The following is a 56,504-nucleotide window of genomic DNA, read 5'->3' on the forward strand; positions in this document are numbered from 1 at the left end:
TGTTCCACGGAGAGCTCCATACCAAGAGACCCTGCCACACAAGATCAAGTAACGCTGACGGAATCACGAGACACTAGCCGGCCTGCCCCGGCTTCCTGAGCACCTCGGCCGGCGCGGAGATGTTGTGCGCCCCGTGCCCGGCTTCGACGGCACGCTGGAGCAGCTCGCGGAAGGGCTTGTGTCAGGCCACGTCGAGACCGGCTTCCCGGCCGAACTCCTCGTCGCCTGCGGCCCCGGCGAGGAACAGGTTCACGGAGGAGGCGGCCTCGCTGTAGTCGTGGCGGTCGATCTCGTCGCCGAAGACGGGCAGCACCGAGCTGATCATCTCGAACCACTTGACGCTGAACCGCACCATGGACGCGGCGTCCAGCCCCCGCGCCTGGAGCGCCGCCGCGCCCTGGAAGAACCCGACGAGCGCGGGCAGCAGCGTGCTGCCGACGGCCGTCGCCGCCGTAGTAAAAGAGAGTCGTCTCGCCACCCACGGCGGACGGCACGTCCTTGACGGCCCCGGCGAGGTGACGCGCGCCGTGTTCGAGCGCCCACGCGTGCATCCGCCGGGCCCCGGCGGGCGACCCGCTGTTGAGGGTGACGAGGGCGCGCGCGGGGAGGGACGGGACGGCCGTTTCAAGGACGGAGATGGTGTCGTCGTACGTGGTCAGACAGAGAACGGCCAACGGACTCGCGGCAACGGCGTCCTGGATGCTCGGAGCGTGAACAGCCCCCTGGGCGACGAGGGTTGCGGCCTTGGCGGGAGTGCGGTTCCAGACGGTGGTCGGGTGTCCGGCGTCGAGGAACGCCTCGGCGAGCGCCCGCCCCATGGAGCCGAGTCCGACGACGGTGACGGGGGGCCGGGAGTGCGCGGGCATGGGGAAGCTCCTGAGGGTTGGCGGGTGGGTTGTGGAACCCATGCTGGGCGTCCCGTCATCCGCCGACAAGAACTGACTTTTTTGTCAGTGGCGAGGGAGGACCAGGCATCGCCTGGTCCTCCCTCGCCTGGCCGCAACCGGTAGCCCCCTGTTCTCTCACCGAGCGCGACAGCTACCGGCCAGGAGGTGCGTCCACGGCGTTCCCCTACAGGGGGCCGTCGGCGACCGCCACCCTCCAGGAGGCCGCACCGGACAACTTGACGGACACCGCCTGAGACTCCTTCTGAGTGATGCGCTCAGCAGCGTTCTCCACACCGTCACAGGGATGGCTGATCCAGGGCTCCCCACTGACCTCCAGGGAAATGTCCCCCGTGCCCTTGCAGACGAAGTGCACCGTGTACGACGCCTGCGGCGGTGTGAAGTCAGGAAGATCCATTCCCGCCTCGCCGTACATTTCCCCGATGAGGAGCTTCTTTCCCTTTATCTGTTCCAGTTTCAGTGCCGGGTCCGGATTCTGAGTCCGGGAGGAAGTGGGGGTGCCGGCAACGCCTGAAGTGTTCTGCTCCCCACCGGATCCGGATGATTCAGTACACCCCGTGGCCAGCGCAAGCAGCACAGCGCCAGCAGCCATCAGTGCTCTCGAACTCATTCTTCTCCCCATCGCCGATCGTTCCCGCCCCAGTGGGCAATCGTGACGCTACCGGCCCGCCTTTAGTAGTAGACCTTCCAGTTGGTCCGGTACGGCGCCCAGGCGTTGAAGTAGGTCTTGGTTCCGTACGAGCAGTTGCTGTACTGGTAGGCAGTCCACCCGGACACGTTCTCCCTCCAGTTGCCGAAGTCGCCCTTGAGTGTGGAGTGCGGCTTCACCGTACCGGAGACCTCTTCGCCGATCTCGGCGGTCATCGACTTCTCGACACTGCCGTTGACCTCCGCCCCGATCTTGGAGAATATGCCCGCCTTCAGCTCGGCCGACACGGTGATGGAGACGCCGAAGGTCGTCGTTCCCCCTTTCTTCGACGTGAACTTGAAGTTCTGGGTGCTCGAAGTGCCGTTGGTGACCGACGTCCGGTACTTCACGTCCAGGGTGTTCGCGGTGTTGGTCGGAATGGCCACCCTGTTTCCGGGCTGGCAATACTCGGCCTCCGGCTGCGGATCGATCGGATCAACCGGTGCCGCGCTGGCCGTCCCCATTGACAGCATCATCGCGGCCAGTCCGCCGACGGTCACAACCGCTGTCCTCTTGAACTGCATTTCTTCCCCCTCGTGGTCAAGTAACGTTCTTGGTCAAGGCGTTACTCGGGAGAAACCTAGCGGCGGGCGGTGGTATTCGCGAGAGAGTTCCAGAAATCTGAGGTTCATCTGAGGTGACAACTCGGGCGGAAGAGGTGTTGATGCCCGCGTACCCCTCTCGGTAATCTCTCCATTGGGGACTCGCTGAACGCACTATTCCGGTTTGCTGATTGCGGGGGACCCGTGGCCAGTGACGACCCGGCTCGCGGTGGGACGCGATCCGGTGAGGTGCGAGATCAATGACAAAGAACTGCGGGAAAGAACCCTCCCACCCCTCCAGCCTCCCCGGAACGCACGGGCGGGCATCCGTCACCCACACGAGCGAACTGTGCCAACTGGGCTGGGTTTGGGTCCGGTTGCCTGGCATATGCTCACGGCGACCCAACTGAAAACAGTTCGGCCCCCGGCCGGGACTCGCAATCCCGATCGAGGGCCTGACCAACGAGGAAGTGAACCCTTTCCCGACGGATACCCAGCACTTTAGCGCGCCCGCTCGTCGCGGGGGCGTCATCCACGTCAAGGTGAAGCACACCAGGCGCTTCACGGTGATCGGCAACCACCTGGCCCAGCACCAGGAACTCTCGCTGCTCGCGATCGGCCTGTCCACCCACATCCAGTCGCTCCCCGACGGCGCCGACATCTCGATCAGGGCGCTGGCCGAGCGCTTCCCGGAGGGCGAGATCCGCATCGCCGCGGGGCTGCGGGAGTTGGAGACACACGGCTATCTGGCCAGGACCCTTGAGCGCCTGGCGGGCGGCCGCATGGCGACACGCACGGTCTCGTACAACCGCCCGGGGGCGACGAAGCCGGACGGGCACTCTGACCCGGAGGGCCCTGTGCCCGAGCCGGACCGGGAGGGCTCGCCCCCGAGCCGGACCCGGAGCCGCCCCCCGAAGCCCAGCCTGCCCGAGGGTCCAGCAACGGACCTGGCCTGAGGGCCCACGAACCGTTCCTAATCAGTGAGCAGGAGTGAGTCTTGGACCCATGCCTGTGCACTGCGGACATCCCGAACGGTTTTGGGTGTCCTGGTCGCCCGCGTTCGCTCCGCGTCCGGTGGCACGGATCGTGTCCGTGGTCCGGGGATGCGGGGGCGGGTTTCCTCACGCCCTCGGGTGCCGCGTCCGGCCTGGGGGGTCCGATGCCCACGACGATCACTCTGGTCATCGTGGGGCGGTGCCGTCCGTCGCCGGATACGGTGCCCGAGGGCGCGTCGTCCGATCGCCACGGCTGCGGAGTCGTGGCGAGTGGTCTTGCGGTTCTTGCTGGTGAGGGGCTTGTGCCAGTGCTCGGCTCCCCACATGCTGGTGTAGGCAGGGTCCACGGCGACCACGGTGATGCCGAGCTCGGTGGCCATGCTGACGAGCCGGGCGCGGAGCTTGGCCACGGGCATGCCGCTGATGAGCTTGCGGAACTGCTTGCGCCGGCCGTGCTTCTCCCGTGTCTTCTCCGCGGTGAAGTCGAGGTCTTCGACCGCGATGCTCAGCCCGTGCCGGGCAGCCCAGTGCAGGAGTCGGCTGAGCGCGTGCCGCACCTGGGCGTCGCGGTGGTCGGCGGTGCCGGACAGGTCGTAGGAGAACCGGCGCGGCTCACCGGCCGGGTTGCCGTGCTGGTCGAGGCGCCATGCGGCGAGGTGGTCGGCGTTGGTGTCCACGCCGATCAGCCCGCCGGCACGGGCCTGGGCAAGGGGAACGGTCAGAGCCGGGGGGATCGTCCACGACGCGGTCAGGTACCAGCGCCCGCGCACCGTGTCGTAGTGGATACGGTAGGTCACCGCGCGGTTCGCGGTGACGCGGTCGGCCCACTCCTCGCCGCGGTGGTGGAACACCAGGGCGCCGGCGAGGACGTACCGGCCATGGGGAGCGTTCGCCAAGCGGGCGAGCGGAGCGGGCAGCTTGATGCTGATCTCACCGTCGGGGACGACGCGGATCGTCTCGTTCCCGAACCGCTTGCCCGACTCGCCGTCAGCGGTGAGGAACCACCGCTCGGTTTCCCACCGCTCACGCCACTCGGCCTCGGTGAGCTGCGCCGCCTTCAGGTTGTGACGGTTACGGACCAGCTTCTTCCCGCCCCGCACAACCCGTACCCGGCCCGCCTCACGATCGGTCCGCTCGGCGGTCAGGCGGTCTTCGAGCAGGTGCAGGCGCCGGGTCTTGGCGAACCACTCCTGCCGAGTGCGGTAACCGCCCGGATCCCGCTTGGTGCCCTTGGAGCCGACCGGTCGGGACAACCGGTGAGCGATCGTCCTGACACCGGCCTCAAGCTCTTGGATGTGTGCGAGCTGGGCACGCCGCGACAGCGCCCACTGATCGTGGCTGGTCTTCGTGATACTCCCGGCCCAGCGGGAGGACGACTCCTCGGTCAGGGCGCGCTTGCGCTCCGCCCACGTATCAGTGGAGTGCTCCGCGCCGTCTGCGCAGCGCCGTTTGAGATCCTTCGAGGCCAGCGACCCGAGGTGCGCGCCGACGAGGCGCAACACCTCCTCATCCTGCCCAGTGAGGCCCTTGAGGCGGGTGCGGATCGCAACCCCGGACGGGCCGAGCGCGACGAACGGCGCATCGATCGACCTGAGCTGCTTCTTCTTCGCTTCAGCCATGCTCGGCCGCTTCAAGGGCCTTGCGGGCACGGTTCTTCGCCGAGCCGCGGCCGTACAGGCGGGCACAGAACGACGTCAGCACCTCCACCATGTCCCGCACCAGGTCGTCTTCGACCTCACCGTCATCGAGCACAACCAGGCGGCGCCCGTGCGCGGACAGCGCAGCTTCGACCAGCTCGGTATTCATCCGGCCGAGCCGGTCCTTGTGCTCCACCACCACGGTGGTCACGTTCGGGTCGGCGAGAAGCCGCTTCGCTTTGGAGCGGGCTCCGTTCATACCGGAGCCGACCTCCGACTCCACGCGTACCACGCGCTGACCGGAGCCGGCAGCCCACCGGGTCAGGCGGGCAACTTGCCGTTCCAGGTCGGACTTCTGATCGTGGGCAGAGACGCGGGCGTACAGACCCAGGCCGCCGAGGTCTTCCGGAGCAGTATTGGCATCAATGTTCACCAGGATCGTGCGCGGCCCGACACGCTGTGCCGGGACCGGCAACGTCCCCTCCCGGAACCACTTGTAAGCGGTCTGGGGGTGGATGCCCTGTGCTTTCGCCCACTCCGTCAGATTCACCCCAAGATCCTAACACTCACTCAATCACGCTTGCACTCACTCAATCGACTTAAGGGGTGAACGGTTGACCACCCCGCCTGCTGCTGTCGGTACGGGACGTCCAGCGCCTGGCCCCCGGTGTGGACGACTGGTTCGCCCGGGGCGCCCACCCGGACGCGATCCGCCGCACGCTCATGGCGTGCCTCCCGGACCACCTGAAGTACCCGGCAGGCCTACTGGCCCACCGCCTGACGACGATGCTCCCACCCCCACTACCGCCGGCGCCCCCGCGCGCGGACCCCCTGCAGACCTGCGAAGACTGCGACCGCGCCTTCCGAGCCCCGGAACCGGGCCGCTGCCGCGACTGCGGATCGTCGGCGAACGCGCGGGCGGCGTGAGCGATCACGCAGTCTGGGCAGGTCAGGCCACGCGGGTGCCGTTCCTGACGCCCGCGACGAACGCGGCCCAGGCGGGCGCGCCGAAGAGGAGGGCGGGGCCGGTGGGGTTCTTGCTGTCGCGGACGGGGACGAGGGGGAGGCCGTGGGCGACTTCGAGGCACTCGCCGCCGTCCGGGTTGCTGTAGGAGCTCTTGCGCCAAGAGGCGTCCGCGAGGAGGTCGTCCGACACTTCGAGGCAGTTGCCGCCGTCCGCGTTGCTGTAGGAGCTCTTGCGCCATATGACGGAGCTCAGATCGACGGCTCGCACGATGCTTCCTCCAACGTCCGCGTGATGAACTTCCGTGAGTCGGCCGGGGGAAAGGGCCAGATCCCGGACGAGATCGTATCGGTGCTGGAGTCTGTCGACGGCGCCTGTTTCCTCGACGACTTCGCCGGAGTACGAGGTCTCCACCCAAGCCACCGTCCGGCCGTCCGTCGGCTTCAGGAACGTCACGTCCGTGTTCGCGAGGTCGTACAGTCCGGCGGAATGCAGAACCACCTGGATGGTGACATTCCGGCGGTCTCCCACCATGACGAGGTACTCCAACTGTTCCTGCCACTCCGCCCGAACGGGCAGCGGCGTGCGTAGCACCGTCTCCGGGAGAATCGTGCGGAACGTGGGAGCGTTGGCCCCTTCGAGTAGTGCCCGTCGCCCCAAGCGCGCCTCGACCTGCCGGGTCAGCTCGTCGCCCTCAAAGCCGCCGCCCCACCCCATCAGGGTGCGTGCGTACGCCTCCGTCTGGAGCAGACCTGGCATCACGTGGGGCGCGTAGTGCCACAGGCTGATCGCCTCCGCCTCCAGGGTCATGTACCGGCGGTACTGCTCCTTGAACTGCGTCGGGTCCCCGACCGCCAGCTCCCACAGGGCCAGCAGCAACCTCGGCGTCCCGTAATACGTGTCCAGCGCCTGGACCACCTCCGGGCCGCCCAGCGTCTCGCCCTTCTCCATCTTGGAGAACAGGGACCAGTCCCAGCCCACGACCTCGCCCAGCCGCCGCAGGCTCTCGCCGCGCTCCGTCCTCAACTTGCGCAGCTCCTCCGCGAACCGCTTCCTCGGTTCCTGGCTGCGGCCCGTCACCACCCGTCTCGCCGGCATCGCGCGCACTCCCTTGTGGAAGATGTGGAACTACCCGCGCGACGTGGGGAAGTACCGCCCTGCAGCGCTCTTCGTTCCTGAATTCGGGTTCATTCTCGTAGTGCCCGGATCACAGAGGGTAATTCACGAGGAGAGCGGGAATCTATGGAGTGCGGGGCTTTCATGTTCGACCAAGTGGCGTGCGTGGTAGGGGAGTTTCGCGGGAGCGTCGGCCCGTACGCCATGCTGCGTCCCGTCGGCGGCGGCCGTGAGTGGCAGGCCGATCCGCGCTCCCTCCGGCCGGCGACCCCGGAGGAACGGCTGAGCGCGGGGGTGAGGGCGGCCAATGCCCGGGCCCGTACGCGTACTGCCGACCTGAGCCGGCCGCCCGCGCCCGTACCCGGATGCGAGGCCTGCGCCGCCCTCGACGGGCAGCGGCGTGCGGCGCGGGTCGCCTACGACGGCAGCGCCGAGACGGACGCGAACGTACTCCTCCGTCGCCACCTGTGGCAGGACCACGACGTCACCACTTGAACAGCACGCCGCGCCAGGTCCATCCGCCTTCAAGGACCGCCGCCACCAGCGGGTTCCGCATGTCGCGGGAGTCGAAGCGGAAGGTCTCGACCTTCTGGCGACTGCCGTCGGGGCCCTGTTCGTAGCTCCACTTCCGGACGACCTGTGTGCTCCGCCCGCGGCCGTACTCCTTGCCGGGGGACTCGCGCGTCGAGCCCTCCCAGCGTTCGTCGAGGGTGCGTACCTCGCGGTTCTCCGGGACCAGGAGCATCCGGGTCTTGAGGGTCAACTTCAGTTCCGGTACCCGCCATTCCGCGACCAGGTCGGCCTTCTCGGCGGGGAGGGCGTTGCGGATGTGGAACGGTACGTCCGGGCCGTTGATCGCGAGCAGCGCGGCGCGTACGTCGGCCGCGGGCAGTGGTGCGACACCGCTGTCCGGGTGCGTGGTGCCGGTGACCTTGTCCCAAAGACGTCCCATGGCCAACGATGTTCCCACCCTGGGCGACGAGGGCTCATGCTGGGCTGCGTGACCACGATCCGTACCCCCCGCCGTCCGTGCCGGGGCTCGTTACGAGCGGCAGACCGCGGCGCCCATGCGGGCGCGTTCCGCACAAGGGCCTGGCCCGTACCCCGGGGCCGTTGCGCGTTCAGGTTCCCCGGGGTGGGCGTAGGGGAACGGGGCGGGTGGGCGCCGCCCCAGCGGAACGGCTGCCCACAACGGGGTGGGGGTTACGCGCCCAACTCCGACGACCGGTCGCCGCGGGCCCGACGCGCCAGCCACAGCAGCCAGGCCACCAACAGCGCCCCCGCAAGCCCGCCCGCGCCCAGGCCCGCCTTCAGGCCCGGTGGGCGGAAGGTGCAGGTCACCGAGGTCCGGTCGTCGGCCGACACCGCCACCAGTCCGCCGTACTTCTCCGCCGGGACGCCCTCGCAGGTCCAGCCCGCGATCCTCGGGGCCGCCAGCACGACCGTGCCCTTCGTGCCCGGGCGGAGTTCCGCGCGGATGCCGGTGTCCGTGATGTCCGTAGACACCGGGGCCGTGGACCTGAGGGCCTCGACCGCCGCCGCCAGGCGGGCCCCGTCCAGGCAGCCGATCTCGTGGTCCTTGGCGCGCTGGCCCTTCAGTGTCACCAGTGTGCCCGGCTTCTTCTGGACGCCCATCGACGTCAGCGCCGCCCGCCGCTTCGGCATCTCGCCCGTCATCTTGACCGGCTTGCCGCCCTTGCCGAGCCGCGCCGTCCCCCGGAAGTCCGGAGCCCAGAGGAACACCTCGCTGCCGACCGGGCAGGCCTCCCGCCGCCCCGGGAGCGTGTACACCTTCGCGCCCAGCAGCATCTCCTGGTTGCGGTACGGGGAGGCGCCGTAACGAGGCTGCGGTGCGTCCTCCGGACGTACCGTCACCAGCGGGAGGATCGAATCCGCGTCCGTACGGACCACCCGATCCCCCCGCCACCGCGCCCCCACGCTGAACAGCGCGTCCGTCACCGGGTTGTCCAGGCTCTGCAGGTTGCGCCCGCGCGAGGTCCAGCCGCCGCCGAGCGAGGCCAGGGTCTCCGTCAGGACCGACGGCGTGTGGCTGCTGTAGTACGCGGCGCCCTGGCCGCCGAAGAGCATCGGCTCGTTGCCGGTGATCTGCTCGCGGCCGGAGTCGGTGCGGTACGCGGGCCAGCCGTCGGCCGCGCCGAGCGCCGCCGTCCGCCTGTCCTGCTCCGCGCCCCAGGCCGGGTAGTCGTCGAGCCTGCCGAGCCGCTCCCGGTCCGCGTACGCCGTCGTCGCCGCTGCCTGCCCGACGAGCGCCCCCGACAGGAGCAGCGCCGCCACCACCGGGAGCTTCCCGCGCTTGGCCAGCCACAGCGCGCCGCAGGCCGCCGCGAGACCGAGCGCGAACAGCGGGTACGTCCAGCCGGTCACATGGGGACTGGCGACCGCGCCCACCGCGACCACGGCCACCGCACCCACGCCGCCGAGCAGCGCGCGGCGCCCTGGCCAGCCGTAGGAGAGGACGATCCAGGCCGCGATGACCAGGACCCCTGACAGCACGAACGTCTGCCGGTACGGGCTGCCGTTGGGGGTGGCGAAGACATGCCACACCAGGTGGGTCGGCCCCCACTGCATCGACACCGCGACCGCGACCGCGAACCCGGCCCACAGCCGCCGCTCCCGCCGCGGCACCGCGCGGTGGAAGAGCAGGGCGCCCGCGAGCAGCAGGGTTCCGGTGCCGAGGAACGCGGCGGGGGTGGTGAAGCTGTACGTCGCGGGCAGGAAGCGCGCGAAGAAGTCCGTCCAGCCCGCCGGCTTGAACTCGTTGGTCCAGCCCGGGTACGCGTGCGTGGAGCCGAGGAAGACCGGGACCAGGACCGGCGCGGCCAGGCCGATGCCGAGCAGCACGGTCACCACCGCGCGGACGATCACCCGGATCCGCAGCTCGTGCGCGATCACGAGGCGGAGCAGGAGTACGAGCGCGGCGCCGATGGTCGCCATGTACGCGGTGTAGAAGTTGCCGACCCAGCACAGCGTGACGATCAGCGTGCCGAGCAGCGGGCGGCGGCCCTCCCTGGCCCACTCGCCGACCAGGCACAGCAGCGGGAAGGCGATCAGGCCGTCGAGCCACATCGGGTTGTACGTGGCCTCCATGACCGACCAGCCGCACAGGGCGTACGACGCGCCGAGCACCGCCGCCGCCCACCACACGCCTGGCCGCATCCGCAGCAGCGTGAACGTCATGGCGGCCGCCGCGGCGGCCATCTTCAGGATCGTGACGGTGTAGACCGCGTACTCGATGTCGTCGCGCGGGAAGAGCGCCACCAGGAGCGCGAACGGGCTCCCCAGGTACGTCCCGAGGTCCGGCAGGAAGCTGGTGCCCCAGCCGGACTGCCAGTTGAGCAGCAGCCCGCCGTCGCCGCGTCCATGCAGCAGGTCCCAGAGGCGGGCGTGGTACGGGACGAACTGGTTGGCCAGGTCGTTGACCGCACGGCGTTCCGGGCCGAAGGGGAACGTACGGGCGACCGCGTCCCCGACGCACACCGCGAGCGCGGTCAGGAAGCCGGCGAGGGCGGTGGCGAGGGCGGTGGGGCGACCGATGAAGCGGCCGGGGGAGCGGGGTTCCGCGCTGGCGGGGTCGCTTCCGAGGCTGGTCGGGCCCGGTGCGGGACCGGTCGAGCGGCTCACGGCGGCCGGTGTCGTCTGAGCAGGCATGATGGTGCGAATATGCCAGTACGGAACACGAAAGTGTGATCCAACGGGGCCAGTTCACTCAATGGTCGCCTATCCGTCATGTTTCGAAACGGCCGTGGCCACTCGGGTGAGTTGTCGTGTTCCGCGTGCTGCTCTCGATCGTGGTTCCGTGTTTCAACGAAGAGGAGATCATCGGTCGCTTCCACGACCATGTGACCGCCGAACTCGCCCGTTTCGACGGAGAATTCGAGCTGGTCTACGTGGACGACGGAAGCCATGACCGGACCCTCCCTCTCCTGGAGTCGATCGCCGACTCCGACCCTCGCGCCCGTTACGTCTCCTTCAGCCGGAACTTCGGCAAGGAGGCCGCCATGCTGGCCGGCCTCCAGCACGCCGAGGGCGACGCCGTCGTCATCATGGACGCCGACCTCCAGCACCCGCCGGAGCTCGTGCACCGCATGCTGGCCCTGCACGCCGAGGGGTACGACCAGGTCATCGCCCGCCGTACCCGCAAGGGCGACCGGGTCACCCGTACCCTCACCGCCCGCGCGTACTACTGGGCGATCAACCGCCTGGTGGACGTCGAGCTGGTGGACGGCGTCGGCGATTTCCGGCTGCTTTCGCGCCGTACCGTCGACGCGATCCTCGAACTCACCGAGTACAACCGTTTCTCCAAGGGCCTTTTCGCCTGGGTCGGATTCCGCACCACGACGTTCGAGTACGAGAACGCGGTGCGTGAGGAGGGCCGGTCGAAATGGACCTTCGGGAAGCTGCTCAACTACGGGCTCGACGGGCTGCTCTCCTTCAACAACAAGCCGCTGCGCGCCGCCGTCTATCTGGGCATGATCCTGGTCTCCGTCGCGCTCGTGTACGCGGCCTGGATCGTCGGAGACGCGCTGGTCAACGGCGTCGACACGCCCGGGTACGTCACGCTGCTCGTCATCGTCACGGCGCTCGCCGGCGTCCAGATGGTGATGCTGGGGCTCGTGGGCGAGTACGTCGGCCGGATCTACTACGAGGTGAAGCGGCGGCCGCACTTCCTGGTGAAGGCGACGAACACGAACACGGACGTTCCGCACCCGAGGACCGCCACCACCCGAACGCGTGAGTCGTTGATCGAGACAGTCACGTCGAAGTAGTGGCCCCGGCCACGACGACTGCCTACCATCGATCACCGCAAGGTCGTTCACCCCGCCCGTCACCCGACCACCACCCCTCAACGAGGCGCTTCGCGCCGCACCTGTTGAATGACCCACGCCGGGAGGCTCCTTTGCACCGCCGCACCGCGCTCTCCGTCTCCGCCGCGCTCCTCGCCGCGGCGCCGCTGCTCACCGCCTGCGGCGGTGAGTCCCGCCCAGGGGCGGCGGCCGTCGTCGGCGGCGAACGGATCGAGGTGTCCAGCCTCCAGGCGCAGGTGCGGGACGTGCGGACGGCGCAGGAGGCGTCCCCGCAGGCCGCGCAGCTGATCCAGGCGACGGGCAACCTCAGCCGCGAGAAGCTGAACGTGATGATCTTCGACCGGGTGGTGGACAAGGTCGCCGCGGACAACGGGATCACGGCGTCGCGCGGCGAGATCCAGTCGACGCGGGACGAGTTCACCAAGCAGAGCGGCGGGGCGGAGCAGCTCGCGGCGACGCTGCTCCAGCAGCAGGGCGTCGCGCCCGACCAGATCGACGGGGTCGTCCGCCGTACGGTCCTGATGAACAAGATCGCCGCGAAGCTGGGCATCGCGAACACCCCCGAGGGCCAGAAGAAGCTCATGGACGTCTTCACGGCGGCCTCCAAGGACCTCAAGATCGACGTGAACCCGCGCTTCGGGGCGTGGGACGACGCGAAGATCCAGCTGGGTACGTTCACGGCGCCGTGGGTGCGGCAGATCAGCGAGGAGCCGACGGCCGTGGAGGCGGGGGCGTAGCGGGACGTAGGGTCGGGAGGGTGAACGCCGAATCACCCGTAGAGCCCGCCGCCGATCCTGGTCGGATCGTCCTCCTCACCGCCAGCCACCGCGTGGCGCCCGGACTGCTGTCCTGGCCCGCGTGGCAGGCGTTGCGCGGTGCCGACCGGGTGCTGTGCGCCGACGAGAACCACCCGCAGCTGCCGTACCTCCGCGAGGCGGGCGTGGCCGTGGAGCACGCGCGTCCGGCGGCTCAGGAGTTGGTCGAGGCGTGCGCCGGGGGCCGGACGGTGGTGGTGCTGCCCGGCGGCGAGGGCGACCAGGCGCTGACGGACGGGCTGGCCCGGCTTGCCGGCTCGGGCCGGGTCACGATGCCCGACCTGGAGCTGCTGCCCGGCTCGTACGACCTTCCCGGCGCCCGCCTCCTCGACCTGGTGCAGGTCATGGACCGGATCAGGCGTGAGTGCCCGTGGTCGTCGCAGCAGACGCACAAGGGGCTTGTGAAGTACGGCATCGAGGAGGCGTACGAACTCGTCGAGGCGATCGAGGAAGGCGACCGGGACGAGCTGCGCGAGGAGCTGGGCGACGTGCTGCTCCAGGTCGTCTTCCACGCGCGGATCGCGGAGGAGGACGAGGAGGCGCCGTTCTCCGTGGACGACGTCGCGGGGACGATCGTGGAGAAGCTGATCCACCGGCATCCGCATGTCTTCGGCGACGCGTCGGCGTCCACGCCGGAGGAGGTCAAGGAGCACTGGCTCCGGACCAAGGCGGTCGAGAAGCAGCGTGCCTCGGTCACCGACGGCGTGCCGCTCGGCCAGCCGGGCCTGGCCCTCGCCGCGAAGCTCGCGGGCCGCGTCCGCACGGCGGGCCTGTCGGTTCCCCTCCCTCAGGGCGAGGGCATCGGCTACGACCTCCTTGCGCTGGCGGCGACGGCGGAGTCCCAGGGCATCGACCCGGAGGCGGCGCTCCGCGCGGCGGCCCGCACGTACCGGGACACGATCCGCGTGACGGAGTCCCAGCAACCCTGACCCGGGGTCACCGCTCCTGGGGGGATCGGGCTGCCGGGTTGTGCCAGTGGGGAGACGGGCGGGACAGGAACCAGTCGCCGGGGCCCAGGGGGCGGTCCGGGCGGGTCGGGGGGACGCGGTCGTGGTGGATGCTGGACGCACCCAGGTCGTGCAGGGCCGGGAGGGTCTCCGTGAGGAGCTCCGGGGGACCCGCCACGTACACGTCGTGCCGCGGCCAGTTGCCGCATGACGCCAGTGCCCGCAAGAGACGTTCCGTCGCCTGGTCACGCGGGTGTTCCGGCGCGGACGTGATGTACGTGATCTTCAGGCCCGGTATCCGCTCCCGGAGCCGTTCCGCGTCCTTCCTTCCGTACAGGTACTCCCTCGACCTCGCCACCAGGAACAGGCGGGCCTCGGCATCCGAACCCGCGTCCTCCAGCAGCGCCTTCACCGGCGCCCAGCCCGTCCCCGCCGCGATGTACGTGCGCGGATCCCCCGGCGCCGTCCTCGACGTCAGCGTGCCGCCCGGCGCGCTCAGCCGGAGCGGCTCGCCCACCCGGAGCGCGTCCACCAGCGCCGTACTCATCGCCCCGCCCGGGATCCGGCTCACGTGCAGGTCCACCGTCCCGTCCGTGCGTAACGCGTTCGCCAGCGAGTACGTCCGCCACACCCGCGGCACCCGCAGCGAGCTGACGCTCACGTACTGCCCCGGCCGGTACGCGAAGGGGCTGCGCGGCTTCAGGGTCAGTACCGCCAGGTCCTCGCCGAGCCGCTCGTGCCGGACGACGACGGCGTCCCACCAGGCCGGCTCCCCGTCCGCCGCCGCCTCCTCGGCGCCCCGGAGCATGAACTCGGCGACGTACCCGTACGCCTCCGTCCACGCCTTCTCCGCCTCCACGCTCCACGCCGCCCCCGCCGCGTGCGCGAAGGCGGCGGTCAGGCTCGTGCCGACGGCGGCGTAGAGCGCCGGCGAGGCCAGGAACTTGCGGTGGTCCCGCCCCAGATGGGCCAGGTACTCCGGAAGCCCCGGATCCTCCAGCTGGGTCACCACATGGGTGAGCGCCGCGAACAGCCGGTCGCGCTGGGCCCCCAGGTCCTCGGGGAAGAGCTCTCGGACGCCCGGGTTGTGCCAGAACAGATGGGAGTAGAAGAACGCGACGGCATGCTCGGCCCGTCTCTCGACGACGGCGAACGTGCTTCTCAGCAACTGGGCATCCACGCGGGAGAATCTAGGCCACCCGCCTTCACAGGACGATCACATCTCGCGGACCGGGCCGCCCGGAGGCCGGTGGTCCACCTACCTTGTACCGTCTCAGGGTGAGCACCACCCCCGCCGAGAACCCCGCCGAACCCCCCGCCCCCGAGCTCTTCACCTGGGAGTTCGCGACCGATCCGTACCCCGCCTACGCCTGGCTCCGCGAGCACGCGCCCGTGCACCGGGCCAAGCTGCCCAGCGGGGTCGAGGCCTGGCTCGTGACGCGGTACGCGGACGCCCGGCAGGCCCTCGCCGACCAGCGGCTCTCGAAGAACCCGGCGCACCACGACGAGCCCGCGCACGCCAAGGGCAAGACCGGGATCCCGGGGGAGCGCAAGGCCGAGCTGATGACGCATCTCCTCAACATCGACCCACCCGACCACACCCGGCTGCGCCGTCTCGTCTCCAAGGCGTTCACCCCGCGCCGGGTCGCCGAGTTCGCGCCCCGGGTGCAGGAGCTGACGGATCAGCTGATCGACTCCTTCGCCGCCAAGGGCACGGCCGACCTGATCCACGAGTTCGCCTTCCCCCTGCCCATCTACGCCATCTGCGACCTGCTCGGCGTACCCCGCGAGGACCAGGACGACTTCCGGGACTGGGCCGGGATGATGATCCGGCACGGCGGTGGGCCGCGCGGCGGCGTGGCGCGGTCGGTCAAGAAGATGCGCGGCTACCTCGCCGAGCTGATCCACCGCAAGCGGCTCGACCCCGGCGACGACCTGATCTCGGGGCTCATCAAGGCCTCCGACCACGGCGAGCACCTCACCGAGAACGAGGCCGCCGCCATGGCCTTCATCCTTCTCTTCGCCGGCTTCGAGACCACTGTCAACCTGGTCGGGAACGGGGTGTACGCGCTGCTGCGGAACCCTGACCAGCGCGAGCGGCTCCAGACCTCGATCGCCGCCGGCGAGCGCGACCTCCTCGAAACCGGTGTCGAGGAGCTGCTGCGCTTCGACGGGCCGGTGGAGATGGCCACCTGGCGGTACGCCATGGAGCCGCTGACGATCGGCGGTCAGGAGATCCCGGCCGGCGACCCGGTCCTCGTCGTGCTCGCCGCCGCCGACCGCGACCCGGCCCGCTTCGAGGAGCCGGACACGCTCGACCTCTCCCGGCGCGACAACCAGCACCTCGGCTACGGCCACGGCATCCACTACTGCATCGGCGCCCCGCTCGCCCGGCTCGAAGGCCAGATCGCGCTCGCCACGCTGCTGACTCGCCTGCCGGACCTGCGACTTGCCGGGGATCCGGCCGATCTGCGGTGGCGCGGCGGGCTCATCATGCGTGGATTGCGCACACTTCCGGTGGACTTCACCCCTCTTGCGAGCTGACTCTCCGTCAAGACTGTGACTTTTACGTGATCTCCGCTGCATCGACTTGTGACTGACGTTCGAATGCCGCTACGTTCACCGTCACCTCACCAGTCACACGGAAGGCACTCCGCATGCGCTCCGGGAACGGTCGTCACCGCAGACCCCGCCAGGCCCCCGCCATCGTCGTCGCCGCAGGCGTGACGGGGTCGGCCCTCGCGCTGCCCCTCTTGGGTGCGGGCTCGGCATCCGCCGCCGACGCGGCCACCTGGGACCGGGTCGCCGAGTGCGAGTCGGGCGGCCAGTGGAGCGCCCACTACGGCAACGGGCTCTACGGCGGGCTCCAGTTCACCCAGGTCAGCTGGGAGCGGCACGGCGGCCTGGCGTACGCGCCCAGCGCGGACCTGGCCAGCCGGGCCCAGCAGATAGCGGTGGCCGAGAAGGCCCTCGCCGCGGGCGACCAGCAGTGGGCCACCTGCGCCCCGATCGCCGGGCTGACGAACGACGGCGTCAAGCCCGACGTCCACCCGGGGCCGGCTGTCACGCCCTCGGAGTCCACGGACCCGCTCCCGGAGTCCGACCGCACGGGCGGGCTCCCGACCGTCGACACCCCTCCGGAAGCCCTCGCGAAGCCCGAGAGTCCCGAGACCCCCGCCACGCCCGGGACCCCCTCGTCCACGCCGTCCGCGTCGGCCACTCCCGGCACCGGTAAGCACCGGGGTGACGCGGATCCGGAGGAGACGCTCAATAAGGACAAGTCGCTCGAAACCGGTCGCCACGCCTCGCCGTCCGACTCGCCGACCGGTGAGACGTCCGGCGCTCCGACCGACACGCCGACACCGGATGCCGCCGACAAGAACAAGGCCGCAAACCCGGACAGTGGGAACACAAAGGGCACAGAGGGCGTCGAGGGCAACAAGCCCGCCGAGGACATCTCGGATGCTATCGGTGAATACACCGTCAAGCCCGGCGACAACCTCACGGTGATCGCCCAGCGCAACGAACTCCCCGGTGGCTGGGGCGCCCTCTACGACGCCAACCGCGCGACGGTCGGCCTCGATCCGGACCTCATCCTTCCTGGCCAGAGCCTCGATCTCACGATCGGTCAGCCTGACGAGGCGGCAGCTGAGCGCGGGTAGTTCGGCCGTGAATGTCCGGTTCTGTGTAAGTGAGACATGGGTCTCTTTGCCTCAACTGGCGTGTCCCGTCCGCAAAATCTGCTTCCGTCGCCTCTCACCTGCGTAAATACCCTTCGCCCCGAGGCAAGTAGGGGCGTTTTGTCCCCCATGGACGTCTTTGAACTTCCCCCGGGTCTGTGTCTACGGTCGTCACCGCTCGCCACCGCGGGCCCCGTCGACCGAAACGCCGAATCCTGCCGTCGGCCGATGGGAACAGTCGTCGCGTCAAGCGCCGAAGGCAGGAGCGGGGGACCCAAGGTAAGTGCCGTCCCCGGCCGTTGAGACAGACGGCCGACGGAACGGCTTGGGGTTAAGCCGCGCGCTAGGTCGCGCGGCCGGGCAACTCACATGGCCCGAACCCGACAGCTCACCTCGTAGGCGTCGGTGAGGAGAAGTCCCATGCTGTTTTCCGCCAAGGGCAAACACCGTCGTCCCTCCAAGGCCACCCGCGCCGTCGCTCTCGCCGGTGTCGCCGGTGTCGCCGTCGCCGCCCCGCTGATGGGCGCCGGCACCGCCTCGGCCGCCACCGTCTCCGAGTGGGACAAGGTCGCCCAGTGCGAGTCCGGCGGCAACTGGTCCATCAACACCGGCAACGGCTACTACGGCGGCCTGCAGTTCTCGAGCTCCACCTGGGCCGCCTTCGGTGGCACCGCGTACGCCGCGAGCGCCGACCAGGCCTCCAAGTCGCAGCAGATCGCGATCGCCGAGAAGGTCCTCGCCGGTCAGGGCAAGGGTGCCTGGCCGAGCTGTGGCGTCGGCCTCTCCTCCGCCTCGCCGAACACCGGTGCCGTCGAGAGCGCCCCGCAGCAGGAGCGTCAGGCCGAGCAGCCGACGACCCGCAGCGAGCAGCGGACCGCCCCCAAGGCCGCGGCCAAGAAGACCGAGTCGAAGAAGACCGTCACCACCCCGACCGGCAAGAAGGTCAAGAAGGGTGACGGCGAGTACAAGGTCGTCGCCGGCGACACGCTGAGCAAGATCGCCGCCGCCCACGACGTCAAGGGCGGCTGGGCGAAGCTCTTCGAGCTCAACAAGGACGTCGTCGAGGACGCCGACCTGATCTACCCGGGCCAGCAGCTTCACCTGAAGTGAGCCCGGCGGCCCGTGTGAGTCCGGCGGCTCACGCGGGTCCCACGACCCTCCCGCGGTGACCACCCCGGTCCGGAGCACTCTTCCCCCGTGCGCTCCGGACCGGGGTTCCGCGTTTCCGGATCCGATATCCAAGATCCAAGATCCAAGATCCAAGATCCGTGATCCGATATCCGTGATCCGTCGCCCGACCGACCCCCGACGGTTACCGCCGAGTAGTCCTGAGGGCCTTTGGCCCCAGATGCGTGTCCTTGGGTCCTTTTTCGTCCCAGGGGTCGGGCGCCCGGCTGGCCGGAGCCTCGGAGCCGGTTAGGCTCTTGTCGCAAGGCCAAAGCGACCCTGCACCGCATGCGTCACATCTAGCGTCACATCCCAGAAGGAGATGCTCGTGCCGTCCATCGACGTCGTCGTAGCCCGGGAAATCCTGGACTCCCGAGGCAACCCCACGGTCGAGGTCGAGGTCGGCCTCGACGACGGCAGCACTGGCCGTGCTGCCGTTCCGTCCGGTGCCTCCACCGGTGCGTTCGAGGCCATTGAGCTCCGTGACGGAGACAAGAACCGCTACATGGGCAAGGGCGTCGAGAAGGCCGTCCTCGCCGTGATCGAGCAGATCGGCCCGGAGCTCGTCGGCTACGACGCCACCGAGCAGCGCCTCATCGACCAGGCCATGTTCGACCTGGACGCCACGGACAACAAGGCCTCGCTCGGCGCCAACGCCATCCTCGGCGTCTCCCTCGCCGTCGCGCACGCCGCGTCCGAGGCCTCGGACCTCCCGCTCTTCCGCTACCTCGGCGGCCCGAACGCGCACCTGCTGCCCGTTCCGATGATGAACATCCTGAACGGCGGCTCGCACGCCGACTCCAACGTGGACATCCAGGAGTTCATGATCGCGCCGATCGGCGCGGAGTCCTTCTCCGAGGCCCTGCGCTGGGGCACCGAGGTCTACCACACCCTCAAGTCCGTCCTGAAGACCAAGGGCCTGTCCACCGGCCTCGGCGACGAGGGCGGCTTCGCCCCGAACCTGGACTCCAACCGTGAGGCGCTCGACCTCATCCTGGAGGCCATCAAGCAGGCCGGTTACGCCCCGGGCAAGGACATCGCGCTCGCGCTCGACGTCGCCGCGTCCGAGTTCTACAAGGACGGCAAGTACGAGTTCGAGGGCAAGTCCCGCTCGGCCGCCGAGATGACCGAGTACTACGAGGAGCTCGTCTCCGCGTACCCGCTGGTCTCCATCGAGGACCCGCTGTTCGAGGACGACTGGTCGGGCTGGAAGGTCCTCACCGACAAGCTGGGCGCCAAGGTCCAGATCGTCGGCGACGACCTGTTCGTCACCAACCCGGAGCGTCTGGCGCGCGGCATCGAGGACGGCGCCGCCAACGCCCTGCTGGTCAAGGTCAACCAGATCGGTTCGCTGACCGAGACCCTGGACGCCGTCGAGCTGGCCCAGCGCAGCGGCTTCAAGTGCATGATGTCGCACCGCTCCGGCGAGACCGAGGACGTCACCATCGCCGACCTCGCCGTCGCCACCAACTGCGGCCAGATCAAGACCGGCGCCCCGGCCCGCTCCGAGCGCGTCGCCAAGTACAACCAGCTCCTGCGCATCGAGGAGATCCTCGACGACGCGGCCGTCTACGCCGGCCGCAGCGCCTTCCCGCGCTTCAAGGGCTGATCTGCTTCAAGGGCTGACCTGCAGGTCGCCCGGTTACCTACGTCCCCGCACCCGGTCCCGTACCGTGTGCGGGGACGTACGTACGTAAAGGGGAGGCGCGCACATGGCCCGGGACCGGTTCTCGACCGCGACCAGGATCAGGCTGCTCGGCGAGCAGACCGCCGCCCGTGTCTACCGCTCCCAGACCCGCCGCCAGGCCCGCCGCTCCCGGCTCACCGGCCGCGCGGCCTTCCTCGCCCTGGTCGTCTGCTCGCTGATCGTCGCGCTCGCGTACCCCATGCGGCAGTACGTCTCCCAGCGCGCCGAGATCGCCGAGCAGGAGCGCCAGGCCGCCGACGCCGCCGCGCGCGTCGAGGAGCTGCGGGACGAGAAGGCCCGGCTCCAGGACCCCGCGTACATCCGCCGGCTCGCCCGCGAGCACCTGCACTACGTGGTGCCCGGCGAGACCGGCTTCACCGTGAACGACCCCGAGGCCGAGCGCGCCCGGCGCACCGAGCAGGGCGCGGCCGACCGCCCCTGGTACTCCGACCTCTGGGAAGGCGTGGACCGCGCGGACGCGCCCCGCTAGACCACCCGACCTATCGTCCCCACCCACCGGCCCCACCGACCGCACCCGACGAGAAGACAAGACGCAACGATGGAAACGCCCCCTCCGCAGACCGCACGCACCGAGCCGACCGAGGCGGACGTCGCCGCCTTCGAAGCCCAGCTCGGCCGCCCGCCCCGGGGGCTGCGCGCCATCGCGCACCGCTGCCCCTGCGGCAACCCGGACGTCGTCGAGACCGCGCCGCGGCTCCCGGACGGCACGCCCTTCCCGACCACGTACTACCTGACCTGCCCCCGGGCGGCCTCCGCGATCGGCACCCTTGAGGCCAACGGGGTCATGAAGGAGATGCAGGCCCGGCTCGCCACCGACCCGGAGCTGGCCGCCGCCTACCGGGCCGCGCACGAGGACTACATCGCCCGCCGGGACGCCATCGAGGTCCTGGAGGGCTTCCCGAGCGCCGGCGGCATGCCCGACCGGGTCAAGTGCCTGCACGTCCTCGTCGGCCACTCGCTGGTCGCAGGTCCTGGCGTCAACCCGTTCGGCGACGAGGCCATCGCGATGCTGCCGGAGTGGTGGGCCAAGGGCCCCTGCGTCAACCCGTGCGCGGAGAAGGAAGAAGGGGAGACGAAGTGACCCGGGTCGCCGGCATCGACTGCGGTACGAACTCCATCCGTCTCCTCGTCGCCGACGTCGCTGTGCCCGATAGCGCCTCCGGCGCGGGCTCGACGGTTGAGCTGATCGAGCTGGACCGGCGGATGACGATCGTCCGGCTCGGCCAGGGCGTCGACCGGACCGGCCGGCTCGCGCCCGAGGCGCTGGAGCGGACCTTCGCCGCCTGCCGCGACTACGCGGCCGTCATCGAGGAGCTCGGCGCCGAGCGGCTGCGCTTCGTGGCCACCTCCGCCTCCCGGGACGCCGAGAACCGCGACGAGTTCGTGCGCGGAGTCCTGGACATCCTGGGCGTCGAACCCGAGGTGATCACCGGCGACCAGGAGGCCGAGTTCTCCTTCACCGGCGCCACGGGCGAGCTGCACGGCACGGAGAAGTACCTCGTCGTGGACATCGGCGGCGGCTCCACCGAGTTCGTCGTCGGCAACAAGCACGTCGAGGCCGCCCGCTCCGTCGACATCGGCTGCGTACGGCTGACCGAGCGGCACGTCCGCAGCGACCCGCCGGCCGCCGAGGAGATCGCCGCGATCCGCGCCGACATCCGGGCCGCCCTCGACCTCGCCGAGGAGACCGTGCCGATCCGCGAGGCCGGGACCCTGGTCGGGCTCGCGGGCTCGGTCACCACGGTCGCGGCGATCGCGCTGGGGCTCCAGGAGTACGACTCCGAGAAGATCCACCACTCCCGTGTCCCGTACGAGAAGGTCGCGGAGATCGTCGACACGCTGGTCGCCTCCACGCACGCCGAGCGCGCCGCGATCCCGGTGATGCATCCCGGGCGGGTCGACGTGATCGTCTCCGGGGCGCTCGTCCTGCGGGAGATCATGGAGCGGACCGGGGCCCGCGAGGTCGTCGTCAGCGAGCACGACATCCTCGACGGAATCGCACTCTCCGTGGCATAACGGGCACGCCACGACGCACCCCGAGACAGCGCGTCGGGAAAGTTCGTGAAGTTCTTCACAAGGAAAAGAGCCCTGATGGGGGCGGTAGAGGGTCATCTAGGCCTCCGACACCCCTGTCGGGGCTCTTTCGTAGGTGGGAGGCCCTGTTCGCTCGATGTTTCCATCGTGTGAACGCACCCTCTGGTTCAGGGTTACCGGACCCTCTCCTGGCCAGTTCAGTAGGGGTGAACAACGTTCACCACCGCATCGTGGTTCCTTTGCACGACCATGACCTGGATCACGGGGCGGCGGAGTGTAGCAGAGGTGGTCCAGAACCTTGTGAAGGGGCGCACGAGCGACCCCCCTGGGAGGGGTGGATACTCGGATGCATGAGCACCACGGAGCGTCCCAGGATCCTCGTAGTAGGCGGTGGGTACGTAGGCCTGTACGCAGCACGACGCATCCTCAAGAAGATGCGTTATGCGGAAGCGACCGTCACGGTCGTCGACCCGCGCTCGTACATGACGTACCAGCCCTTCCTCCCCGAAGCCGCCGCAGGCAGCATCTCCCCGCGCCACGTCGTCGTCCCGCTGCGACGTGTCGTGCGCGGAGCCGAGGTGCTCACCGGTCGCGTCACCACCATCGACCAGGACCGCAAGGTCGCCACGATCGCGCCGCTCGTCGGCGAGGCGTACGACCTGCCGTTCGACTACCTGGTCGTCGCGATGGGCGCGGTCTCCCGCACCTTCCCGATCCCCGGTCTGGCCGAGCAGGGCATCGGCATGAAGGGCGTGGAAGAGGCCATCGGCCTCCGCAACCACGTCCTGGAGCAGCTGGACAAGGCCGACTCGACGACCAACGAGGAGGTCCGCCGCAAGGCGCTGACCTTCGTCTTCGTTGGCGGCGGCTTCGCCGGCGCGGAGACCATCGGCGAGGTCGAGGACATGGCCCGCGACGCGGCGAAGTACTACACCAACGTGAAGCGCGAGGACATGCGCTTCATCCTGGTCGACGCCGCCGACAAGATCCTTCCCGAGGTCGGCCCGGAGCTGGGCCGCTGGGGCAAGGAGCACCTTGAGGGCCGCGGTGTCGAGATCTACCTCTCGACCTCCATGGACTCCTGCGTCGACGGCCACGTCGTGCTGAAGAACGGCCTTGAGGTCGACTCCAACACGATCGTGTGGACCGCGGGCGTCAAGCCCAACCCGGCGCTCGCCCGCTTCGGCCTCCCGCTCGGCCCGCGCGGCCACGTGGACGCCCAGCCGACCCTCCAGGTCACCGGCACCGACTACATCTGGACCGCCGGCGACAACGCCCAGGTTCCGGACCTCGCCGCCCGCAAGGCCGGCGTGGAGAACGCCTGGTGCCCGCCGAACGCCCAGCACGCGCTGCGTCAGGCGAAGGTCCTCGGCGACAACGTGGTCTCCGGCATGCGGGGCTTCCCGCAGAAGGAGTACTCGCACTCCAACAAGGGTGCGGTGGCGGGCCTCGGCCTCCACAAGGGCGTCGCGATGATCGTCATGGGCAAGATGAAGATCAGGCTCAAGGGCCGGCTCGCCTGGTACATGCACCGTGGCTACCACGGCATGGCCGTGCCGACCTGGAACCGCAAGATCCGCGTCTTCGCCGACTGGACCCTCGCGATGTTCCTCAAGCGTGAGGTCGTCTCCCTCGGTGCGATGGAGACGCCGCGCGAGGAGTTCTACGAGGCCGCCAAGCCCGCCCCGGCCCCCGCCGCCGCGGCGAGCCAGGAGAAGGCCAAGGCCTCCTAGTTCCACCCGCTGTTCCCGTAAGGGCCGTCCGCCATCCGTGGTGCGGACGGCCCTTCGGCATGTCCGCCCGGGTGTTTTGCCGAGTCGTTGCGCGCCTACGGGACGAAAAACGCCTACCGAGGGTGTTTACGTGGTGACGAACATTTCTGGGGCACGACATCACGGAGGTGTGCACCATGGCCGACGCCGCATTGCGGCTGACCACTCTCGCGGAGGACCTGCTGGGGGCCCCGCTCCCGGTGCGGCTGCGGGCCTGGGACGGCAGCGAAGCCGGCCCCGCAGGCGCCCCCGTACTGATCGTCCGGCACCGCCGCGCCCTGCGCCGGATGCTGTGGAAGCCCGGCGAACTCGGCCTGGCCCGGGCCTGGGTGGCCGGTGACATCGACGTCGAGGGCGATCTGTACGAGGTCCTGGACCGGCTCGCGGGGCTGCTCTGGGAGCGCGGCGAGGAGACCAGGAGCGCCCTGGAGGCCGTACGCGACCCGAAGCTGCGGGCCGCGGCCGCCGCGCTGCTGAAGCTGGCCGGGCCCTACCCGCCGCCCGCGCCGCCCGCCGAGGAGATGCGCCGCCGCACCGGCTCCCGGCACAGCAAGCGGCGCGACAAGCAGGCGATCAGTCACCACTACGACGTGGGCAACGACTTCTACGCACTCGTCCTCGGGCCCTCGATGGTCTACTCCTGCGCGTACTGGACGGACGGCGGGACGCTGGAGGACGCCCAGCGCGACAAGCTGGACCTGATCGCCCGGAAGCTGAATCTGAAGGAGGGCGACCGGCTCCTCGACGTCGGCTGCGGCTGGGGCTCGATGGCGATCCACGCGGCCCGCGAGTACGGCGCGCGGGTCGTCGGCATCACGCTCTCCCGCGAGCAGGCCGCGTTCGCCCGCAAGCGGATCGCCGAGGAGGGCCTGACGGACCGGATCGAGATCCGGGTCCAGGACTACCGGGACGTCAAGGACGGGCCGTACGACGCGATCTCCTCCATCGGCATGGCCGAGCACGTGGGCGAGGTCCGCTACCGCGAGTACGCCGACATACTGCACGCCCTGCTCAAGCCGGGCGGCCGGCTGCTCAACCACCAGATCGCGCGCCGCCCGGAGCCGCACGAGGAGGCGTACGAGGTCGACGTCTTCATCGACGCGTACGTCTTCCCCGACGGCGAACTCGCCCCGATGGGCCGCACCCTGACGACGCTGGAGGACGCCGGCTTCGAGGTGCGGGACGTGGAGGCGATCCGCGAGCACTACGCCCTGACGCTGCGCCGCTGGGTGGCCAATCTGGAGGCCGACTGGGGCCGTGCGGTACGGCTCACCTCGCCGGGCCGGGCGCGGATCTGGCGGCTGTACATGGCTGCCTCGGCGGTCTCCTTCGAGCGCAACCGGATCGGCGTCAACCAGTTCCTCGCGGTGAAGACACCGGAGTCGGGGATCTCGGACGTGCCGCTGCGGTCGCGGGTCTGGAACGAGAAGGCACAAGGAACGTAGGAACGGTGAAGGGCCGGGCTCCCCGTGGGGAACCCGGCCCTTCACCGCGTACGTACCGGACCTACTCGGTCTTGATGGCCGCCAGCATGTTCAGCCTGGCCGCGCTGCGGGCCGGCCACATGGCGGCGAGGACGCCGACCAGTCCGGCCAGGACCAGGAAGATCCCGATCCGGTCCCAGGGCAGGACCAGGGCGTAGCCCGGCAGGCTGCTCTTGAACGTCTCGCCGATCGCCCAGCCGAGGAACGAGCCGAGGCCGATGCCGACCACCGCGCCGAAGAGCGAGATGACCACGGCCTCCAGACGGACCATCCGCTTCACGCGGCGGCGGTCCAGGCCGATCGCCCGCAGCATGCCGATCTCCTGCTGACGCTCGAAGACGGACATGGCCAGGGTGTTCACGACGCCCAGGATCGCGATGAGCAGGGCCATCGCGAGCAGGCCGTACATGATGTTCAGGAGCAGGTTGATCTGCCCGCCGAACAGGTCACGGATGTCCTTCTGGTCCATGACGGTGATGGCCGGGTTGTCGCCCATGGCCTGCGCGAGCGCCTTGTCGCCGGCCGCCGAGGACCCGCCGTCCATCGAGACGAAAATCTGCGGGATGTAGGACTTCTGCTCGTGGGCGGTGATGGTCTTCGCGTCGATCAGGACCGGCGAGACGAACTCGCTGTCCTCGTAGATCGCGCCGACCGTCAGCTTGCCCTTCTTCTTGTCGCCGTACTCGACCGGCAGCGTGTCGCCGACCTTCCAGCCCTGCTTGGTCGCCGTCTTCTCGGCGATCGCGATCTGGCCCTGGCCGAGCGAGCCGAGCGAGCCCTTGACGGTGTTGAGCTTGATCAGCTTCTCGATGTCGCCGGGGGTGACACCGGAGGCCGAGACGTCCTTGCCCTTCAGGGTGAACCAGCCGGCCTGCTGCGGCGAGACGGCGGTGGCGCCCGGGGTCTTCTCGAGCGCCGCGAGGGCCGCCGGGTCCAGGCCGTCACCCGCGCCCTCGGCCATGGTGATCAGGTAGTCGGCGCGGATCTGATCCGTCGTCATCTTGTCCAGGGCCGCGCCCACCGTCGTACCGAGCACGGTGAGGCCGGTGACCAGGGTCAGACCGATGGCGAGCGCGGAGGCGGTGGCCCCGGTACGGCGCGGGTTGCGGACCGCGTTGAGCCCGGCGAGCTTGCCGGAGACCCCGAAGAGACCGACGAAGAGCGGGCGGATCAGGGCGATCACCGGGCGGGAGAGCAGCGGGATCAGCACGATCACACCGATGAGGGTGACGAACGCGCCGCCCGCGATGAACATCCGGCCGTCGTCGCCGCCCTTGCCGGCGCCGAGCACGATCATGGCCGCGCCGATCGCGGTGATCACGGCGCCGACGGTGTTGCGGACCACGAGCGACTTGGTGGTCGCCGCCGCATGGACGCTGCTCATGGCGGCGACCGGCGGGATCTTCGCGGCGCGGCGGCCGGGCAGCCAGGCGGCGAACATGGTGATCAGGACGCCGACGGAGAACGCGGCGATGACCGGGGTGGCGGTGAGGACCAGCGGGCCGCCCGGCACCTTCAGGTCGAAGGCGTTCATGCCCGCGCGGAGCCCGGCGGCGAGCGCGATGCCCAGGCCGTAGCCGACCGCCGAGGCGATCAGTCCGACGATTCCGGCCTCGGCGAGGACGGAGCGGGTGATCTGCTTGCGCGAGGCACCGACGGCGCGCATCAGTGCGAGTTCCTTGGTGCGCTGGGCGACCAGCATGGTGAAGGTGTTGGCGATGAGGAAGACGCCGACGAAGAGCGCGATGCCGGCGAAGCCGAGCAGCACCTGCTTCAGATTGCCGAGGCCCTGCTCGATGTCGCGGGCCTGCTGGTCGGCGAGCGCCTGACCGGTCTGGGCCGTGGCGGACTTCGGGACGACCTTCAGGACCTCGTCGAGGAGCTTGCCGGCGTCGGAGCCGGGGGCGGCGACGATGGTGGCGTCCCGGTAGAAGCCCGGCTTCACGTACTGCTTCTGCGCGACGGCGGTGTCGAAGAGGACCATGCTGCCGCCGGCGCTGACCGCGCCGTCCTCGGTCGTGAAGACACCGGCGAGGGTGTACTCCTTCACCGGGCCGTTGGTGGCGACGCGGACGGTGTCGCCGACCTGGTAGCCGCCCTTGCTGGCGGTGTCCTTGTCGAGGGCGATCTGGCCGTCCTGGAGCGGACCCGCGCCCTGGGTGAAGTCGTACGCCCGGTCCTTGCCGTCGGCGCCGGGGGCGAAGTTGGTGCCCTTGTTGGACCAGCCGACGCCGATCAGCTTGCCGTTCTTGTCGGGCACGCCGGCGAAGCCGTCGGCCCGACCGGTGACGGAGGCGACGCCGTCGAGCTTCCCGAGGCGGTCGATGACGCCCTGGGAGAGGCCGGGCGTCTTCGCGGCCTCCTCGGGGGTCGGGTACATGGTCACGGCGACGGCGACGTCGTCGTAGCTCTTGGCCGACTGCTGGCGGAAGGCCTGGGAGAGGGTGTCGGTGAAGACCAGGGTGCCGGAGACGAAGGCCACGCCGAGCATCACGGCGAGGACGGTCATCAGCAGCCTGGCCTTGTGCGCGAGCACGTTGCGCAAGGCGGTACGGAACATGGGTGTGTCCTGAAGTGGGGGCCCGAGGGGCCGGAGGTCGAGGGGCGCGGGGTCCGGGGGCGGTGCCCGGGTCCGGGGACCGGGGGCGGTGCCCGGTCCTGGGTCCGGGGGCGGTGCCCCGGAGCGGCCTCAGCTCGTGCGGCCCTTGGCGTCGAAGGCCTTCATGCGGTCGAGCACGCCGTCCGCGGTCGGGTGGAGCATCTCGTCGACGATCCGGCCGTCCGCGAGGAAGATGACGCGGTCCGCGTAGGAGGCGGCGACCGGGTCGTGGGTGACCATGACGACCGTCTGGCCCAGCTCGCGCACGGAGTTGCGCAGGAAGCCGAGGACCTCGGCGCCCGAGCGCGAGTCCAGGTTTCCGGTCGGCTCGTCACCGAAGATGATCTCGGGGCGGGAGGCCAGCGCGCGGGCCACGGCGACGCGCTGCTGCTGGCCGCCGGAGAGCTGCGCGGGGCGGTGGCCGAGCCGGCCGGACAGGCCGATCATGTCGATGACCTTCTCCACCCACTGCTTGTCGGGCTTGCGGCCCGCGATGTCCATCGGCAGCGTGATGTTCTCCAGCGCCGTCAGCGTCGGCAGCAGGTTGAACGCCTGGAAGATGAAGCCGATCTTGTCCCGGCGGAGCTGGGTGAGCTGCTTGTCCTTCAGGGAGCCGAGCTCGGTCTCGCCGAGGCGGACCGAACCGGAGCTGAAGGAGTCGAGGCCGGCCACGCAGTGCATCAGGGTCGACTTGCCCGAGCCGGACGGGCCCATGATCGCGGTGAACTCGCCCTGCCGGAAGTCCACGGTGACCCCGTCCAGAGCGACCACCTGGGTCTCGCCCTGTCCGTAGACCTTCGAGAGATCCGTGGCGCGGGCGGCCACCGCGGTGGCGCGGGACACGGTGGGGGTGGTGGTCACGAGGGGGACTCCTGTCAACGCGGGATGTTCGGGAACCACTCCATCGTGTCGAACGTTGAGGCCCCGGTCGTCCGCCCACGTGCCCGTTCACAGGGTCGACTGGAGTCGGACCACACGGCCCGGCTCTCCTCCTGAGGTATGACGGGTCCCCTGAGACGCGGTACCCCTGGGGGGATGCTCCACACCGGGCCGTCGAGGCGGCGAGTTTCCGTCATTCCGCCGTGCCGGTTTTTGCGGCCGCGACCCGCGCCACAGTTCGCCGGAGCGGGCCCCACCTGCACTGACGCACCCTCAGACGTCAATAAAATAAGACAACATCGGGCCAGCGTTCCGCTGAACGAGGGAAGCGCCCCGATAGGCTCATGTGCCAATGCGGAGCCGCGCGCCATGCCCGGATGGTGGAATGCAGACACGGCGAGCTTAAACCTCGCTGGCCTTCGGGCCGTACCGGTTCGAGTCCGGTTCCGGGCACAAGCCGCCCCAAACGATCCACCTGCGAGGGTGGCGACCCACCGCCGCACCCATCGTGGGAACACGGCGGGGACACGTTGGTCCGGCGTCAAAGAGTGATCGGCTGCAGCTTGGTCCTGGCGATCGAGAAACGCCTGGGCAGCGGATCGTTCGGCGGCGGAGGAACAACCCGAGTTCTGGGCGGGACGGTCGCGCTCACCGGGCACGTGATGTGACCTGCCAGAACGGTGCGTTCCGGCCACCGCTCTCGGTGTCTTTGCATGGACCGGGTGTGGGCCTACTCCAGGCCCACGGCCGAGGGTCCGGGTGGCGGCGGGATACCGGTTGACTGGGCGGTCGGCTTCGCGCACTCTGTCACCTGCATGAAGATCATGCAGGTCAGGAAGCCTGGTGCGTTCAGGTCCCGGCCGGGGGGATGTCACCACAGGTTGAGGAACAGCCGCTACGCGCGCTGGTCCGCCGTCTGTCCTGCGCGCACGCAACTGGGGGATGCGCGTTTGCGGTGCCTCCGGTGACAGTAGGCGTCCCTCGCCTCGCATGACGTCACCTGAGAGGGACTCGCACCATGAAGAATCTGGCACGCGGCGCTGCCACCGTCCTGGCGGCATTCCTGGCCTTCACCATGCTCAACACGGCCCCGGCGCAGGCTGACAACTCCGTCGGACGCGTCATGAACTACCCCGGCAACGGCACCAAGTGCCTCACTCCCGAAGGCAACGGCACGTCCAACGGAACTGTCCTGACCTTCTGGGACTGCACCTACAGCTCCCTGCAGACGTACTACCAGGAGATCGGCGACGACCGCCTGATCCACAAGGCAAGCGGCAAGTGCGTCACGCCCAGGGGCAACGCCTACAACACCAACGGCGCCGTTCTGACGCTGTGGGACTGTGGGGCGCGCAACAACACGGTCCAGTCCATCCAGATGCCCGCGCGCGGCTACTACGCGAGCCAGGCCCGCATGAAGTACAGCGACAAGTGCTTCACCGGATACGGCAACGGCACCTCCAACGGCACCTGGGTCACTCTGTGGACCTGCGCCAGCCCCATCCCGGGCACGCAGAACTGGGGCATCACCAGCTGAACGAAGCCGGAGTGAACACTCCGGTCGAGCCCGGCCACGGCCCCCGCCGCTGGTGCGGCTCCCCGGTCTCCACCCTGGAGTGTGGCCGGGGAGCATCAGGCGTGGTGAGGGGCCACGGAGCCCTGCCGGCCAGGGCCATTCGGGGCACAGCTCACCGCCGTCGCCCCCGGCCCTCCCTGACGATCTCGGAAAGATCCTCCCCGAGCACTAGGGAGTTTCTTTTGCTTCCCTATTACTCTTGTGTCAAGGCTGCGCAGTGCGGCCGCATGGAGGAGTGAGATGAGGAGCAGCAACCCGGTCTTCTCGCGACGGGGGTTCAGCCGCGACACGGGTGGCGCCGGCTTCAGCCCGCCGCCGCAGCCGCCGCAGGCCGGGGGTCCCGCCGTCGGAACCAACCCGTACGCCCAGGGCGCGACGAACCCGTACGCGACGAACCCGTACGCGCAGGACACCCAGCTCGGCGCCCCGCAGCAGGCGCGCGGCGATGTGATGACGATCGACGACGTCGTGAGCCGTACGGCCATGACGCTCGGTACGGTCGTGGTCACCGCCGCCCTCGCGTGGTTCCTGCTGCCGGTCGACGAGGCGAACCTCGGCAAGTCCTACGGCATCGCCATCGGCGCCGCCCTGGTCGCCTTCGTCCTCGCCATGGTGCAGTCCTTCAAGCGCAAGGCCTCGCCCGCGCTGATCCTGGCCTACGCGGCGTTCGAGGGTGTCTTCCTCGGCGTCATCTCGGCCACCGTCTCGACGTACATCTCGCCCGGTGTGGTCGCGCAGGCGGTCCTCGGCACGATGGCGGTCTTCGCCGGTGTGCTGATCGCCTACAAGATGCGCTGGATCCGTGTGACCCGCCGCTTCTACGGCTTCGTGATGGCGGCCGCGATCGGCTTCATCCTGCTGATGGCGGTCAACGCGCTGTTCTCGCTCTTCGACGGCGCCGGTGACGGCCTGGGCTTCCGCAGCGGCGGCCTCGGCATCCTCTTCGGTGTCATCGGCATCATCCTCGGTGCCTGCTTCCTCGCCCTCGACTTCAAGCAGGTCGAGGACGGCGTGAACTACGGCGCCCCGCGCGAGGAGTCCTGGCTGGCGGCCTTCGGCCTCACCCTGACCCTGGTGTGGATCTACCTGGAGATGCTGCGTCTGCTGTCGATCCTGCAGGGCGACGACTGACGCACCCCTGGGTGACCCGTGTGACGTTCAGGGCCCGTCCGGCTTCCGCCGGGCGGGCCCTTTCGCGCGTCTGGGCGGCGCGCCTAGGTCTTGAGCGCCGCCTCCAGGAGGACCCGCGCCGCGTCCTTCGCCCGGGTGGCCGGCTCGGGGGAGCCCTCGATGCCGGCGACGGCCATGGCGCCGTTGGCGAGCAGCGCCAGCTGGTCGGCCAGATCCGACGGGGCGCCGAGTGCCTTCGTCTGTTCGGCGAAGTAACCCCGCAGCGCCTGCTTGTGCCCGCGGGCGATGGCGGCGACGTCCTCGGAGATGCCGCCCATCTCGCCGAAGGTGTTGATGAAGGCGCAGCCGCGGAAGCCCGGGTCCGCGAACCACTCGCCCAGGTAGTCGAAGACCGCCAGGGCGCGCTCGTACGGGGTGGTGGCGTGGGCGGCCCCGTGGGCGGCGATGGCCTCCCGTACGGCGCTGTCGCGGCGGTTGAGGACGGCCCAGACCAGGTGGTCCTTGGACGGGTAGAGCTGGTAGAGGCGCTTGAGCGAGACGCCGGACGCGGTACGGATGGCGTCCATGCCGACCGCCTGCACCCCGCGTTCGTCGAAGAGCGTCTCGGCGGCCTCCAGGAGCCGTAGCTCGGCGGTGTCCGTGTCCATCGCCCGATCACTCCCTGCGTAGAGAACCATCGTTCTCCTACTCTACAGGGAGAGAGGGAGAGCGATCGTTCTCCTCGGAGTGAGCGGCCCGCGCGGGCGGGCCCTCACGTGACCTCAGAGCAGGCGGCGGGCGGCCCGGCGGAGGTCGTACTCGTGGATGATCGCCTTCGCGTGGCCGTACGCGAGGTCGTGTGCGCCCCGGAGCCAGCTGACCTTCTCCTCGAAGCGGACGAGGGAGGGGCCTTCCTCTACGGTGCGGAGCCAGTCGGAGACTTCACGACCGGTGCAGTGCGGGATACGGGCGAGCAGGTTGCGGTGGGTCTCTTCGGAGAATACGTGGGACATCGGCGCCTCCGGACGCGTGTTGCCGTGTGCTCCTTCCCGTCACCGTGCCCGAGTGTCCGCCCGTTGGCAACAGTCCCGGACGGGCGCGTAGGGTCGCGGCGTGCTTGATACGAGTGAACTGACCGCCGCCGTCGAGCGGTTCGCCGACCGGCTGCGGGCCGCCCCGCAGAGCCGCCTCCAGCGCGGCGCGGCCGCCGAAGGGCTCGCGCTGGCCAGGGAGTTGGCGCTCCGTGCGCAGCGGGTCGAGGGGGGCTCGGAGGGGGAGCCCGAGGGGCCCGTGGGGTCTGCGGGGGCCGGGCGGGTCATGCCGGACGTCGGCGTTTTCGTGGTCGCCGACCAACTCCTCGTCGCCGGGACCGATCTGGCCCTGGCACTGCGAACGGCCCCGGCCGGTCCCTGGGAGCGGGAACTGGGCGAGGCCGTGAGGCTGGTACGGGAGTCGGCGGAGCGGTCGGGGCTGTAGGGGCTGTACGGCCGCGATCCCTCGGTCAGAGGGATGCGATCACGCGGTCCGCCAGGATGTAGACGTTCTCGTCGTCCGCCTCGCCGAAGGAGAACGTCAGGGCGTACGCGCCCGAGACGCCCGAGCCGCCGAGCAGGACCGGCGTACGGCCGGCGCGCAGGGCGTCCGCGAGGCGCTCCGCGGTCTCGCGGTGGCCGGGAGTCATGCAGAGCGTGGTGCCGTCGGCGAAGACGTACACGTCGAGCGTGCCGAGCGGGCCGGGGCGTACGTCGGTCAGCGCGGTGCCCGTGTCGGCGAGATCCTCCAGGCGCGAGACCGTGCGCTCGTGGTCGGTGACGACGGGCGTCTGGACCGGCACGAAGTCGGGGTGCGAGGGGTGGCGGCGGCGGGCCGCGGCGAGCTCGGGGGAGTCGTCCGCGTACTCGGTCAGCTCCGGGAACTCCTCCAGGACGCCGTCCACGCCACCGGGGCCGTCGAGCCCGGCGGCCTCGGCCTCCAGTGCCTCCAGGGCCATGGCCTCAAGGCCCACGAAGTCGGCCTGGCGCGGCACGTAGAAGGGGCCGCCGTCGTCGGCGGGGCCGCCGAGACCGCCGAGCAGGGAGGGCGCGTCGGCCGCGTCCCGGGCCTCCTGGGCCGCCCAGAAGGCGCGCGCCTCGGCGAGCTCGCGCTCGCGCTCCTCGGCCAGCGCCTCGGCGACCGCGGCCCGTATCTCGGCGGCGGGCGTCTGGCGGGCGTGCGGCACGGACACGCCGGGCCCGGCGGCGAGTTCGCCACGCAGGGCGACGACCTGCTTACGGAGACCGTGGGCAGCGCGCAGGGCGGCGGCGCCCACGACCGTGGCGGCGGCCGTGGTCACCAGCAGGGCAAGAGACATGGCGCTCACTGACGTACTCCCGATTCCGAGTCGATCCCCCCGACTTCCTACAGCAGCTTGTACTGAGGGCGCGCCCCCTGTCAGTGCATTACGTCACGAAATGGACAGGTATTTGTGCCAGGTGTTTAGTCCCGTAACTGCTGTGACCTGGGGTTATGACTCTCCCCCGGGACATAGGTCACATCCTGGGGGAGATTCGGTCACGGCTGGGACGCGACGGGGTTGGCCGAGGGCCCCGGAAGCCATTGGCTGCCGTCCCGGAAGCCAGTGGCTACGGCTCGGCTGCGGCTCAGCTCAGGCGCTCGATGACCATGGCCATGCCCTGGCCGCCGCCGACGCACATGGTCTCCAGGCCGAACTGCTTGTCGTGGAACTGGAGGCTGTTGATCAGCGTGCCGGTGATGCGGGCGCCGGTCATGCCGAAGGGGTGGCCGACGGCGATGGCGCCGCCGTTGACGTTCACCTTGTCCAGGTCCAGGCCGAGGTCCTGGTAGGACGGGATGACCTGGGCGGCGAAGGCCTCGTTGATCTCGGCGAGGTCGATGTCTCCGATGGTCAGGCCGGCGCGCTTGAGGGCCTGCTTGGAGGCCTCGACCGGGCCGAGGCCCATGATCTCGGGGGAGAGGCCCGAGACGCCGGTGGAGACGATGCGGGCGAGCGGGGTCAGGCCCAGCTCGCGGGCCTTGGTGTCGGACATGATCACGAGCGCGGCGGCGCCGTCGTTGAGCGGGCAGCAGTTGCCGGCGGTGACCAGGCCGTCGGGGCGGAAGACGGGCTTGAGGCCCTGGACGCCCTCCAGGGTGACGCCGGCGCGCGGGCCGTCGTCCGCGCTGACGACGGTGCCGTCCGGGGTCGTGACCGGGGTGATCTCGCGCTCCCAGAAGCCGTTCTTGATGGCCTGCTCGGCGAGGTTCTGGGACCGTACGCCGAACTCGTCCATCTCCTGGCGGCTGATGCCCTTCCAGCGGGCCAGGTTCTCGGCGGTCTGGCCCATGGCGATGTACGCGTCGGGGACGAGGCCGTCCTCGCGCGGGTCGTGCCAGTGGGAGCCCTCGGACTCGGCGACGGCGACGGTGCGGGCCTCGGCGTCGGCGAAGAACGGGTTGTGCGTGTCGGGGAGGCTGTCGGAGTTGCCCTTGGTGAACCGGGAGACCATCTCGACGCCGGCCGAGATGAAGACGTCGCCCTCGCCGGCCTTGATGGCGTGCAGCGCCATGCGGGAGGTCTGGAGGGAGGAGGAGCAGTAGCGGGTGACCGTGCAGCCGGGGAGGTGGTCCATCCCCATCTGGACGGCGACGATCCGGCCCAGGTTGTTGCCCTGCTCGCCACCGGGGAGGCCGCAGCCGAGCATCAGGTCGTCGATGTCGCGCGGGTCCAGCTCGGGGACCTTGGCGAGGGCGGCCTGGATGATCGTCGCGGTGAGGTCGTCGGGCCGCAGGTCCTTCAGGGAGCCCTTGAAGGCCCGGCCGATCGGGGAGCGGGCGGTCGAGACGATGACGGCTTCGGGCATCACGGCTCCAGGGGGTGCGGAGTGGGCGGACAGAACGGGAAGTTACCTGCACGTACGCGACAGGTCACCGCCTTGACAGTGTGACGCGGACCTCTTTTCTAAGCGAGCGCTCAGTTCTCGGCCGTACGGCCACCCCTTGCGGGTGGCCGTACAGCCACGCACTGGCGGGTGGCCGTACGGTCACGCCTTGCGGGTCGCGTCCTCCGGGTCCGGGGACGTGGGCGTCGGGGTTTCCGTCGTCGGGAGGCGCCGCCGCCTGCGGTGCTTGAGCAGGGCCCACGGCGCGCGGGCCGCCGTGACCTCCGTGCCCGCCTCCCGGGCCGCCTCCGCCGCCGCCTTCGCCACCGGCAGCATGTCCTCGTGCCGGTCCGGCTCCAGACGGTCCGTTTCCGGCCACACGCCAAGGACCGCGCACACCGTCGGCAGCACCGCCATCGCCGCCGTCGCGTACCCCTCCGCCGACGGGTGGTAGTTGTCCGCCCCGAACATCTCCCGCGGGTTCGCGGCGAACTCCGGGCCCAGCAGGTCGCCCAGCGACACCGTCCGCCCGCCCTGCTCCACCACCACGATCGTCTGCGCCGCCGCCAGCTGCCGCGACGCCCGCCGTGCCATCCACCGCAGCGGCTGGTAGACCGGCTCGATCGTGCCAAGATCCGGGCAGGTCCCCACGACCACCTCCGCCCCGGCCGTCCGCAGCCGCCGCACCGCCGCCGCGAGCAGCCGTACCGACTGGGTGGCCGGCATCCGGTGCGTCACGTCGTTCGCGCCGATCATGATCACGCAGACGTCCGGCGGCCCCGCAGGGGCCGACAACAGCAGCGACACCTGGCGCTCCAGGTCGTCCGAGCGCGCCCCCGGCAGCGCCACGTTCCGCAGCACCACCGGACGCTCCGCCACCGCCGCGAGCCCCGAGGCCAGGAGCGCCCCCGGGGTCTGCCCGGCCCGCCGCACGCCCTGGCCCGCCGCCGTCGAATCACCCAGAAGGGCCAGCCGGAGCGGGGGCGAGGCGGGCTCCGTGGCCTCGAACGAGCGGCCGTACAGCCCGTCCGCCCCCGGCGGCAGCGGTGCCACCCCGCCCCCCACGTTCCGCTTCGCCAGCTGCACCTCGGCCAGGACCACACCCACCGCCGCCACACCGATGAGCCCGATGCTCCCACCGCCGTACGCCGCGCCCGCCGCGATCCGCCGTGCCACCCTCGCCCTCGACATAGGGGCAGTCACCTCCTTCAAGCCGTTCAGGATCTAACTGCCCCGTAACCCGCTCCGACTACGCATACGCTGGACGCACCATTACGGAGACCCCGGAGATTACGGTGCAATTCCACGACTCGATGATCAGCCTCGTCGGCAACACCCCGCTGGTGAAGCTCAACAACGTGACGGCCGGCATCCAGGCCACCGTCCTGGCCAAGGTCGAGTACTTCAACCCCGGCGGCTCGGTCAAGGACCGCATCGCCCTGCGCATGATCGAGGCGGCCGAGGAGAGCGGCGCGCTCAAGCCCGGCGGCACCATCGTCGAGCCCACCTCCGGGAACACCGGGGTCGGCCTCGCCATCGTGGCCCAGCAGAAGGGCTACAAGTGCATCTTCGTCTGCCCGGACAAGGTGTCCACCGACAAGATCAACGTGCTGCGGGCGTACGGCGCGGAGGTCGTGGTCTGCCCCACCGCCGTCGACCCCGAGCACCCGGACTCGTACTACAACGTCTCCGACCGGCTCGTCCGTGAGACCCCGGGCGCCTGGAAGCCGGACCAGTACTCCAACCCGAACAACCCGCGCTCCCACTACGAGACCACCGGTCCCGAGCTGTGGGAGCAGACGGACGGGAAGATCACCCACTTCGTCGCGGGCGTCGGCACCGGAGGCACCATCTCCGGCACCGGCAAGTACCTGAAGGAGGTCGGTGGCGGCAAGGTCACCGTCGTCGGCGCCGACCCCGAGGGCTCGGTCTACTCCGGCGGTTCCGGCCGGCCGTACCTGGTGGAGGGCGTCGGCGAGGACTTCTGGCCGACCGCGTACGACCGGAACGTCACGGACCGGATCGTCGCCGTCTCCGACAAGGACTCCTTCCAGATGACCCGCCGCCTCGCCAAGGAGGAGGGCCTCCTGGTGGGCGGCTCCTGCGGCATGGCGGTCGTGGCGGCCCTGGAGGTCGCCAAGGAGCTCGGCCCGGACGACGTGGTCGTCGTCCTCCTGCCGGACTCCGGGCGCGGCTACCTCTCGAAGATCTTCAACGACGAGTGGATGGCCGACTACGGCTTCCTGGAGGACACCACCTCCGCCACCGTCGCCGACGTCCTGCGGCACAAGGAGGGCGTGCTGCCCTCGCTCGTCCACATGCACCCGGAGGAGACCGTCGGGCAGGCGATCGAGGTGCTGCGCGAGTACGGCGTCTCCCAGATGCCGATCGTCAAGCCGGGCGCCGGACACCCGGACGTCATGGCGGCGGAGATCGTCGGCTCGGTCGTCGAGCGCGAACTGCTCGACGCCCTGTTCACCCAGCGCGCCTCCCTGGAGGACCCGCTGGAGCGCCACATGAGCGCGCCGCTGCCGCAGGTCGGCTCCGGCGAGCCGGTCGCCGACCTGATGTCCGTGCTCGGCGAGTCGGCGGACGCGGCGATCGTGCTGGTCGAGGGCAAGCCGACGGGTGTCGTCAGCCGCCAGGACCTGCTCGCCTTCCTGGCGAACGGCGGGGTGAAGTAGCCCGATCCGCCTTCGAGCGGGCGTTCGTGCAAACGGTACGAGCGCGACACGTCCGCGCAGCACCCGCTTAACACGCGTCAGGCACATTGGTCGTTGTCGGCGTCAAGGACTACGGAGCGGCTCCCGGAACTCCTCGCGACGCCACGGACGCGGAGACCGGCCCTGACCCGGGCCCGTGTCCCCCGCGGGGACCGCCGTCGTCCCGCCCCCCGGTTCGCCGGGGGTGCGGCGGTCCCCGCGCTACTCCCCAGGGCCCTAGTCCCCATCACGCGGCGACAGCGGCAGCCGGTCCTTGAACGCGTGGACCGCGTTCACGCCCACGATGCCGAGCCAGGCCACGATCAGGCCCGGCAGCTCGGCCTGGGCGACGGCGATCGCGGAGAGCGGGATCGCCAGGATCAGCGAGATGATCCCGAAGCCGAACCGCTCGCCGAAGCCCTCGACGCCCGTTCCCGGCGGTCGGGCGCCGCGGGCCGCGGCCACCTGCTGCTCGGCGAGGCGGCGCCGTACCTGGCGGTCCAAGGTGACGTCCAGGCGCTCCTCGACCTTGCCGAGGAAGGAATCGACGAGTTCCGCCTCGTACTCCGTGCCCAGCTCACGGCGGGCGTGCAGGGTGGCGTCCAGGTCACTCTTGAGCTCGTCCATACTCGCCACGGTAGAGAGCGGCGGCCTTCCGCGTCGGTAGGGCTACCCCCCGCTTTTCTTGCCCTGCTGCATATTTTCATGCAGAGTTTGAGATGGCTGAATAAGTGGGGCGGAACGAGCGGATGGGGGACGGCGTGAGCGACAGCCCGGCCGGGCGGCTGCAGGCGCTCTTCGAGGGGCACCGGCTGACACCGACACAGCGGCGGATCGCGCACTGCATGGTGCGCCGCGCCGCTGACGTGGCGTTCCTGTCCAGCGTGGAGCTGGCCGAGCTGGCAGGCGTCAGCCAGCCCTCCGTCACCCGCTTCGCCGTCGCACTCGGCTTCGACGGCTACCCCGCCCTCCGCCGCCACCTCCGCGAGGTCGCCCCCGCCGGGGAGGCCGCGGGCGAGGTTGGCGAGCACAACGAGTACCAGCAGGCCGTCCTCGGCGAGATCGAGAACCTCCGCCACCTCGCCGAGCTGCTCGCCGACCCCGCGCCCGTCGAGCGCGCCGGCCGGCTGCTCGCCGCCTCCCGGCCGCTGCCCGTGCTCGGGCTGCGGGCCGCCTCCTCCCAGGCGCGCGGCTTCGCGTACTTCGCCGCCAAGGTCCACCCCGACGTCCGCCTCCTCGACGAGGGCGGCTCGATGCTCGCCGACCGTATCGACGCGACCGTACGGGCCGGGGCCACCGCCCTGCTCTGCTTCGCGCTGCCCCGGCACCCCCGGGAGGTCGTGGAGGCCCTGGAGTACGCCCGGGGCGCCGGGCTGACCGTGGTGACGGTCGCCGAGTCGGCGTTCGCGCCCGTCGCCGCCCACAGCGACCTGCTGATCCCGGCCGCCGTCGGCACCGGCCTCGCCTTCGACACGGCCTGCGCGCCGATGCTGCTCGGCCGGGTGCTGCTGGAGGCGATGGCCGACGAACTGCCCGACGCCCAGGCGCGGTTGGAGGAGTTCGACGCCAAGGCGGCGGCTCGCGGACTGTTCGTGGAGTAGCCCGACAGTAGCCCGACGGCCGCTGCTCAGATATCCAGCTCGCTCTCGATCTTCTTCAGCTGGTGGCGGGCCATCGCCAGGTTCGCCCGGTCCTTGTTCAGCGCCAGGTACAGGAACAGGCCGTTCGTGCCCCGCCCCTTGAGCAGCCGGATCAGGTGGTACTGCCCGCCGAGCGTGATCAGGATGTCCTCGATCTCGTCCTTGAGGCCGAGCATCTCCATCGTCCTGACCTTGGCGCGGACCACGTCCGTGTTGCCCGCCGCCGCGACGGTGAGGTCGAGGTCCTTGCCGCCGCCGATCGTGCCGAGGGCCATGCCGCTGGTGTAGTCGACCAGCGCGGCGCCGATGGCGCCGTCGATGGACGCGGCTTCCTTGAGGGCGGTCTCGGTGTTCGCCATGGGTGTCGCACTTCCTCTTCGTAGTCGTATGCGTCGTGTCGTCGTGTCGTCGTATGCGTGATCCGGTGGAGCTACTGGTTCAGGTCCTTCGCGTCCTTGCGGTCCAGCGCCCCGTCGACCAGCTCGCCGATCCGGGCGCTGGACCGCCGGGCCTCCAGATGGAGCCGGCCCACGTTGATCCGGGGCTCGGCGAGCAGGGTGAGGACGGCGGAGCCGCCGGCCGCGTACGTGGCGACATAGCCGTCCGCGCCCCGGACCAGGAGTTCGCGGAAGCCGCCCTGGCCGGTGGACTCGGTCAGCCGCTGGGAGACGCCGAGGGCCGCCGCCGTCAGCGCGGCCACCCCCTCCGCCTCCGCGTCGACCGTGTCGTGGGCGAGGACCAGGCCGTCGGCGCTGGCCGCGAGCGCCCCGGTGAGCTGGGGCAGTCGGGCCCGCAGCCGTCTCAGCTCGCCGAGCACCTCGGCTTCTGCCGACATCAGCAATCTCCTCTCGGCGCGCAGGCGCAGGGCACGCCGCATCACAGGGCCCGCCTCATCACAGACTTGCCTCCAGGGCGTCGCGGAGCCGGCGCAGCAGGGCGATGTCCGGGTCGGTCGCGATCTCACCGACCCAGGCGGGGACGGCGGGCGGCGGTGCGGCCGCCACCGGGTCGGGCGGGGTCTCCACCAGGCCGGCGGCGGCGAGGCGGCGCACGTCGAGCAGGGTGTGGAAGGCCGGCCGGCCGAGCACCAGCGCGATGTCCGCCGGGGTCCTTACGCCGTCGGCGGCGGCGAGCAGCGCCCGCTGGCGCAGGCTCACCGTCTGTCCCGGGGCGGGGGCGCGGGGCACCACCGGGGCGGTGTCCACGGAGCCGTACGGCCAGACGCTGTCGAGCAGTTCACGGCGGCGTACCGTCTCGCGCTCGACGGCTTCGGTCGAGACCGGCCGCACCGGACCGAACCAATGGGCCACGCCGTAGCGGAAGCGGGTCGGTCCTGTCGCGGGCGCGAGGGCGAAGAACGCCGCGTCGTAGACGGCGCCGAGGTGACAGATCTCCAGCTCGCCGTCGCGCAGCCGGCCGCTCTCCACCAGGAACCGGCCGACCGCGTGCCGCGCCCCGGCCCGGTCGACGGCCTCGTCCCAGCCCTCGCGGGGCAGCCGGCCGCCGGTGGTCAGCAGGACGTCGAGGCCGGGCGCGGCGGGGCTCTCGGCGTGCGTGACGCGGCCGTCGACGAGGTAGAGCGTGCCGTGGTCGCGCAGCAGCGCGCCGGTGGCCCGCTCGGCGGCCAGCCGGACGAGCATCGGGGAGACGGTCATCCGAGCACCAGCCTCTCGGCGAGGTCGCGCAGGCGGATACGGGCGAGGGCGAGGTTGCCGGTGTCCCGGTCCAGCCAGAGGTGGAGGAAGACGCTGCTGTCGAAGGCGGTCTCCACGAAGCGGAGGACGTGATAGCCGCCGCGGGTGGTGACGATCAGGTCCTCGACGGGCGGGCCCTTGGTCAACTCACCTGCCTGGACGGGGGGTTCCCCCACCTGCTTGGCCTCTGTCGTCGCGAACGAGTCGTACTCCGCCGCCGCGCGGGCCAGTTCGGCCGTCTCGGCGGCCGTCGTCTCATGGTCGCCGACCGGCGATTCGCCCGCCGTACCGAGGGCGAGACCGCTCGTCCAGTCGACCAGTGAGGCCCCGCGCGCGCCCGGCAGGCTCATGGCCTCCGACAGGCACTCGTCGATTCCGGGCACGCGGGTTCCCCTCCCGATGCGGCGTGCGGGCGTACGGCAGTAACGGTGACGCTACTCAACGTTCCGGTCGCGGGGAGGGGTTCTGGCATTTTCCATCGGAACATGCCCGGAACATGCATGCACATGATCACGCCGCGGAACATGCCGCGTCGGGCGACCGAAAGGATCAGTGCCGCCGCTCCCGACCGAAAGGATCAGTGCCGCCGCTCCAGCGAGGACGCCACGTCGTCCAGGTCCTTCGCGAGCGCCCGGCTGACCGCCTTGGCGCCGAGCCGGCTCAGCAGCCTGGTGAGGAAGCCCATGCGGTTCCCCTCGGCCGGGGTCGCCGAGAACGTCATCCGTACCGTCGTCGCGCCGTCCCCGGCCGGGCGCAGTGCGATCTCGGAGACGTAGTGCATGCCGTGCGAGTCGGCCACCGTGACGTAGCGGTCCGGCGGCTCGGCCTCGGTCACGGTCATCTCCTCCGTGGCCTCCTTGCCCATCATCCGCCGGGTCTCGCGCCAGCGGGTGCCCACGCCGAAGCCGCCGTCGGTGAGCACCTCGACCCGCTCCACGCCGCTGAGCATCCGTGGCATCTCCGCCAGGTCCGTCAGCGCCTCCCAGACGGGCCCGGGAGACACCTCGATCCGGCGTTCGACGACGACGCTCCTGGTAGCCATGGTCATGGCTCCACGGAACCACCGGGACGTCGGTCCAGCAACGCGTCGGCGTGCTCCCCGCCCGCCTCCGCGACGATCTCGGCCAGGCTCTGCGCCCGCCGTACGGTCGAGAAGGAGACCCCGCCCTCGTCGTCCGTGACGGTGAAGCCGTGGACGGCGGGCCGGGGCAGGCTGTTGTACGCGTAGGGGTGGGCGAAGTAGTACGCGCCGGTGTCCGGCACCGCGACGATGTCGTCCGCGCGCAGCAGCGGCAGCGGGCGGGCGGTGGCCAGCAGGTCCCCGGCGAAGCAGGCGGGCCCTGCCACGTCCTGGACGACCTCCTCGCCGGTGCGCGGCCGGCCGTCGGAGTCGTACGCGAGGACGCGCAGCGGCCAGGAGACCGGGTCGTAGACGGTACGGGTGGCCACCTGCACGCCCGCGTGGGTGACGGCGACCGGGCGGCCCCCGGCGGTCTTGGTGTACTCGACGCGGGCCAGGACCGTGCCGTGCTTGGCGAGCAGCGAGCGGCCGAACTCGGTGACGAGGCCGTACCGCCCGTCGAGGAGCCCGGGGACGGTCTCGGCGAGCAGCCCGGCGTACCCCGCGTAGGTCGGGGTCTCCTCGTCGGAAGTGAAGTTCACCGGTAGTCCGCCGCCGATGTCGAGCGTGTCGATCTGCTGCCGCCCCGCCTTGGCGTTGATCTCCTCGGCGAGCTCGTAGGCGGTGGCCACGCCCTCGGCCATCAGGGCGAGCGGGATGCCCTGGGAGCCGGTGTGGGTGTGCAGCCGGGTCAGCCAGGGCCGGTCGAGGTACGCCCGTACGACCGCGTCCCGCGCGCCCTCGTCCCGGATGGCGACCCCGAACTTGGAGGTCGCGGTCGCCGTCGACAGCGCCCCGATCGAACCGGCCCCGATCTGCGGGTTCACCCGGATGCCGAGCGGCGAGGCGGTCGGCGCGGAGGCGACGAGAGCGTCGAGCCGGGCCAGCTCCTGGAGGTTGTCGGCGTTGACGGCGATCCCGAGCGCGAGGGCCTGGCGCAGGTCGGCGGGGGTCTTGGCGGGCGAGTCGAGGACGGTACGGGACGGGGGGAGGCCGGCCGCGCGGGCGAGGGCCAGCTCGCCGGGGCTCGCGACCTCGACTCCGAGCCCGCACGCGTCGAGCAGGCTCAGAACGGGCACGAGCGGGCAGGCCTTGACGGCGAAGGCGTGCAGGACGGGGGCGTCGGTGACGGCGGCGAAGGCGGCGACGAGGGCGGCGGCGGAGGCGCGGATGCCGTCGGTGTCGATGAGGGCGACGATCTGCCGGTCGGGGTCGGCGGGGGAGAGGAGACCCTGCTCGACGACGGCTCGGACGGCCCGATCGCGACGGGCGCCGGCGTGGTGGGAAGCCATGGAGCAATGGGACCACCAGGAGCCGTGCCGCCGCAGCTGTTGACTACAAGTATTCAGCAGTCCAGGATGTGAATATCTGATCCACATTCGGAGGAGGCTGCACCATGTCAGGACCCCGCCCCGTACGGGCCCCGCGCGGTACGGAACTGAGCGCCCTGGGATGGCAGCAGGAGGCCGCCCTCCGGATGCTGCAGAACAACCTGGACCCCGAGGTCGCCGAGCACCCCGACAAGCTCGTCGTCTACGGCGGCACCGGCAAGGCCGCCCGGGACTGGCGCTCCTTCGACGCGATGGTGCGCACGCTGCGGACCCTGAAGCAGGACGAGACGATGCTCGTCCAGTCCGGCCGCCCGGTCGGCGTCATGCAGACCCACGAGTGGGCCCCGCGCGTCCTGATCGCCAACTCCAACCTGGTCGGCGACTGGGCGAACTGGGAGGAGTTCCGGCGGCTTGAGGCCCTCGGTCTCACCATGTACGGCCAGATGACGGCCGGTTCGTGGATCTACATCGGCACCCAGGGCATCCTGCAGGGCACGTACGAGACGTTCTCCGCGGTCGCCGCGAAGAAGTTCAACGGCACGCTGGCGGGCACCATCACCCTCACCGCCGGGCTCGGCGGCATGGGCGGCGCCCAGCCGCTCGCCGTGACGATGAACGACGGCGTCGCGATCTGTATCGACGTCGACCCGCGGGCGATCGAGCGCCGCATCGAGCACCGCTACCTGGACGTGAAGGCCGACAACCTGGCCCACGCGCTCCAGCTGGCCGTCGAGGCCCGGGACGCCCGCCGTCCGCTCTCCATCGGCCTGCTCGGCAACGCCGCGGAACTGCTGCCGCAGATGCTGGCCGAGGGCGCCCCGATCGACATCGTGACCGACCAGACCTCGGCCCACGACCCGTTGGCGTACCTGCCGATCGGCGTCGACTTCGACGACATGGCCACGTACGCGGCCAAGGACCCGGCGGGCTTCACCGTGCGGGCCCGCGAGTCGATGGCCAAGCACGTCGAGGCCATGGTCGGCTTCATGGACGCGGGCGCCGAGGTCTTCGACTACGGAAACTCGATCCGCGGCGAGGCCCAACTGGCGGGCTACGACCGCGCGTTCGCCTTCCCCGGCTTCGTACCGGCCTACATCCGGCCGCTGTTCTGCGAGGGCAAGGGCCCGTTCCGCTGGGCCGCCCTCTCTGGCGAGGCGTCGGACATCCACAAGACGGACAAGGCCATCCTCGACCTCTTCCCGGAGGCTGCGTCCATTCAAAACGCGTCCCTCCACCGCTGGATCAAGATGGCCGGCGAGCGCGTCCACTTCCAGGGCCTCCCGGCGCGCATCTGCTGGCTCGGCCAGGGCGAGCGCGACAAGGCGGGCGACATGTTCAACGACATGGTCGGCAACGGCACCCTCGCCGCGCCCCTCGCGATCGGCCGCGACCACCTCGACTGCGGCTCGGTGGCCTCCCCGTACCGTGAGACCGAGGCCATGCTCGACGGCTCCGACGCCATCGCCGACTGGCCGCTGCTCAACGCCATGGTCAACGTCGCCTCCGGCGCCTCCTGGGTCTCGATCCACCACGGCGGCGGCGTCGGCATGGGCCGCTCCATCCACGCGGGCCAGGTCTCCGTGGCGGACGGCACGAAGCTGGCGGGCGAGAAGATCCGCCGCGTCCTGACGAACGACCCGGGCATGGGCGTCATCCGGCACGTCGACGCGGGCTACGACATCGCGGAGCGGGTGGCGGACGAGAAGGGCGTACGGGTCCCGATGCGCGAAGACGGCAGTGCGGACGGTGCCTCCGCGTGAGCGAGACCTTCCACGCCATGTGGCGGTCGCTGCGGCCCATCGGCCGCAGCGCCGCCTCGGGCGGCTACCGCCGCTACGCCTGGACCGGTGCCGACGCCGACTGCCGGCTCTGGTTCCGGATGCAGGCCGAGGCGCGCCGGCTGAACTACGAGGTCGACCGCAACGGCAACCAGTGGGCCTGGCTCGGCGACCCGGCGGCCGGCGACGCGGTCGTCACCGGCTCGCACCTGGACTCGGTGCCGGACGGCGGCGCCTTCGACGGCCCGCTCGGCGTGGTCTCGGCGTTCGCGGCCCTGGACGAACTCCGGCGCAGGGGAGTGGAGTTCGCCAGGCCGTTCGCGATCACCAACTTCGGTGACGAGGAGGGTGCCCGCTTCGGCCTGGCCTGCGTCGGCTCCCGCCTGACGGCCGGCCGGCTGACGAAGGAGCAGGCGTACGAGCTCCGCGACGCCGACGGGATCACGCTCCCGCAGGCGATGGAGGCCGCCGGTCACGACCCCGAGGCCATCGGCCCGGACCCGGAGCGGCTGGCCCGGATCGGCGCGTTCGTGGAGCTGCACGTCGAGCAGGGCCGCGCCCTGGACCTGTCCGGGGACTCCGTCGGCATCGCGTCCGCGATCTGGCCGCACGGCCGCTGGCGGTACGACTTCGCCGGCGAGGCCAACCACGCCGGCACCACCCGCCTGGTCGACCGCCGTGACCCGATGCTCACGTACGCGGAGACGGTCCTCGCCGCGCGGCGTGAGGCCGAACTCGCGGGCGCGGTCGCCACGTTCGGCAAGATCGCGGTCGAGCCGAACGGCGTCAACGCGATCCCGTCGCTGGTGCGCGGCTGGCTCGACGCGCGGGCGGCGGACCAGCAGTCGCTGGACGCGGTGACGGCGGGCGTGGAGACGGCGGCCCGCGACTACGCGACCCGCCACGGCATCGACCTCACGGTCGTACGGGAGTCCTTCACTCCGGTGGTCGAGTTCGCGCACGCGCTGCGGGACGAGCTGGCGTCGGTGCTGGGGGAGAAGACCCCGGTGCTGGGCACGGGAGCGGGCCACGACGCGGGTATTTTGTCCGAATCGATCCCGACCGCCATGCTGTTCGTACGGAACCCCACGGGCGTCTCGCACTCCCCGGCCGAGTTCGCGGCCGAGGACGACTGCGTGGCGGGGGTCATCGCACTCGCCGACGTACTGGAAGGGCTGGCGTGCAGGTGACGACGTACTGGCTGGAACACGCCTGGCTCGACACGAACGTGGAGCCGGGCGTGGCGGTGGAGGCGGGCGAGGGCCGCGTAACGGCGGTACGTACGGGACTGGAATCGCCGCCTCCGGGCGCGGTCGTCCTCCGAGGCCTGACGATCCCGGGCCTGGCGAACGCGCACTCGCACGCCTTCCACCGTGCGCTTCGCGGGACGGTCCAGGTCGGCTCGGGCACGTTCTGGACGTGGCGGGAGGTCATGTACCAGGTGGCGTCCCGGCTGACCCCGGAGACCTACCACGCCCTCGCGCGGGCGGTGTACGCGGAGATGGCCCTGGCCGGCATCACGGCGGTGGGCGAGTTCCACTACCTCCACCACGCGCCGGGCGGTACGCGGTACGCCGACCCGAACGCGATGGGCGAGGCCCTGATCCAGGCGGCGGCCGACGCGGGCATCCGGATCACGCTCCTGGACACGGCGTACCTGTCGTCGGGCTTCGGCGCGGCGCCGGACCGGCATCAGCTGCGCTTCTCGGACGGCACGGCGGAGGCCTGGGCGGACCGGGTCTCGTCGCTCAAGGAGCGCGAGGGCGTACGGATCGGGGCGGCGATCCACTCGGTCCGGGCGGTCCCGGCGGACCAGCTGTCGACGGTGGCGGGCTGGGCGCAGTCGCGGGCGGTACCCCTCCATGTCCACCTCTCGGAGCAGACGGCCGAGAACGACGCGTGCCTGGCGGCGCACGGCAGGACGCCGACGCAGCTGCTGGCGGACCACGGTGTCCTCGGCGAGCGGACGACGGGCGTCCACAACACCCACCTGACGGCGGAGGACGTGTCGTTGCTGGGCTCGTCGACGACGGGCACGTGCATGTGCCCGACGACGGAACGGGACCTGGCGGACGGCATCGGCCCGGCGGTGGCGCTCCAGCGGGCGGGCTCGCCGCTGTCGCTGGGCAGCGACAGCCACGCGGTGATCGACCTCCTGGAGGAGGCCCGGGCGATGGAGCTGAACGAACGCCTCCGCTCCCGCACGCGCGGCCACTGGACGGCCGCCGCGCTGCTGCGCGCCGCGACCGCCGACGGCCACGCGGCCCTCGGCTGGACCGAGGCGGGCACGCTGGAACCGGGCGCACTCGCCGACTTCACGACGATCGCGCTGGACTCGGTCAGGACGGCGGGTCCGCTGCCGCGCCTGGCCGCCGAGACGGCGGTCTTCGCGGCATCGGCCGCGGACGTACACCACGTGGTGGTGGGAGGCCGCGTGATCGTCCAAGACGGCACCCACACGACGATCCCCGACGTGCCGGGAGCCCTGACGGAGGCGATGGCGACGCTCCGAGAGTGAACGAGTCGCCTGGCTGTGGCCGCCAGTACCGCAGGGCGGTACGGAGGGCACAACCCGAGGCGGCGGGGTTGTGGGCAATCGTTCCGCAGGGCGGAACGGGTGGGCACAACCGGACCACCGGCCCGCACCTGAACCTCAAGCCCCGCACGGAGAGCGCACCCATGACGACCACGCTCATCACGAACATCGGCAGCCTCGTCACGAACGACCCGACGCTGGGCGACCGCACGCCCCTGGGCCTGATCCAGGACGCGGCGGTCGTCGTCGAGAACGACAGGATCGGCTGGGCGGGCCCGGCAGCGCAGGCCCCCGACGCCGACCGCCGCATCGACGCCGCCGGCCGCGCCGTGATCCCCGGCTTCGTCGACTCCCACTCGCACCTCGTCTTCGCGGGCGACCGCACGGCGGAGTTCAACGCGCGGATGTCCGGCCAGGCGTACAAGGCGGGCGGAATCCGCACGACGGTGGCGGCGACGCGAGCGGCGAGCGACGAGGAGCTCGCGGCGAACGTGGGGCGCTACATGGCGGAAGCGCTGCGCCAGGGCACGACAACGTTCGAGACGAAGTCGGGCTACGGCCTGACGGTCGAGGACGAGGCGCGGGCGCTGCGGATCGCGGCCGAGCACACGGACGAGGTCACGTACCTGGGCGCCCACATCGTGTCGCCGGACTACGCGGACGACCCGGCCGCGTACGTGGACCTGGTGACGGGCGAGATGCTCGACGCCTGTGCGCCGTACGCCCGTTGGGTGGACGTCTTCTGCGAGAAGGGCGCGTTCGACGGGGACCAGGCGCGGGCGATCCTGACGGCGGGCAAGGCGAAGGGCCTGCACCCGAGGGTGCACGCGAACCAGCTGAGCTACGGCCCGGGTGTCCAGCTGGCGGTGGAACTGGACGCGGCAAGCGCGGACCACTGCACGCACCTGACGGACGAGGACGTGGACGCCCTGGCTTCGGGCAACACGGTGGCGACGCTCCTCCCGGGCGCGGAGTTCTCCACGAGGGCCGAGTGGCCGAACGCGCGCCGACTCCTGGACGCGGGCGTGACGGTGGCCCTGTCGACGGACTGCAACCCGGGCTCGTCGTTCACGTCGTCAGTCCCGTTCTGCATCGCGCTGGCGGTACGGGACATGGGAATGACCCCCGACGAGGCGCTGTGGTCGTCAACGGCAGGCGGCGCGAAGGCCCTCCGCCGCACGGACGTGGGCCACCTCGCCCCGGGCGCGACGGCAAACCTCACGTTCCTGGACGCCCCCTCCCACGTCCACCTGGCCTACCGCCCGGGCGTCCCGCTGGTGACGGAGGTCTGGCGCCGGGGAGTGCGGGCGGTCTGACCGCCCTGCCTGACCGATGGCGCCCTATGACCCCGGGTGGCACTTCTTGGTGCCATTCGGTGCCATGGGGCGCCATTCTTGTGCCCGTCGTGAGCCGGGACGCGCGTGGTGTCACCCATTTCCGAGGCCGCGTCTTCGTGTTTTCGCAGGTCAGGGCAGTCGAGCGCCTAGTGGGTCCACGCGCGGCGCCAACTGCGCTTGCGCGTGACGCCATCGTGGTGCCATGATGGCGTCATGGACCTCACGCCGTATGTCGACAACCTCCGCCGCGAACTCGCGGTGGCCGCCGAAGCCGGCGGCCAAGATGCCCGCGAGCTGGCCGAGCGGCTTACCGCTCCTCTGGAGTCGGCGAGCCGGCTGACCATGCTCAACGTGCTCTCCGCCGCGATGGACGAGATCACCCGTGAACTCGCCCCCGGCTCGGTCGACGTACGGCTGCGCGGTCTCGACCCCGACTTCGTGGTGACACCGCCGCCCAGCGCCGGTGCCGTCGCCGCGGAGCCGGCGATGCCCGTCGAACCGTTCAGGACCCCTGTTGCCCCGGCCGAGGGTGACGAGGGCGGCACCGCCCGCGTCAACCTGCGACTGCCGGCCCATCTCAAGGCGCGCGCCGAGGAGGCTGCGAGCCGTGAGGGCCTGTCGGTCAACGCGTGGTTGGTGCGGGCCGTGTCGGCCGCGGTCGACGGCGGCAACCGGCCGCGTACGACCGAGAAGACCCAGACCTTCGGACAGAGCTTCACCGGCTGGGTGCGCTAGCCGCGCCCGCGCCCGCAACCCCACTTCACCCACACCACGTCCCACCAGCGGGGACGCCCTGAAGACCCAAGAGGACGGGACAGCCATGCCTTCTTTCGACACTCCCGAACCGATCTCGGTGTCCGCCTTCCTTTACGCCGGTTCCCTCCGGTTCACCGCGGGCGACCGCCCCGACACCGTCGTCGAGGTGCGCCCCCGTGCCCCGAAGAAGGACCTGGACGTACGGGCGGCCGAACAGACCGAGGTCACCTTCGCGGGCGGCCTTCTGACCGTCACCACGCCCAAGGCCAATCTGCTCGGGCGCGGCGGTACCGTCGACGTGACGGTGGAACTGCCCACGGGCTCGAACCTCGACGTGACCGGCACCGGGGCCGGTGTGCTCGGCGAAGGCCGGTTCGGCGAGGTCCGCGTGAAGACCTCCGCCGGCGACGTCCGCCTCGACACCACCGGTCCGCTGACGCTGAACGTGTCGCACGGCGCGATCACGGTGGACCGGGTCGAAGGCATGGCCGAGATCACCACCAGTACCGGCAACATGCGCGTCGGCATCGTCGACGGCCCCGCCGTCCTCAAGAACTCGCACGGCTCCACGACCGTCGGCGCAGTGCTCGGCGAGCTGCGGGTGAGCGGTGCCCACGGCGGCATCGACATCGCCCGCGCCGAGGGCTCGGTCACCGGCACCTCGACCCATGGCCACCTCCGCGTCGCCGAAGTCGCCCGTGGCAACGTCCAGTTGGAGACCTCCAACGGCTCCATCGAGGTCGGCGTACGTGAGGGCACCGCCGCCTGGCTCGACGTCACCTCCCAGCGCGGGCAGGTGCGCAACACGCTCGCCGCGTCCGAGGGCCCGGAGCAGACCGAGGACACCGTCAAGGTCCGCGCACGGACCAACTGGGGCAACATCGACGTCCTCCGCGCCAGGCCCTGACGTCGCCAGGCCCTGACCGCGCCAGGCCCTGACCGCGCCCGGCCCTGACCTCGCCGGGCGCCGCCGCCCAGTAACGCCAGCGTCAACTCGCCCACATCCTCGCCCACTTCAGCCTTCGAATGGAGGGCCCCATGCCTTCTTCTGTCATGCTCATGCCCGTTTCTGATCGGCAAGGGTCGTCACCCGCCGCCGTCTCCGCCGTAGGTCTGCGTAAGTCGTACGGCGAGAAGACCGTGCTCGACGGGATCGACCTGTGGATCCCGGCCGGCTCCGTGTTCGCGCTGCTCGGCCCGAACGGCGCCGGCAAGACCACCGCGGTGAAGATCCTCTCCACCCTCATCTCCGCCGACGGCGGGCAGGCCCAGGTCGCCGGTCATGACCTCGGTGCCGATGCGCAGGCGGTGCGGGCCGCGATCGGTGTCACCGGTCAGTTCTCCGCCGTGGACGGGCTGATCACGGGTGAGGAGAACATGCTCCTGATGGCGGATCTGCACCACCTGTCCAAGCGGGAGGGGAGGCGGGTCGCCGCCGAACTCCTTGAGCGATTCGACCTGGTCGAGGCCGCGAAGAAGCCCGCGTCGACCTACTCCGGCGGTATGAAGCGCCGCCTCGACATCGCGATGACCCTGGTCGGGAACCCGCGGATCATCTTCCTCGACGAGCCGACCACCGGCCTCGACCCGCGCTCGCGGCACAACATGTGGCGGATCATCCGCGAGCTGGTCGCCGACGGCGTGACCGTCTTCCTCACCACCCAGTACCTGGAGGAGGCCGATGAACTCGCCCACCGGATCGCGGTGCTGAACGACGGCAAGATCGCCGCCGAGGGCACCGCCGACGAGCTGAAGCGGATGATCCCGGGCGGGCACGTCCGGCTCCGGTTCGCCGATCCGGCGGCGTACCGCTCGGCCGCCTCCGCCGTGCGCGAGGCGACCCGGGACGACGAGGCACTCGCGCTGCAGATCGCCAGTGACGGCAGTCAGCGCGAACTGCGCGCCGTACTCGACCTGTTGGACTCGGCCGGCATCGAGGCCGACGAGCTCACCGTGCACACCCCCGACCTCGACGACGTGTTCTTCGCCCTGACCGGCGGCTCCGCCCTTCCGCACCAGCCCAACGAATCCAGCCAGCCCAACCAGCCCAGCCAGGCCAACCAGTCCAAGGAGTCTGTCCGATGAGCGCTCTCTCCCTCGCCGCACGTGACTCGTCCACGATGCTGCGCCGCAACCTCCTGCACGCCCGGCGCTACCCGTCGATGACGCTGAACCTGCTGCTCACGCCGATCGTCCTGCTGCTGCTGTTCGTCTACCTCTTCGGCGACGTGATGAGCGCGGGCATGGGCGGAGGCGCCGCCGACCGCTCCGAGTACATCGCGTACATCGTCCCGGGCATCCTGCTGATGACCATCGGCGGCACCCTGGTCGGCACCGCGGTGTCGGTCTCGAACGACATGACCGAGGGCATCATGGCCCGCTTCCGCACGATGGCGATCCACCGCGGTTCGGTGCTCATCGGACACGTCATCGGCAGTGTGCTGCAGGCGGTCGTCAGCGTGGTGCTTGTCGGTGCCGTCGGTGTGGCCATCGGCTTCCGCTCCAAGGACGCCACGGTCCTGGAGTGGATCGCGGCCTTCGGACTGCTCGCGCTGTTCGCCCTGGCGTTCACCTGGATCGCGGTCGGGATGGGCATGGTCAGCCCGAACGCCGAGGCCGCCAGCAACAACGCGCTGCCGCTGATCTTCCTGCCGCTCATCTCCAGCGCCTTCGTCCCGGTCGGGACGATGCCGGGGTGGTTCCAGCCGATCGCCGAGTACCAGCCCTTCACGCCGGCCATCGAGACGCTGCGCGGGCTGCTGCTCGGCACCGAGATCGGCAACAACTGGTGGATCACCATCGTCTGGTGCGTGGGCCTGGCGGTCCTCGGCTACCGCTGGTCGAAGCGGGTGTTCGACCGCGACGCGAAGTGACGGCGCGGGCTGCCTCCTGCGGCGGCCCGTCCCGACCAGGGCCCGTCCCGGCCGAGGGCGGCGCACACCGACACCACGTCGGCCGTGCGCCGCCCTTCGGCCATGCCCCATTGGTCCCTTGATCACCACGAATTCCCCTCAGTCACAAAAGGTCGAGTAGCCCTGTCCCGGAGGGTTTTCGACCGGTACCGTCCTGTAGCGGCAGGACTCAGGGGGAAAGACCGGGGGGTCGGAGAGTTGAGCGCTGTCCGTAAGAGGGCTGCCCAGGGGCAGTCCGTACAGTCCGTGCAGTCCGTACGATCCACACAGTCCGTACAGGTCGTGATGCCGGGGGAGCTGACCGCTCGCGAGGTCGATGCGTGGCGGGAGCTGAGGGGGAAGTCCGGAGCACCTGAAAACCCCTTCATGGGGCCCGAGTTCGCCCAGGCCGTCGCCGCCGTGCGGCACCGCGTGCGGGTGGCCGTGTGGTGGGAGGACGGGGAGCCCGTCGGGTTCTTCCCGTACGAGAAAGGGCCGTTCGGGCACGGTCGGGCCGTCGGGCTCGGGGTGTCGGACTGCCAGGGCGCCGTCATGCGGCCCGGGCTCGCGCCCTCGCCCCGCGCGCTGCTGCGCCTCTGCGGGCTCTCCACCTGGGAGTTCGACAACCTGGAGGACGGACAGACCGCCTTCCGGGGCGCGGCCGCCGAGCCTTTCGCCTCGCCCGTCATCGACGTCGGTGAGGGCTACGCCGCGTACGAGCACGTCCTGCGCGCCCAGTCGCCCAAGTTCCTCAAGACGACGCTGGCGAAGGAACGCCGGCTCGGGCGACAGGTCGGGCCCACGCGTTTCGTCTTCGACGAGCGTGATCCCGCCGCGCTGCGGACGCTCATGGAGTGGAAGTCCGCCCAGTACCGCAGGACCGGCCGGCGCGACCGCTTCGCCAAGGAGTGGATCAGCACCCTCGTACGGCACCTCCACGAGCTCCGCGAACCCGGCTGCTCCGGAGTCCTGTCCGTCCTGTACGCCGGTGACCGGCCCGTCGCCGCCCACTTCGGGCTGCGCTCCCGGACCGTCCTCTCCTGCTGGTTCCCGTCCTACGACCCCGAGTTCGCGAAGTACTCGCCGGGGCTCGTCCTCCATCTGCGGATGGCGGAGGCGGCCGCGGCCGCCGGGATCGGGATGCTCGACCTCGGGCGGGGCGCCGCCGAGTACAAGGACGCGCTGAAGACCGGCGAACTGACCGTCCACGAAGGCGCGGTGACCCGGCCCGGGCTGGGCGCCGGACTCCACTGGCTCGCGCACGAGCCCTCCCGGCGCGCCCACAGCTACGTACGCAACCGGCCCGCGCTCGCCGCGCGCGGCCGCCGCACCCTCAACCGGCTCGCCCGCCTGCGCGGCGCGGCGGCCGGCCAGGCCTGAGCCGACGACAGCGGGGGAACGCCACATGCGCCCACCACACGCCCGCCCGGACACCGACGACGACACCGACGCCGATGTCGACCTCGGTCCCGACGCCGGTCCCGACCCCGACCGCGACACCCGTCCCGGCTCCCCGTACCCCGCCGTCCTCTCCGTCGTCGACCTCGACCTCGGCTCGCCCGACGGGCCCGTTCTCTCCCTCCGGCCCGCCCCCGGCGGGCCGCCGCCGGGGCCCGGTGGCGTCTACGCCCTCGTGCGGCTCCGGGGCCGCCCCGCCGCCACCGTCCTCGGGCACGTCCGGGAAGGCGACGACCCCGCCGAGGTGCTCGCCCGCCTCGCCCGGGGGCGGCTGGCCGAGACGGAGCCCGAGCCCGAGCCGCGCCTCGTTCCGCCCCGCGCCTGCGTCGTCGTCGCCAGCCGCGAGCGCGCCGACCAGCTCGCCCGCGCCCTGGACTCCCTCCTCGACCAGGACCATCCCGACTACGAGATCCTCGTCGTCGACAACGCGCCCCTCACCCGCGCGACCGAGGAGCTGGTCACCGGGAAGTACGGCGACCGCGTCCGGTACGTCCGCGAGGACACCCCCGGGCTCGCCGTCGCCCACAACACCGGGCTCGCCCACGCCCGTGCCGAGGTCGTCGCCTTCACGGACGACGACGTCGTCACCGACCCGCACTGGCTGACCGCCCTCACCACACCCTTCGCCGCCGACCCGCGGCTCGGCTGCGTCACCGGCCTCATCCTGCCCGCCCGGCTGCGCACCCCCGCCCAGATCCTGCTCGAATCACACGGCGGCTTCGCCAAGGGCTTCGCGCCCCGGCTCTACGACCCGGTGCGCCCGCCCGCCGACGAACCCCTCTTCCCGTTCACCGCCGGCAGCTTCGGCTCCGGCGCCAACATGGCCTTCCGGACCCGCGCGCTCAAGGCGGCGGGCGGCTTCGACCCGGCCACCGGTACCGGGACCGCCGCCCGGGGCGGGGACGACCTCTACGCCTTCGTCGCCGTCCTCTCCGCCGGGTTCCGGCTCCGCTACACCGCCGACGCGCTCGTCTGGCACCACCACCGCGAGCGCTGGCAGGACCTCCGTAACCAGGCCTTCGGCTACGGCGCCGGGCTCACCGCGTACCTCACCGCCACCCTCGTCCGCCGTCCCGCCCTGCTGCCCGCGCTCCTCGCCCGGCTGCCGCGCGGACTCGCGCACGCCAGGATCATGACCGCCCACCGCGGCCCCGAGCAGCACGGTGTCCCCGGCGCACACGGCGCGCACACCCATCCCTGGCCTCGCAGCCTCTCCCGACTGGAGCGACGCGGCATGCTCTACGGACCCATCGGCTACGCCAAGGCCCGCGCCAACGCCCGTCGCCGGATGCGGGGTTCGAGATGAGCGCACCCGCCCACACCCGTATCCCGGTCCTTCTCTACCACGCCGTGTCCGACGACCCGCCCGCCTGGATCGCCGAATTCACCGTCACGGCCAAGGAGTTCGAGGCGCAGCTCGACGCCGTCGTCGCCAGCGGACGGACCCCCGTCACCGTCGGCGTCCTCGCCGACCACCTCGCGGGGCGCGCCCCGCTGCCGCCCCGGCCCGTCGTCCTCACCTTCGACGACGGCTTCGCCGACCTGCCGGGGCCGACGGCCGAGGCGCTGGCCTCCCGCCGGCTGCCCGCCACCGCCTACCTGACCACCGGTGCGATCACCCGCGGCCGGGCCTGCCTGCTGCCGCCCGCGCCGATGATGGCCCTCGGCCAGGCGCCGCTCCTGGAGCAGTACGGGATGGAGGTCGGCGCCCACACCGCCACCCACCCCCAGCTCGACACGCTGCCGCCGTCGGAGCTGCGGCGCGAGCTGCGCGAGCCGAAGGCCGTCCTGGAGGACGTCCTCGGCCACGAGGTCCGGCACCTGGCCTACCCGCACGGGTACAACAGCCCGGCCGTCCGCCGGGCCGTCGCCGCCGCGGGGTACGCCTCGGCCGTCGCCGTCCGGCACGCGCTCAGCTCCGAGACCGACGAGCGGTACC

Annotated in this window: 52 protein-coding genes, 1 tRNA gene, 2 pseudogenes and 1 riboswitch (1 of these 56 running past the window's edge); of the genes and pseudogenes, 31 read left to right on the top strand and 24 right to left on the bottom strand. The window is 70.9% G+C overall.

All coding sequences use genetic code 11. From position 1 onward, the window contains the following. Window positions 1-73: 73 nt before the first annotated feature. From Q5762_RS22900 to Q5762_RS22910, 3 genes and pseudogenes are all read right to left on the bottom strand, one after another. A pseudogene (locus Q5762_RS22900) lies at window positions 74-866 on the bottom strand (NAD(P)-dependent oxidoreductase). 205 nt (window positions 867-1,071) lie between these two features. Beyond that, window positions 1,072-1,515, bottom strand: a complete 444-nt coding sequence (locus Q5762_RS22905) for a hypothetical protein (protein WP_315894083.1) — start codon at window positions 1,513-1,515, stop codon at window positions 1,072-1,074. Window positions 1,516-1,577: 62 nt separating this feature from the next. Next, entirely contained in the window at window positions 1,578-2,093 is a 516-nt protein-coding gene (locus tag Q5762_RS22910) for a hypothetical protein (protein ID WP_315894084.1), read from the bottom strand. Between the two features lie 584 nt (window positions 2,094-2,677). Here Q5762_RS22910 and Q5762_RS22915 point away from each other — a divergent pair. After that, window positions 2,678-3,091: a hypothetical protein gene (locus tag Q5762_RS22915; RefSeq protein WP_399495240.1), complete on the top strand. Its 414-nt coding sequence runs from the start codon at window positions 2,678-2,680 to the stop codon at window positions 3,089-3,091. A gap of 17 nt (window positions 3,092-3,108) precedes the next feature. Here Q5762_RS22915 and Q5762_RS22920 read toward each other — a convergent pair whose 3' ends face one another. From Q5762_RS22920 to Q5762_RS22940, 4 genes and pseudogenes are all read right to left on the bottom strand, one after another. Beyond that, window positions 3,109-4,749, bottom strand: coding sequence for an IS200/IS605 family accessory protein TnpB-related protein (locus Q5762_RS22920; RefSeq protein WP_315894085.1), 1,641 nt, complete (start codon window positions 4,747-4,749; stop codon window positions 3,109-3,111). Beyond that, entirely contained in the window at window positions 4,742-5,317 is a 576-nt protein-coding gene (locus Q5762_RS22925; RefSeq protein WP_315894086.1) for an IS607 family transposase, read from the bottom strand. Before Q5762_RS22925 ends, Q5762_RS22920 begins: the two co-directional genes overlap by 8 nt. Window positions 5,318-5,716: 399 nt before the next feature. Then, window positions 5,717-6,001 (bottom strand): DUF397 domain-containing protein, encoded by a 285-nt coding sequence (locus Q5762_RS22935; RefSeq protein ID WP_315894087.1) that lies wholly within the window; start codon window positions 5,999-6,001, stop codon window positions 5,717-5,719. Continuing rightward, window positions 5,983-6,829: pseudogene (locus Q5762_RS22940) on the bottom strand (helix-turn-helix domain-containing protein). The gene Q5762_RS22935 and the pseudogene Q5762_RS22940 overlap by 19 nt, the downstream one beginning before the upstream one ends. Before the next feature lie 162 nt (window positions 6,830-6,991). On the opposite strand from Q5762_RS22940, the gene Q5762_RS22945 reads away from it, so the two are divergent. Continuing rightward, entirely contained in the window at window positions 6,992-7,342 is a 351-nt protein-coding gene (locus Q5762_RS22945; RefSeq protein ID WP_315894088.1) for a hypothetical protein, read from the top strand. On the opposite strand, the gene Q5762_RS22950 is transcribed toward Q5762_RS22945, so the two are convergent. Then, complete coding sequence (locus Q5762_RS22950) at window positions 7,332-7,799, bottom strand: hypothetical protein (protein WP_315894089.1); 468 nt, start codon at window positions 7,797-7,799, stop codon at window positions 7,332-7,334. The genes Q5762_RS22945 and Q5762_RS22950 overlap by 11 nt on opposite strands. Window positions 7,800-8,050: 251 nt before the next feature. Then, entirely contained in the window at window positions 8,051-10,516 is a 2,466-nt protein-coding gene (locus Q5762_RS22955) for a YfhO family protein (RefSeq protein WP_315894090.1), read from the bottom strand. A gap of 125 nt (window positions 10,517-10,641) precedes the next feature. On the opposite strand from Q5762_RS22955, the gene Q5762_RS22960 reads away from it, so the two are divergent. From Q5762_RS22960 to Q5762_RS22970, 3 genes are all read left to right on the top strand, one after another. Further along, window positions 10,642-11,634 (top strand): glycosyltransferase family 2 protein, encoded by a 993-nt coding sequence (locus tag Q5762_RS22960; RefSeq protein WP_315894177.1) that lies wholly within the window; start codon window positions 10,642-10,644, stop codon window positions 11,632-11,634. Between the two features lie 131 nt (window positions 11,635-11,765). After that, a complete protein-coding gene (locus Q5762_RS22965) occupies window positions 11,766-12,410 on the top strand; it encodes a SurA N-terminal domain-containing protein (protein ID WP_315894091.1) in 645 nt (214 codons plus the stop codon). Between the two features lie 20 nt (window positions 12,411-12,430). Beyond that, window positions 12,431-13,417 (top strand): nucleoside triphosphate pyrophosphohydrolase, encoded by a 987-nt coding sequence (locus Q5762_RS22970; RefSeq protein WP_315894092.1) that lies wholly within the window; start codon window positions 12,431-12,433, stop codon window positions 13,415-13,417. A gap of 7 nt (window positions 13,418-13,424) precedes the next feature. On the opposite strand, the gene Q5762_RS22975 is transcribed toward Q5762_RS22970, so the two are convergent. Next, window positions 13,425-14,615, bottom strand: coding sequence for a globin domain-containing protein (locus tag Q5762_RS22975; RefSeq protein ID WP_315894093.1), 1,191 nt, complete (start codon window positions 14,613-14,615; stop codon window positions 13,425-13,427). Window positions 14,616-14,713: 98 nt separating this feature from the next. On the opposite strand from Q5762_RS22975, the gene Q5762_RS22980 reads away from it, so the two are divergent. The 9 genes from Q5762_RS22980 to Q5762_RS23020 all read left to right on the top strand — a co-directional run bounded on the left by Q5762_RS22980 (window position 14,714) and on the right by Q5762_RS23020 (window position 25,241). Continuing rightward, complete coding sequence (locus Q5762_RS22980; RefSeq protein WP_315894094.1) at window positions 14,714-15,979, top strand: cytochrome P450; 1,266 nt, start codon at window positions 14,714-14,716, stop codon at window positions 15,977-15,979. Window positions 15,980-16,092: 113 nt separating this feature from the next. After that, a complete protein-coding gene (locus Q5762_RS22985) occupies window positions 16,093-17,097 on the top strand; it encodes a transglycosylase family protein (protein WP_315894095.1) in 1,005 nt (334 codons plus the stop codon). A gap of 259 nt (window positions 17,098-17,356) precedes the next feature. Further along, window positions 17,357-17,532, top strand: a riboswitch (cyclic di-AMP (ydaO/yuaA leader). Window positions 17,533-17,535: 3 nt separating this feature from the next. Continuing rightward, on the top strand, window positions 17,536-18,225 hold the full coding sequence (locus Q5762_RS22990) for a transglycosylase family protein (RefSeq protein ID WP_315894096.1): 690 nt from the start codon (window positions 17,536-17,538) through the stop codon (window positions 18,223-18,225). A gap of 379 nt (window positions 18,226-18,604) precedes the next feature. After that, complete coding sequence (gene eno, locus Q5762_RS22995; RefSeq protein ID WP_315894097.1) at window positions 18,605-19,891, top strand: phosphopyruvate hydratase; 1,287 nt, start codon at window positions 18,605-18,607, stop codon at window positions 19,889-19,891. A 103-nt stretch (window positions 19,892-19,994) separates the two neighbouring features. Continuing rightward, window positions 19,995-20,459 (top strand): septum formation initiator family protein, encoded by a 465-nt coding sequence (locus tag Q5762_RS23000; protein WP_315894098.1) that lies wholly within the window; start codon window positions 19,995-19,997, stop codon window positions 20,457-20,459. Window positions 20,460-20,528: 69 nt separating this feature from the next. Next, on the top strand, window positions 20,529-21,071 hold the full coding sequence (locus Q5762_RS23005; RefSeq protein WP_315894099.1) for a DUF501 domain-containing protein: 543 nt from the start codon (window positions 20,529-20,531) through the stop codon (window positions 21,069-21,071). Next, window positions 21,068-22,006 (top strand): Ppx/GppA phosphatase family protein, encoded by a 939-nt coding sequence (locus tag Q5762_RS23010; RefSeq protein WP_315894100.1) that lies wholly within the window; start codon window positions 21,068-21,070, stop codon window positions 22,004-22,006. The genes Q5762_RS23005 and Q5762_RS23010 overlap by 4 nt, the downstream gene beginning before the upstream one ends. A gap of 368 nt (window positions 22,007-22,374) precedes the next feature. Continuing rightward, window positions 22,375-23,757: an NAD(P)/FAD-dependent oxidoreductase gene (locus tag Q5762_RS23015; protein ID WP_315894101.1), complete on the top strand. Its 1,383-nt coding sequence runs from the start codon at window positions 22,375-22,377 to the stop codon at window positions 23,755-23,757. A gap of 176 nt (window positions 23,758-23,933) precedes the next feature. Further along, window positions 23,934-25,241 (top strand): cyclopropane-fatty-acyl-phospholipid synthase family protein, encoded by a 1,308-nt coding sequence (locus Q5762_RS23020; RefSeq protein ID WP_315894102.1) that lies wholly within the window; start codon window positions 23,934-23,936, stop codon window positions 25,239-25,241. A gap of 61 nt (window positions 25,242-25,302) precedes the next feature. On the opposite strand, the gene Q5762_RS23025 is transcribed toward Q5762_RS23020, so the two are convergent. Next, window positions 25,303-27,840 carry an FtsX-like permease family protein gene (locus Q5762_RS23025; protein WP_315894103.1) on the bottom strand — a complete coding sequence of 846 codons (2,538 nt, stop codon included), beginning with the start codon at window positions 27,838-27,840 and terminating at the stop codon, window positions 25,303-25,305. A gap of 129 nt (window positions 27,841-27,969) precedes the next feature. Further along, complete coding sequence (locus tag Q5762_RS23030) at window positions 27,970-28,740, bottom strand: ABC transporter ATP-binding protein (RefSeq protein WP_315894104.1); 771 nt, start codon at window positions 28,738-28,740, stop codon at window positions 27,970-27,972. A gap of 389 nt (window positions 28,741-29,129) precedes the next feature. On the opposite strand from Q5762_RS23030, the gene Q5762_RS23035 reads away from it, so the two are divergent. The 3 genes from Q5762_RS23035 to Q5762_RS23045 all read left to right on the top strand — a co-directional run bounded on the left by Q5762_RS23035 (window position 29,130) and on the right by Q5762_RS23045 (window position 31,465). Further along, a tRNA-Leu gene (locus Q5762_RS23035) sits at window positions 29,130-29,211 on the top strand. A gap of 565 nt (window positions 29,212-29,776) precedes the next feature. Then, entirely contained in the window at window positions 29,777-30,295 is a 519-nt protein-coding gene (locus Q5762_RS23040) for a ricin-type beta-trefoil lectin domain protein (RefSeq protein ID WP_315894105.1), read from the top strand. 279 nt (window positions 30,296-30,574) lie between these two features. After that, window positions 30,575-31,465, top strand: coding sequence for a Bax inhibitor-1/YccA family protein (locus Q5762_RS23045; protein WP_315894106.1), 891 nt, complete (start codon window positions 30,575-30,577; stop codon window positions 31,463-31,465). A gap of 83 nt (window positions 31,466-31,548) precedes the next feature. Here Q5762_RS23045 and Q5762_RS23050 read toward each other — a convergent pair whose 3' ends face one another. Further along, window positions 31,549-32,112, bottom strand: a complete 564-nt coding sequence (locus Q5762_RS23050) for a TetR/AcrR family transcriptional regulator (protein WP_315894107.1) — start codon at window positions 32,110-32,112, stop codon at window positions 31,549-31,551. A 114-nt stretch (window positions 32,113-32,226) separates the two neighbouring features. Beyond that, window positions 32,227-32,457: a DUF4287 domain-containing protein gene (locus tag Q5762_RS23055; protein ID WP_315894108.1), complete on the bottom strand. Its 231-nt coding sequence runs from the start codon at window positions 32,455-32,457 to the stop codon at window positions 32,227-32,229. 100 nt (window positions 32,458-32,557) lie between these two features. Here Q5762_RS23055 and Q5762_RS23060 point away from each other — a divergent pair, with 100 nt between their 5' ends. Beyond that, window positions 32,558-32,920, top strand: a complete 363-nt coding sequence (locus tag Q5762_RS23060; protein WP_315894109.1) for a hypothetical protein — start codon at window positions 32,558-32,560, stop codon at window positions 32,918-32,920. A gap of 25 nt (window positions 32,921-32,945) precedes the next feature. On the opposite strand, the gene Q5762_RS23065 is transcribed toward Q5762_RS23060, so the two are convergent. The 3 genes from Q5762_RS23065 to Q5762_RS23075 all read right to left on the bottom strand — a co-directional run bounded on the left by Q5762_RS23065 (window position 32,946) and on the right by Q5762_RS23075 (window position 36,498). Next, window positions 32,946-33,803 carry a hypothetical protein gene (locus Q5762_RS23065; protein WP_399495241.1) on the bottom strand — a complete coding sequence of 286 codons (858 nt, stop codon included), beginning with the start codon at window positions 33,801-33,803 and terminating at the stop codon, window positions 32,946-32,948. Between the two features lie 280 nt (window positions 33,804-34,083). Next, the gene (locus Q5762_RS23070; RefSeq protein ID WP_315894110.1) at window positions 34,084-35,304 is read right to left on the bottom strand and encodes an acetyl-CoA C-acetyltransferase; all 1,221 of its coding nucleotides are present in this window, start codon (window positions 35,302-35,304) and stop codon (window positions 34,084-34,086) included. Between the two features lie 180 nt (window positions 35,305-35,484). Continuing rightward, window positions 35,485-36,498: an SGNH/GDSL hydrolase family protein gene (locus Q5762_RS23075; RefSeq protein WP_315894179.1), complete on the bottom strand. Its 1,014-nt coding sequence runs from the start codon at window positions 36,496-36,498 to the stop codon at window positions 35,485-35,487. Between the two features lie 119 nt (window positions 36,499-36,617). On the opposite strand from Q5762_RS23075, the gene Q5762_RS23080 reads away from it, so the two are divergent. Next, window positions 36,618-38,006, top strand: coding sequence for a cystathionine beta-synthase (locus Q5762_RS23080; RefSeq protein ID WP_315894111.1), 1,389 nt, complete (start codon window positions 36,618-36,620; stop codon window positions 38,004-38,006). A 255-nt stretch (window positions 38,007-38,261) separates the two neighbouring features. Here the strand turns inward: Q5762_RS23080 and Q5762_RS23085 are convergent, their stop codons facing one another. Continuing rightward, window positions 38,262-38,651, bottom strand: a complete 390-nt coding sequence (locus Q5762_RS23085) for a hypothetical protein (protein WP_315894112.1) — start codon at window positions 38,649-38,651, stop codon at window positions 38,262-38,264. A gap of 134 nt (window positions 38,652-38,785) precedes the next feature. On the opposite strand from Q5762_RS23085, the gene Q5762_RS23090 reads away from it, so the two are divergent. Further along, a complete protein-coding gene (locus Q5762_RS23090; RefSeq protein WP_315894113.1) occupies window positions 38,786-39,625 on the top strand; it encodes a MurR/RpiR family transcriptional regulator in 840 nt (279 codons plus the stop codon). 26 nt (window positions 39,626-39,651) lie between these two features. Here Q5762_RS23090 and Q5762_RS23095 read toward each other — a convergent pair whose 3' ends face one another. From Q5762_RS23095 to Q5762_RS23120, 6 genes are all read right to left on the bottom strand, one after another. Beyond that, window positions 39,652-40,023, bottom strand: a complete 372-nt coding sequence (locus Q5762_RS23095; protein ID WP_315894114.1) for a hypothetical protein — start codon at window positions 40,021-40,023, stop codon at window positions 39,652-39,654. A 71-nt stretch (window positions 40,024-40,094) separates the two neighbouring features. Continuing rightward, window positions 40,095-40,541: a roadblock/LC7 domain-containing protein gene (locus Q5762_RS23100; protein ID WP_315894115.1), complete on the bottom strand. Its 447-nt coding sequence runs from the start codon at window positions 40,539-40,541 to the stop codon at window positions 40,095-40,097. Window positions 40,542-40,557: 16 nt separating this feature from the next. Beyond that, window positions 40,558-41,319, bottom strand: coding sequence for a transcriptional regulator (locus Q5762_RS23105; RefSeq protein ID WP_315894116.1), 762 nt, complete (start codon window positions 41,317-41,319; stop codon window positions 40,558-40,560). Then, window positions 41,316-41,741 (bottom strand): hypothetical protein, encoded by a 426-nt coding sequence (locus Q5762_RS23110; protein ID WP_315894117.1) that lies wholly within the window; start codon window positions 41,739-41,741, stop codon window positions 41,316-41,318. Before Q5762_RS23110 ends, Q5762_RS23105 begins: the two co-directional genes overlap by 4 nt. Before the next feature lie 194 nt (window positions 41,742-41,935). Then, complete coding sequence (locus Q5762_RS23115) at window positions 41,936-42,400, bottom strand: SRPBCC family protein (protein WP_315894118.1); 465 nt, start codon at window positions 42,398-42,400, stop codon at window positions 41,936-41,938. A gap of 2 nt (window positions 42,401-42,402) precedes the next feature. Beyond that, entirely contained in the window at window positions 42,403-43,770 is a 1,368-nt protein-coding gene (locus Q5762_RS23120; RefSeq protein ID WP_315894119.1) for a diaminopimelate decarboxylase, read from the bottom strand. Window positions 43,771-43,874: 104 nt separating this feature from the next. Between Q5762_RS23120 and hutU the strand changes: the two genes are divergently transcribed. The 11 genes from hutU to Q5762_RS23175 form a co-directional block, all read left to right on the top strand. Further along, window positions 43,875-45,569, top strand: a complete 1,695-nt coding sequence (gene hutU / locus Q5762_RS23125; protein WP_315894120.1) for a urocanate hydratase — start codon at window positions 43,875-43,877, stop codon at window positions 45,567-45,569. Between the two features lie 17 nt (window positions 45,570-45,586). Then, window positions 45,587-46,777 carry an allantoate amidohydrolase gene (locus Q5762_RS23130; protein ID WP_315894180.1) on the top strand — a complete coding sequence of 397 codons (1,191 nt, stop codon included), beginning with the start codon at window positions 45,587-45,589 and terminating at the stop codon, window positions 46,775-46,777. Continuing rightward, entirely contained in the window at window positions 46,768-48,105 is a 1,338-nt protein-coding gene (locus tag Q5762_RS23135) for a formimidoylglutamate deiminase (RefSeq protein WP_315894121.1), read from the top strand. The genes Q5762_RS23130 and Q5762_RS23135 overlap by 10 nt, the downstream gene beginning before the upstream one ends. Before the next feature lie 161 nt (window positions 48,106-48,266). Further along, entirely contained in the window at window positions 48,267-49,439 is a 1,173-nt protein-coding gene (gene hutI / locus Q5762_RS23140) for an imidazolonepropionase (RefSeq protein WP_315894122.1), read from the top strand. A gap of 234 nt (window positions 49,440-49,673) precedes the next feature. Further along, complete coding sequence (locus Q5762_RS23145; protein ID WP_315894123.1) at window positions 49,674-50,195, top strand: toxin-antitoxin system HicB family antitoxin; 522 nt, start codon at window positions 49,674-49,676, stop codon at window positions 50,193-50,195. A gap of 85 nt (window positions 50,196-50,280) precedes the next feature. Then, on the top strand, window positions 50,281-51,123 hold the full coding sequence (locus tag Q5762_RS23150) for a DUF4097 family beta strand repeat-containing protein (RefSeq protein WP_315894124.1): 843 nt from the start codon (window positions 50,281-50,283) through the stop codon (window positions 51,121-51,123). Window positions 51,124-51,275: 152 nt separating this feature from the next. Beyond that, window positions 51,276-52,301, top strand: coding sequence for an ATP-binding cassette domain-containing protein (locus tag Q5762_RS23155; RefSeq protein WP_315894125.1), 1,026 nt, complete (start codon window positions 51,276-51,278; stop codon window positions 52,299-52,301). Continuing rightward, window positions 52,298-53,089 carry an ABC transporter permease gene (locus tag Q5762_RS23160; RefSeq protein WP_315894126.1) on the top strand — a complete coding sequence of 264 codons (792 nt, stop codon included), beginning with the start codon at window positions 52,298-52,300 and terminating at the stop codon, window positions 53,087-53,089. The genes Q5762_RS23155 and Q5762_RS23160 overlap by 4 nt, the downstream gene beginning before the upstream one ends. Before the next feature lie 324 nt (window positions 53,090-53,413). Further along, window positions 53,414-54,487, top strand: coding sequence for a GNAT family N-acetyltransferase (locus Q5762_RS23165; RefSeq protein WP_315894181.1), 1,074 nt, complete (start codon window positions 53,414-53,416; stop codon window positions 54,485-54,487). Between the two features lie 25 nt (window positions 54,488-54,512). Further along, window positions 54,513-55,871: a glycosyltransferase gene (locus Q5762_RS23170; RefSeq protein WP_315894127.1), complete on the top strand. Its 1,359-nt coding sequence runs from the start codon at window positions 54,513-54,515 to the stop codon at window positions 55,869-55,871. Further along, a protein-coding gene (locus Q5762_RS23175; RefSeq protein WP_315894128.1) for a polysaccharide deacetylase family protein crosses the window boundary here: on the top strand, window positions 55,868-56,504 show its 5' portion. It continues 170 nt past the right edge of the window; the window shows 637 of its 807 coding nt (coding positions 1-637); it begins with the start codon at window positions 55,868-55,870; its stop codon lies beyond the right edge, outside the window. Before Q5762_RS23170 ends, Q5762_RS23175 begins: the two co-directional genes overlap by 4 nt.

It is taken from the genome of Streptomyces sp. P9(2023) (assembly GCF_032436795.1).
GTDB lineage: Bacteria > Actinomycetota > Actinomycetes > Streptomycetales > Streptomycetaceae > Streptomyces.

Excerpts from the sequence above, each read along its gene's own strand:
- Q5762_RS22905 (WP_315894083.1), bottom strand. The coding sequence starts at position 1,515 with ATGAGTTCGAGAGCACTGATGGCTGCTGGCGCTGTGCTGCTTGCGCTG.
- Q5762_RS22920 (WP_315894085.1), bottom strand. The coding sequence starts at position 4,749 with ATGGCTGAAGCGAAGAAGAAGCAGCTCAGGTCGATCGATGCGCCGTTC.
- Q5762_RS22945 (WP_315894088.1), top strand. The coding sequence starts at position 6,992 with ATGTTCGACCAAGTGGCGTGCGTGGTAGGGGAGTTTCGCGGGAGCGTC.
- Q5762_RS22950 (WP_315894089.1), bottom strand. The coding sequence starts at position 7,799 with ATGGGACGTCTTTGGGACAAGGTCACCGGCACCACGCACCCGGACAGC.
- Q5762_RS22955 (WP_315894090.1), bottom strand. The coding sequence starts at position 10,516 with ATGCCTGCTCAGACGACACCGGCCGCCGTGAGCCGCTCGACCGGTCCC.
- Q5762_RS22985 (WP_315894095.1), top strand. The coding sequence starts at position 16,093 with ATGCGCTCCGGGAACGGTCGTCACCGCAGACCCCGCCAGGCCCCCGCC.
- Q5762_RS22990 (WP_315894096.1), top strand. The coding sequence starts at position 17,536 with ATGCTGTTTTCCGCCAAGGGCAAACACCGTCGTCCCTCCAAGGCCACC.
- eno (WP_315894097.1), top strand. The coding sequence starts at position 18,605 with ATGCTCGTGCCGTCCATCGACGTCGTCGTAGCCCGGGAAATCCTGGAC.
- Q5762_RS23000 (WP_315894098.1), top strand. The coding sequence starts at position 19,995 with ATGGCCCGGGACCGGTTCTCGACCGCGACCAGGATCAGGCTGCTCGGC.
- Q5762_RS23005 (WP_315894099.1), top strand. The coding sequence starts at position 20,529 with ATGGAAACGCCCCCTCCGCAGACCGCACGCACCGAGCCGACCGAGGCG.
- Q5762_RS23015 (WP_315894101.1), top strand. The coding sequence starts at position 22,375 with ATGAGCACCACGGAGCGTCCCAGGATCCTCGTAGTAGGCGGTGGGTAC.
- Q5762_RS23020 (WP_315894102.1), top strand. The coding sequence starts at position 23,934 with ATGGCCGACGCCGCATTGCGGCTGACCACTCTCGCGGAGGACCTGCTG.
- Q5762_RS23025 (WP_315894103.1), bottom strand. The coding sequence starts at position 27,840 with ATGTTCCGTACCGCCTTGCGCAACGTGCTCGCGCACAAGGCCAGGCTG.
- Q5762_RS23040 (WP_315894105.1), top strand. The coding sequence starts at position 29,777 with ATGAAGAATCTGGCACGCGGCGCTGCCACCGTCCTGGCGGCATTCCTG.
- Q5762_RS23045 (WP_315894106.1), top strand. The coding sequence starts at position 30,575 with ATGAGGAGCAGCAACCCGGTCTTCTCGCGACGGGGGTTCAGCCGCGAC.
- Q5762_RS23050 (WP_315894107.1), bottom strand. The coding sequence starts at position 32,112 with ATGGACACGGACACCGCCGAGCTACGGCTCCTGGAGGCCGCCGAGACG.
- Q5762_RS23055 (WP_315894108.1), bottom strand. The coding sequence starts at position 32,457 with ATGTCCCACGTATTCTCCGAAGAGACCCACCGCAACCTGCTCGCCCGT.
- Q5762_RS23070 (WP_315894110.1), bottom strand. The coding sequence starts at position 35,304 with ATGCCCGAAGCCGTCATCGTCTCGACCGCCCGCTCCCCGATCGGCCGG.
- Q5762_RS23085 (WP_315894112.1), bottom strand. The coding sequence starts at position 38,651 with ATGGACGAGCTCAAGAGTGACCTGGACGCCACCCTGCACGCCCGCCGT.
- Q5762_RS23095 (WP_315894114.1), bottom strand. The coding sequence starts at position 40,023 with ATGGCGAACACCGAGACCGCCCTCAAGGAAGCCGCGTCCATCGACGGC.
- Q5762_RS23100 (WP_315894115.1), bottom strand. The coding sequence starts at position 40,541 with ATGCGGCGTGCCCTGCGCCTGCGCGCCGAGAGGAGATTGCTGATGTCG.
- Q5762_RS23105 (WP_315894116.1), bottom strand. The coding sequence starts at position 41,319 with ATGACCGTCTCCCCGATGCTCGTCCGGCTGGCCGCCGAGCGGGCCACC.
- Q5762_RS23115 (WP_315894118.1), bottom strand. The coding sequence starts at position 42,400 with ATGGCTACCAGGAGCGTCGTCGTCGAACGCCGGATCGAGGTGTCTCCC.
- Q5762_RS23120 (WP_315894119.1), bottom strand. The coding sequence starts at position 43,770 with ATGGCTTCCCACCACGCCGGCGCCCGTCGCGATCGGGCCGTCCGAGCC.
- hutU (WP_315894120.1), top strand. The coding sequence starts at position 43,875 with ATGTCAGGACCCCGCCCCGTACGGGCCCCGCGCGGTACGGAACTGAGC.
- Q5762_RS23130 (WP_315894180.1), top strand. The coding sequence starts at position 45,587 with ATGTGGCGGTCGCTGCGGCCCATCGGCCGCAGCGCCGCCTCGGGCGGC.
- hutI (WP_315894122.1), top strand. The coding sequence starts at position 48,267 with ATGACGACCACGCTCATCACGAACATCGGCAGCCTCGTCACGAACGAC.
- Q5762_RS23145 (WP_315894123.1), top strand. The coding sequence starts at position 49,674 with ATGGACCTCACGCCGTATGTCGACAACCTCCGCCGCGAACTCGCGGTG.
- Q5762_RS23150 (WP_315894124.1), top strand. The coding sequence starts at position 50,281 with ATGCCTTCTTTCGACACTCCCGAACCGATCTCGGTGTCCGCCTTCCTT.
- Q5762_RS23155 (WP_315894125.1), top strand. The coding sequence starts at position 51,276 with ATGCCCGTTTCTGATCGGCAAGGGTCGTCACCCGCCGCCGTCTCCGCC.
- Q5762_RS23160 (WP_315894126.1), top strand. The coding sequence starts at position 52,298 with ATGAGCGCTCTCTCCCTCGCCGCACGTGACTCGTCCACGATGCTGCGC.
- Q5762_RS23165 (WP_315894181.1), top strand. The coding sequence starts at position 53,414 with ATGCCGGGGGAGCTGACCGCTCGCGAGGTCGATGCGTGGCGGGAGCTG.
- Q5762_RS23170 (WP_315894127.1), top strand. The coding sequence starts at position 54,513 with ATGCGCCCACCACACGCCCGCCCGGACACCGACGACGACACCGACGCC.